We start from the raw sequence: 57,671 nt of genomic DNA on the forward strand, positions 1-57,671 counted from the left end.
CGGCTTGCCCCCGCCGGGGCTGCTACACTGCTGCACAGGAATGCGGCCCATCTGCCGTCTTCGCGCAGCGGGCCGGTCGACGGGGGACCGTGCAGCATGACCGCCGATACCAGCCGCTCCGCGCAGCGCGCCGAGGCGCCCGTTCCCTTTTCCGATTTCGCCGGGCCCATGCCCTCGCGCTCCGCGCTGCGGCGGGCCGTGACGGCCGCCACCCGCCGCTCCGAGGGTGAATGTCTCGCGCCCCTGCTTCAGGCGGCGACGCTGCCTTCTGGCCTGCGGGCGGAAATCACCGCCGCTGCCATCCGCCTGGCGCAGGCGCAGCGCGCGCGGCCGCGCGGAACGATGGTGGACGAGCTGCTGCAGGAGTTCCCCCTGTCCAGCCCGGAGGGCGCCGCCCTCATGGGCCTTGCCGAGGCGCTGCTACGCATTCCCGATGCCGCGACACGGGACGTACTGATCCGCGACGCCCTCGGTCGCGGTGACTGGAACGCGCACCTGCGGCGGCGCGCGGGCCGCTCCCTCCAGGCCGGTGCGGCGGTGCGGGCTCTGGCTGCGGCTGGCGCGTTGGCGCGCGCGGAGCATGTGCAGGGGGGCCTCGCGGCGCTCGCGCGGCTCGCCGGTCGGTGCGGCGCGCCCCTGGTGCGAACGGCGCTGGAGATGGCGGTGGGGAGGATGGGCGAGCGGTTCGTGATGGGCGAAACCATCGAGGATGCGCTCGTCCGCGCCCGCGCGCAGGAGGCGACGGGCTTCCTCTATTCCTACGACATGCTGGGCGAGGCGGCGGTGACCGCCGGCGACGCCGAGCGCTACCACCGCGCCTATGAGGAAGCCATCCATGCCATCGGCAAGGCAGCCGCGGGGCGCGGGGTCTATGCCGGGCCGGGCATCTCCATCAAGCTTTCGGCGCTGAATCCGCGCTATGGCCGCGCCCAGGCCGGGCGCGTCATGGCCGAGCTGGTGCCGCGGCTCGCGGCGCTCTCAGCGCTGGCGAAGGGCTATGGCATCGGCCTCACCATCGATGCCGAGGAGCAGGACCGGCTGGAGCTTTCCCTGGATGTGCTGGAGGCGCTGTGCGCCGACCCCGCGCTCGCCGGCTGGAACGGCCTCGGCCTTGCGGTGCAGGCCTATGGCCGGCGCTGCCCGTTCGTGCTCGACTTCGTGCTGGATCTCGCGCGGCGCAGCGGGCGGCGCCTCATGGTCCGGCTGGTGAAGGGGGCCTATTGGGACGCCGAGATCAAGCGCGCACAGGTGGATGGGCTCGCCGATTTCCCGGTCTTCACGCGCAAGGCGCATACGGACGTTTCCTATATCGCGAGCGCGCGCCGGCTGTTGGCGGCACGGGATGCGGTGTTCCCGCAGTTCGCCACCCACAATGCGCAGACGGTCGCCTCCATCCACCATCTCGCGGGCGGGCAGTTCTCGCCGGGTTCCTACGAGTTCCAGTGCCTCCACGGCATGGGCGAACCGCTCTATGAGGCGGTGGTGGGCGCGGACGGACTGGACCGGCCCTGCCGCATCTATGCGCCCGTCGGCGGGCACGGCACGCTGCTCGCCTATCTCGCGCGGCGGCTGCTGGAGAACGGCGCCAATTCGTCTTTCGTCCACCGCCTCGCCGACCCCTCGGTGCCGGTGGAGGAGCTGACGGCCGATCCCGCCGCGGTCGTGCGGGCCATGGCGGAGCCGGGCGCGCCGCATCCGCGCATTGCGCGGCCGGAGGGGCTGTTCGCAGACCGGCTCAATTCGGCCGGGCTCGATCTTTCGGACGAGGACGCTCTCGAACATTTCTCGCAGGCGCTCGCCGCCGGTGCCGCCCGAGGCTGGAGCGCCGCCCCGCCTTCAGGCGAAGGGCTGGCGCGGCCAGTGCCCGACCCTGCCGACGGGCGGAGGGTGGTGGGGATGGTTTCTGAGTGTGGACCGGGCGAGATGGGGGCGGCCATGGTCCGCGCTGCCGCGGCCGCGCCCGGCTGGGCGCAGACGCCGGTGGCGCGCCGGGTGGCGCCGCTGCGGGCGGCGGCCGACGAGATGCAGGCGCGCATGGGCGAGCTGATGGGCCTCATGATGCGCGAGGCCGGAAAATCCGCCGCCAATGCCATCGCGGAGGTACGCGAGGCGGTCGATTTCCTGCGTTACTACGCGTGCGCGGCCGAGGGCCTGCGCGCCGACCAGACGGGCCTTGGCCCCATGGTCTGCATCAGCCCCTGGAATTTCCCGTTGTCCATCTTCACCGGGCAGGTCGCGGCCGCGCTCGCCGCCGGCAACAGCGTGCTCGCCAAGCCGGCGGAAGAGACGCCGCTGATCGCCGCCGAGGCGGTGCGCATCCTCCATCGGGCCGGCGTGCCGCAGGATGTGCTCCAGCTCCTGCCGGGCGACGGCACGGCGGGCGCGGCCCTGGTGGCTGCGCCGCAGGTGGCGGGGGTGCTGTTCACCGGCTCCACCCAGGTGGCGCAGCTGATCCAGGCCAGCCTCGCCGGGCGCCTTTCACCGGAGGGGCATCCGTTGCCGCTGATCGCCGAAACCGGTGGGCAGAACGCCATGGTGGTGGATAGCTCGGCCCTGCCGGAGCAGGTGGTGGCCGATGTGATCTCCTCGGCCTTCGATAGTGCTGGGCAGCGCTGCTCGGCGCTCAGGGTGCTCTGCGTCCAGGAAGAGATGGCAGACCATATCCTCGCCCTCATCCGCGGCGCCATGGCGGAGCTGCGCGTGGCGCCCACCGGCCGGCTTTCCGCCGATGTGGGCCCCGTCATCCGCCCCGCCGCGCAGGAGGCGATCGAGGCCCATGTGGCGCGAATGGCCGCGCGCGGCCACAAGGTCTACCGCGCGCCGCTACCGCCAGAGGCCGCCCACGGCACCTTCGTGGCGCCGGCGCTGATCGAGATTTCCACCTTGGCGGAGCTGGAGGGGGAGGTGTTCGGCCCAGTGCTGCACGTGCTGCGCTATCGGCGGCGGCACCTGCGGCGTATGATCGAGGCGGTGAACGCCACCGGCTACGGCCTCACTTTCGGCCTGCACACACGGCTCGATTCCACCATCGCGGACGTCACGGCGCGGGTGCGGGCCGGCAACATCTATGTGAACCGAAACATCATCGGTGCCGTGGTGGGCGTGCAGCCTTTCGGCGGGCATGGGCTTTCCGGCACGGGGCCGAAGGCGGGCGGCCCGCTCTACCTCCAGCGCCTCGTGCGCGGCGCACCTAACGTGCCCGTGGCCAATGCCGGGGAGAAGCCCGATGGCGCGGCGCTGGCCTTCGCCGGCTGGCTCGAGGCGCAGGGCCTCGCGCCGCTCGCCCACCGCGCGCGCGGATGGGCGGCCATGGCGCCCCTCGGGGTTGCCGCCGCGCTTCCCGGACCGGCGGGCGAGAGCGATTGCTACACCCTGGTGCCGCGCGGCCGGGTGCTGGTTTCGGCCGAAACGCGAGGGGGGCTTCTGACGCTGGTGGCAGCGGCCCTGGCCACTGGCAACCATGCGGTGGTGGAGGTGTCCGGCGGCCTTGCCGAGCCTGCGTCCGCGTGGCGTCGGACGCTGCCGCGTGTCGTACGGCGGCGGATATCCTGGATACGGGAGGGTGAGAATTCAGGGCCGCTGGTTGCGGCTCTCGCCGAAGGAGATGACGCGCGGATCGCCGCCCTCTCCCGCCGCCTCGCCACGCGGGAGGGACCGCTGGTGCCGCTTCATGCGGTGCGGCTCAAAGAGGAGGAGGTACCGCTGGCGTGGCTGATGCGGGAGGTCTCGACCTCCATCAACACCACCGCCGCCGGCGGCAATGCGACCCTTATGGCAATGGCATGAATCAAGGCGCCTAAAGGCGCGCCTCCGGCCGGACTTCCCTGCCGGAGGCGCCTGTCCGCGGGCGGTGCCCGCAGGTCAAGCCGCGCGCTGGAGCGGCGCCTTGTCAGCCTCGGCGGTGGGCGCGGCGGAAGACAGGAGCTTGCTCTGCACCAGCTCCGCCAGCTCCATCATCTCGGCGTTCCAGGCGAGCGCGGCCTGCTGCACGAAGGCGCTCTGCCGGGTGATGGCGTTGGTCGGGTTGGGGTCCCGCGCCAGTTCTGCGAAAACCTGCATCTGGTCCTGCGCCTGACGCATCATGAAGCGCTGCAGATGAGAGGTAACGGCCACCGGACATTCGAAGAAGTAGTTCTTCCACGCGGTGGTGGGCCAAGCCATGGGCGGCGCTCCGGTATCCCACACACGGTTCAGGCCCTGGAAGATGTTCGCATCACTCATGGCATTACTCCTTCTGGTGGCGATCACTCCCTCCGCCCCCGATCCGTTGAACCGGCGAGGGGAAGGAAAATATCGCGGAAGAACGCTTCCCGCGCGTTGCGACAGGTCAAAGGTGGCCTTTGGCGCCTTCATCTCCGCGGCCCGGGCCGGGTCGGGTCCACGACGTCAACGTGCGCTGCCGCATTCTGGTTCCTGCCGGGTGGCCGCGAGTATCCCGTTGCGTGCATGCGAATGGCAAGTGGTCTTGGCCATTGTGCGCCAAATCGCCTCGCGGGCAAGGCGGCTTGGCCGGGGGGGCTTGCGGCCGCGGGCTCGCGAATCGCCAGCGATCTTCTAGAGTGGCGGCGCAACCGGGAGGCGGCGCGGGGCCGCCGGGAGCGCGGCCGCCCGCCGAACGGCATGGGGCGTCGCGCGCCGCCGGGAAACCGACGAGACGGTGGGAGAAAACGATGACGCAGCTTCCGCACGGCCTGCACAAGATCCGCATGGAGCTGGCCCGCGAGAAGGGCTTCCCGGAAGGGTCGCGAAACTTCGGCTACACCTTCGTGGCGCCGCTTGCCGCCGATGGCAAGATCGACCCTGAGCTGTGGGCGCGTCAGCGCGAGCACTGCCGGGTGGTGCGCTTCCGCCCCGACGAGGCGGACGAGGTGGGCCATCTGGTCCGCCGCCCCGGTGGCAGCTGGGCCTTCCGCTACGATGTGGCCGGTGCCGATGACGACGAGGCCGGCTACCGCTTCGCAGACGAGAAGTTCGAGGTGGGCGAGTATATCTCGGTCCGCGAGGACGACGAGATGCACACCTATCGCGTGGTCTCGGTCGAGGCGGCCTGAGCCTCCGGCTTCCTGAGTTCCCGGCGTGATGCCCCCGGCTTTGCGGCCGGGGGCGGCGCGTCAGTAGCTCTTGTACTCGGTGGTGCCCTTGGACATGGCGAACTCCTCCTCCGGCGAGAGGACGAGCTTGTGCCGGCCGAAGGCCGCGAAATAGGCGATGCCCACGGCGAACCAGATGGCGACCCCGATCACGCCCGAGCGATAGACCGGGTCTGAGAGCTGGTAGTAGATGGTGACGAGGGCGATGACGATGGTGGCCACTGCCCCGGGAATGCCGAACGGGCTCTTATAGGGCCGCGCGATGTGGCCCATGTTCTTCCGCAGCAGGATGAACGAGATGGCCTGCATGACGTAGGAGAGCATGGCGCCGAACACGGCCATGTTGAGCAGCGTGCCGCCGATGGCCGCCGCGCCCGCATCCGCCCCCAGGGCGAACCAGATCACCAGCATGATGGCGAGACCGACCGCCGCGCCGGCCATCATGGCCACGTGGGGGGTCTTGCGCCCGCCGTGGGTGATGGAGAGGCTGCGCGGGAAGTAGCCGGCCCGCGAGAGCGAGTAGATCTGCCGCCCCTGCGCATAGATGATGGTGTGGAAGGAGGCGATGAGGCCGATCACCGCCACGCCGGCGAGCAGCTTGGCGAGGCCGGTGCCGTAGATGGCCTTGAAGCCGTCCAGCAGTGGCTCCAGCGAGGTGGAGAGGCCGAACGCGCCGTTGGCCACCGAGGAGTTCAGCCACAAGATCATGAAGGCGGAGACGATGAGGGTCGCCATGCCCGCCATGATGCCCTTGGGCATGTCGGTCTTCGGGTCCACCGATTCCTCGGCCGCCAGCGGGAGCTGCTCGATGGCCAGGAACAGCCACACCGCGAACGGCAGGGCCGCGAACGCGCCGCCGAGGCCGAACGGCAGGAACGGGCCGCCGCCGTTGGGCAGCTCCACGGCGGTGCCGTCCGGCCCCAAGCCGATGTTGAGCGCCCAGCGGGAAAAGTCCGCCACCGGCAGCGCGCTGACCCAGAAGGCCACGAGGCAGGCGAGGGCGGCCAGCGTCACCACCAGCGTGACGCGGAAGGAGAGTTCTACCCCCACCACGTTCAGCCCTACGAAGATGATGTAGCCGAAGATCCAGTAGACTGGCTGAAATTCAGGCGGGGTGCCGAAAATGGAGCCCATGTAGGAGCCGATGAAGGACACCACCACCGCAGGGGTGATGACATATTCCACGTTCTCGCACAGGCCGGTGACGAAGCCGCCCCATGGCCCCATGGTGGTGCGGGCGAAGGAATAGGCCGCGCCCGTGTGGGGCAAAGCGGGCGACATCTCGGCGATGGAGAAGGTGAGGCCGAGATACATGATGGCGATGATGACCGCGGCGATGAACATGCCGCCCCAGCCGCCCGAGGCGATGCCGAGATTCCAGCCCGAGAAGTGGCCCGAGATCACCGCGCCCACCCCGAGCGCCCACAGCGACCACACGCGGGCATGGCGCTTCAGCGCCCGTTGCTCGAAATAGGTGACATCCACGGTGGTGTAGGTCACACCACCCCCCTTGCCGTCAGTCGTCTTGACGTCAGCCATGACACCCTCATGCTGCTAGCTGGCGATGCGGCCGCTCCCGGCCCCCGCCCACCTGACGTTAAGGCAAATTTTATGCCCTTCCAGAAACTTACGTTAGGTCAGGAAGGGCTGCGGGCGGCGCTCCGTTCACGAGCAGCAGGTCGCTTTCGTCCTTCAGCCCCACCCCGGTGAGGCCGAGCCGCAGCGCCGCGCGAATGTGCCAGGCGAGCTTGAAGGCGGCGAGCGGATGGCTCAGCCCCTCGGCGCGCACGTTGGAGATGCAGTTGCGCTCGGCGTCCGAGCGGCCGACCCTGGGCCCGAGGGTAAGGTAGAGCCCCAGGCTGTCCGGGGAGGAGAGGCCCGGGCGCTCGCCCACCAGCACCACCAGGGCGCGCGCCTTCAGGAGCGCGCCCACCTCGTCGCCCAGCGCCACGCGGGCCTGGGAAGCCACCGCCACCGGCGCGAGGCTCCAGCCCTCTTTCTCGATCCACGGCTTGAAGGCGGCGAGGAAGGGGGCGGTCTGGGCATGGATGGCGGCGGCGGAAAGCCCATCCGCCACCACGATGGCGAGATCGACGGGCTTGGAATCGCGGGCCGCCAGCTTCTCCCGGCTCGCCTCGCTCAGGCGCCGGCCGAGATCGGGGCGGCGCAGGTAGACGTCGCGGGCGGGGGCGGCGCTCTCCACCCGCAGGGTCTCGAAGCCGAGGGAGCGGATCTCGCGGTCCACCGTCTCGGCATCGAAGGGCATGTGCACCGCGTCGCGCGCCTGGGCGTGGGCGAGGGAAAAGCGCAGCACCTCCTGCGTGGGCAGGCTGGCGCCGGTACGACCCAGCGCGATGCGGGCCGGAGTATGGCGGGCGAAGGACTGCCAGGGATCGCGCGCGATCATGCCGCCTGCTCCCGGACGAAGCCGAGAAGGGGGTGGGCGCCGCTGGCCGGCAGCAGCCTGCCCGCGGCATCGGTGATGCCCATGTGCTCCAGCCACGCTTCGAACTCCGGCGCGCGCTTCAGGCCCAGCACCTCGCGGATGTAGAGGGCGTCGTGGAAGGAGGTGGACTGGTAGTTCAGCATCACGTCGTCGGCGCCGGGAATGCCCATCACATAGGTGACGCCCGCCGCGCCGAGCAGGGTGAGCAGCGTGTCCATGTCGTCCTGGTCGGCCTCGGCATGGTTGGTGTAGCAGACGTCCACCCCCAGCGGCACGCCCAGGAGCTTGCCGCAGAAGTGATCCTCCAGCCCGGCGCGGATGATCTGCTTGCCGTCATAGAGGTATTCGGGGCCGATGAAGCCGACCACGGTGTTCACGAGTAGGGGCTCGTACTTGCGGGCGACCGCATAGGCGCGGGCCTCCAGGGTCTGCTGGTCCACCCCGTGGTGGGCGCCGGCGGAGAGGGCGGAGCCCTGGCCGGTCTCGAAATACATGGCGTTCTGCCCCACCGTGCCGCGCTTCAGCGCGCGGGCGGCCTCGTAACCCTCCTGCAGCACCTTGAGATCGACGCCGAAGGAGCGGTTCGCCCCCTCGGTGCCGGCGATGGACTGGAACACGAGGTCCACCGGGGCGCCCCGGTTCATCAGCTCGATGGAGCTGGTCACGTGGGTGAGCACGCAGCTCTGGGTGGGAATGTCGAAGCGGCGGATGACCTCGTCCATCAACTTCAGCAGGCGGTCGATGACGGGCAGGCTGTCCGAGGCCGGGTTGATGCCGATGACGGCGTCGCCGCAGCCGTAGAGCAGCCCGTCGAGGATGGTGGCGGAGATGCCGGCGGCATCGTCCGTGGGGTGGTTGGGCTGGAGGCGCACCGCCATGGTGCCGGGCAGGCCGATGGTGTTGCGGAAGCGCGTCACCACCCGGCATTTCCTGGCCACCAATATGAGGTCCTGGTTGCGCATGATCTTGGAGACGGCGGCCACCATCTCCGGCGTCAGGCCGCGGGCGAGGCCGGCGAGCACGCCCGGAGTTGCCTGTTCCGAGAGCAGGAAATCCCGGAAATCGCCTACGGTCATGGCAGACACCGGGGCGAAGGCGGCGGCGTCGTGCTCGTCGAGGATCAGGCGGGTCACCTCATCCTCCTCGTAGGGCACCAGCGCCTCGGACAGGAACACCTTCAGCGGCACCTCCGCGAGGCACATCTTGGCCGCCACGTTCTCCTCAGCCGATGCCGCGGCGATGCCGGCGAGCATGTCGCCGGAGCGGGGCGGGGTCGCCTTGGCCATCAGGTCCTTCAGGTCTGCGAAGGCATGGGACCGCGCGCCGATGCGGTGGACGAAGGCCATGGGTCTGCTCCTCGTTCGAATTCTCCCGCACCATAAACAATAAACGTGCCAATTTGTGGAGATATGTGGCTTTGTGTGGGCGCTTCCACAGGTGCTGCGCCTGCTACTCCACCGCCAGCAGGCGCGCAGCGGCGGCCACCACTTCCGCCAGCCCCTCGGTCGCCGGGAGGCGGGCGATCTCGGCTGGGCGAAACCAGCCCACCTCCGTCGCCTCCGCACTCGGATGCGGTTCGCCCGCGCGCCAGCGGGCTGCGTGGGCCACCACCACGAAATGGGCGATGAGCCGGTTTTCGCCGTCATGGCGGATGATCTCGCGCGTGGCCGCCACGCCCGCCATCTCGGCCTCCACGCCCACCTCCTCCCGCAGCTCGCGGCGGGCGGCTTCCTCAAGCGTCTCGCCGGGCTCGACCCTCCCGCCCGGCAGGCTCCAGAGGCCTGCAGCGGGGGTGCCGGGCGGCCCCGCGCGGCGCGCCAGCAGCACCAGCGGGCCGCGGAATACCGCCGCGCTCGCCGCGAGGGTGGGCCGGATCTCGATCGGCACGGGGTTCGGCGATGTGCTCACGGCGCCTCTCCTGCGGTGGTTATCCCCCGGTCGCGGGTGCGGCGTCGGCCTCACCTTCACCGGGATCGTCTATGACCATCCTACGATAACGGAGCACCCGATTCGTGACCGCCCGATCCTCCATCCCGCCCGGAGACGCTCCCGCTTCCGCCGCGGCCCGACCGTCGCGGGCGAAGCGCGGCGCGCCGCCGCGGGCGTGGCAGCGGATGCTCTCCGGCCGCCGGCTCGACCTGCTCGATCCCTCTCCCCTCGACGTGGAGATCGAGGACATCGCCCACGGCCTCGCCCGCGTCGCCCGCTGGAACGGCCAGACCCGGGGCACCCACATCTTCTCCGTGGCCCAGCACTCGCTGCTGACCGAGCGCCTCTCTCGCGTGACCCATCCCGATCTCGATCCGCGCTGGCGGCTGTGCGTGCTGCTGCACGATGCGCCGGAATATGTGATCGGCGACATGATCTCCCCCTTCAAGGCGGTGCTGGGGGGTGATTACAAGGTGATCGAGGCGCGCCTGCTCGCCGCGATCTCCCTGCGCTTTTCCCTGCCCGTGGCATGGCCGGCGGCGCTGGTGAAGATCGTGAAGGCGGCCGATTGCGCGTCCGCCTATCTGGAGGCGACCCGCCTCGCCGGCTTCTCGGCGCAGGAGGCGCGGCATTTCTTCGGTCGCCCGGTGCACCTCGACGACCCTGAGGAAAGTGACTATCTCACGCCCTGGGAGGCGGAGACCGCGAAAAAGCGGCTCCTGCAACGTTTCGAGGAGCTTGAGACATGATCCACGTATGCTCGCTCGCCAAGCTGCACGAGACCGTGGCCGCCACCGGCGCCCGCCACGTGATCTCGCTCATCAACGGCGCCACCGTCTTCACCCGCCCGAGCAATGTGGACCCCACCAACCATCTCTTCCTCGGCATCAACGATATCGTGGAGGAGATGGAGGGCATGGTGGCCCCCGCCGAGCGCCACATGAACGACCTGTTCAACTTCGTGCAGGCCTGGCCGCGCCAGACCCCACTGGTGATCCACTGCTTCGCCGGCATCTCGCGCTCCACCGCGGCGGCCTATGCCTCGGTGTGCGCGCTGGTTCCGGAGCAGGACGAGATGGAGCTGGCGCTGCGCCTGCGCCGCGCTTCGCCCACCGCCACGCCCAATGCGCGCATCATCGCCTTGGCCGATGCCGCCCTCGGCCGCGAGGGGCGGATGGTGGCGGCCATCGCCGCCATCGGGCGCGGGCGCGATGCCTTCGAGGGCACGCCCTTCGCCTTGCCGGTCAGCGCCGTCGACGCCTGAGCCCGCGCGCCCCTCAGGCGCGCTCCAGCACCGCCACGAGGCCGGGCACCGGCACGCCCTTCTCATTGCGCGTGGAGGCTTCTTCCAAAAGGCGCACGGCAAGGCCGCCGGCATCGGCCGCCGCCCGCACGGTGGCCACTGGGTGCGCATAGCGCAGCGTTTCCCGCAGCAGCACCTCGGCCCCGGAATGGGTCTCCACCGTGAAGACGAAGAGGCCGCCCGGCTCCAGCGCCCGCGCTGCCGCGGCGAACAGGGGCGGCAGCTCCGCAAGGTAGCACAGGGCATCAGCCGCAAGGATGAGGTCCAGGCTTCCCGCCGGCGCATCGGCCAGCGCGTCGCCCATGTCGCCGGCCTGGAGGGTGCGGTAGAGGCCGAGCTTCTCCGCCCGCGCCAGCATGGCGGGGGAAAGGTCCACCCCGTCCAGCGCATCCGCCTGCGGCGCGAACAGGGGCGCCGCGAGCCCGGTGCCGCAGCCGAGGTCGAGCCCCTGGCGGAAACGGCGGCCCGGACCCGCCACGCGCGCGAGGGCCGCATGCAGCAATTCCGGCCCGCGATAGGCGAGCTTGTCGCGAAGGGCGCTGTCGAAGCGGTCGGCATATTGATCGAACAGCGTGCGCACATAAGCGGCGGACATGGCGCCTTCCACCGGCGCATGGCCGAGGCGGGCCAGCCGAAGGCCGGCGCCGAGTACATCGCGCGGGTCCGCCGCGCGCGCGGCGGAGTAGGCCTCCGCCGCGCGCGCGGTGTCCCCCGCCGCCTCCCGCGTCTCGCCGAGCAGGAACCACGCAGCGGCGAAGCCGGGCGCGGTGGCGACAGTGTCGGCGAGCAGCTCGGCCGCGGCCGCACGGTCGCCTTCCTCCAGAAGGGCGCGGGCCCAGTCGAGGCGGCGGTCGAGGGCGGGGTCGCCCGAGCTTGCGGAGTGGGGTAGGGCGGCCACGGGACCTCGCAGGTTCAGCTCGCCTTCCCATATATATAGTGTTCCTGAGAGACCAGCCGTGCGCCCGGAAGACCTGCTCTGCCCTTCGCCCAGGGGACTCCACTGCCTGCCGGGGGACTTCCACGTAGATCCGGTGCGGGCCGTGCCCCGCGCCATCATCACCCACGCCCATTCCGACCACGCCCGCGCCGGCCACGGCCATGTGCTCGCCACCCGCGAGACGCTGGACCTGATGGCCCTGCGTCTCGGCCCCCGCTTCGCCGGAACGCGCCAGGCGTTGGCCTATGGTGAGCGCGTGGTGGTGAATGGCGTCACCGTGAGCCTTCATCCGGCCGGCCATGTGCTGGGCTCGGCCCAGGTGCGGCTGGAGAAGGACGGCCTCGTGATCGCGGTCTCGGGCGACTATAAGGACGCGGCCGACCCTACCTGCGTGCCGTTCGAGCCGGTGCGCTGCCATGTGTTCGTCTCCGAGGCGACCTTCGGCCTGCCGGTGTTCCGCCATCCGCCAGCGGAAGGGGAGGTGGCCCGGTTGCTGGCCTCGGTGGCCCTTTTTCCGGAGCGCACGCACCTTCTGGGCGCCTACTCTCTGGGCAAGGCGCAGCGGCTGATGGCGCTCATTCGCCGGCGGGGCTATGGGGCGCCGTTGCATCTGCATGGAGCGCTGGCTCCCATCACCTCATATTATGCGCAGCAGGGGCTAGACTTCGGAGAGCTGGAGCCCGTGAGCGGCGTGGAGCGCAAGGCGCTGCCGGGTGCCATCGTCATCGCGCCGCCCATGGCCATGACTGACCTGTGGGCGCGGCGCTTCGCCGAGCCCCTCACCTGCTTCGCGTCCGGCTGGATGCGGGTGCGCGCCCGCGCCCGCCAGCGCGGCGTGGAGCTGCCGCTGGTGGTTTCCGACCATGCGGACTGGGACGGGCTCACCGCCAGCATCCAGGCCACGGGCTGCGAGGAACTTTGGGTGACCCATGGCGCCGAAGAGGCGCTGGTGCATTGGGCGGGGACCCGCCAGCTTCGCGCGCGTCCCCTGCGCCTCGTCGGCTATGGGGACGAGGAGGCGCAGGGCGAGCCCGACGCCTGAGGGGTGGAGAAAGGCCGCATGCGGCGGCACGAAGGCGAATCCCGCGGTCGCCGCCGAAACCGGCGCATTTCGAGTCATTTCGAAACGGTGAATCGCCCGTTTTGTGGCAAGCCGCTCGCAATCGACGCTCCCAAAGACCCCCCAACGAAGCTGGGGCCGATCGAAAGAGTAGCCGGCAAAAACTCTCATCGAGCTCGGTAAACGGGCGCTGCCGTTTGCTGCATTATCGACAATAAATCATTTATTATGAATATGTTGGCTTGCCATGCGGGGCGCGTCATGGCGGTATTATGATGGCGATCTCGCCGTCGTGATCTTCTTGCAACACTCATGGGAAAAGGGGCCGGCACAGGGCCTGTTTCGAGTGCTTCTGATTGAACACGCTTCCGCCTTTTGTATGTTGGCTTTGCGACGAAGGGGGGCAGTCCCCGGTCGACCTGATCGCTGCTGACGCTTCGGCTTCGAATGCGGCGCAGCGGGATGGTAATCGGGGCAAGAACCTCTCAAACGTGCAAACGCACCGGCGAAGCGGCGCTCGCTCCCTCGGAACCAAACTTGGAGGTCACAATGACGATGGTGAAGAGCCTTCTTCTTGGCAGCGCGGCGGGTCTCGTCGCGGTGGCCGGAGCCCAGGCCGCCGATCTGCCGGTCAAGGCGAAGGCGGTGGAGTACGTGAAGGTGTGCTCCGCTTACGGCGCGGGTTACTTCTATATCCCCGGCACCGACACCTGCCTGAAGATCGGTGGCTACGCTCGCTTCGACGCGATCGTCGGCGCTGCCCCGACCTTCCGCCCGGCCATCGCTTCCAGCGCCAGCGCCGCTTTCTCCGGCCCCAACGCCGGCGTGTACACCTACCCCTTCCGTGACGACGGCGACGCCGACTACCTGACCCGCGTCCGCGGCGTGGTGGACCTCGACGCCCGCACCCAGACCGATTACGGCACCCTGCGTTCCTACGTCCGCTTCGGCGGCCAGTGGGATTCCCAGGCCGGCGCCGGCTCGGGCCCGAACAGCAGCTTCTACTTCGAGCGCGCGTTCATCCAGTTCTCCGGCTTCACGTTCGGCTACACCCAGTCGTTCTTCGAGCTCGGCACCAACTATATGATGACCACGCCGTATGCCGGCTCCAACACCTGGACGAGCCTGATCGGCTACACCGCCCAGTTCGGCAACGGCTTCTCCGCCAGCGTCGCCCTGGAAGACGCGGCCAACCGCACCACCGGCGTGCAGGCTGCCACCGCTACCGGCGTGTCGTTCGTCTACTCGAACAACCCCTTCATCAACGAAGTGAACACCGCCAGCAGCGGTGGTCTCTCCTATCGTAACTATCAGGCTGGCCAGACCGTTCCCGACATCGTCGCGAACATCCGTCTCGACCAGGCTTGGGGTTCGTTCCTGATCTCCGGTGCCCTGCACCAGGTCAACGCGCTCGACTACACCGCCAACACCGTCTTCAACGCCGCCTACGCCGGTGCGTCCTCCACGGACAACTGGGGTTGGGCGATCGGCGCTCAGGCGGAGTTCAAGCTGCCGTTCCTTGCGGCCGGCGACAGCCTCCTCCTGCAGGCCAACTACTCTGACGGCGCCCTCAACTATGTCGGCGCCAGCGCCAACAGCCAGGGCACTGCCACCTCTTGGGGTCGGATCAAGGTTGACGCCAACGGCTACCTGTCCGGCGCCTTCATCCCGCTGTCTGACGCCGTGCGCGTGAACGACTTCGGTGATTACTCGACCGTTCAGGCCTGGGCGATCCAGGGTCAGCTCCGTCACTACTGGACCCCGGGTCTGCGCTCGGTCGTCTACGGTGGCTACGTGAACGTCGACATGCCCACCTCCACCGTGGTTGCTGTCACCAGCGCCAACCTGTGGCAGGTCGGTACCGACCTCGTGTGGTCGCCGGTCAAGAACCTCGACCTCGGCCTTGAGGCCGTCTACACCAAGGTTGAGAGCTCTGATCCGCTGCAGAACGTCTACAACGCGCGTGGCACGGCCGTCACCAGCGTGGTCGGCGGTTCGGCTGACGTGTGGTCGGGCGGTTTCCGCGCTCAGCGGAACTTCTGATCGCAGCTTAAGCGATGTCAGGAAGAACCCCAGTGGGCAACCACTGGGGTTTTTCTTTGCCCTTATGGATGTTGCGCCTACGCTCCGCACAATTTGGAATAATCCTATAGTTATCCTCCAGCTATTCCCTTTTTTGAGATCTGATCGCAAAATTCAAATGCTTTGATTATCGCTGCTAAGGGCTGATTCCTCGTTGAGGACGTTGGGGTTCGGCGTGGGAGTTAGGCGCGTGTCCGTCAGTTTCAAGCGCGGGGCGGTGGCAATCGGTTTCTTTGCGAGAGTCGGTTCCCGACTTGCCAATGCAGATGCTATGTGGCACTGCTTATTGATACAATATATCGCTGGGGGTTCTCATGAAAGTTGCTCTGCATCTTCCGCGGCTGAAGGCGTGGGGCGCCTCGGGCGCGCTCGCTGTCGCGGTGGGCGGTACTAGCCTGCTGGGGGCGCCTGCGATCGCCGCGGATCTGCTGCAGACGAAGGCGCAGCCCACGTACATGAAGCAGTGCCTCTCTCAGGGGGAGGGCTTTTTTTACATCCCCGGCACGGACACTTGCCTTCGCGTGGGTGGGTATCTGTGGGCTGAAGGCTATTACAACACCTATTCCAATTATCCCTCAGAGAATGACAAGACCTATTCGATCGCCACCGCCGGCCTGATCCTGGACGCGCGGACGGAGACCGAGTACGGCACCCTGCGCTCCTATTTGGAAACGCGCTTCAAGTGGCGGTCGGCGGACCCGTGGTCGGATGGCCCGAACGGCAGCGAGATCGAGGTGTGGAACGCCTACATCCAGTTCGCGGGCTTCACCTTCGGCCATGCGCAGTCGTTCTTCGATTTCTATGCGAATGCGAATGTGCTCGGCACCGATCCGGCCACCATCGGCGATGATGTGCGGCTTAACCTCGTCGCCTACACAGCCGAGCTCGGCAAGGGCTTCAGCGCGACCTTGTCCCTGGAAGACCAGGCGGATCGCCAGTCCGGTGTCAGGGCGCAGGACCCCCTTCCCGCCGGCGTGCTCGACAATTACGAGACCGGCATTCAGGTTCCCGACATCGTCGGCCACCTGAACTACACCGGTGAGTGGGGTCAGGCGCAGATTTCCGGAGCGCTTCATCAGGTGCGCGCCGTGGACCTTTACAACACGCTGGCGGGCACACAGGACACCTGGGGCTATGCCCTGCAGGCGGGCTTGATGTTCAATCTGCCCATGCTGGGCGAGGGTGATACGCTCTATCTTCAGAGCGCCTACGTGGATGGCGCGGTCAGCTATCTCGGCCTTGTTGATCCCACCGGCGAATATGCGCCGCCGGATGCGTTCCTCGGCTTCGGCGGTCTCAGCAAGGTGAGTGGCTGGAACGTGACGGCCTCGCTGCTGCACAATTGGAACGCCAAGTGGAGCACCGCCGTGTTCGGCGGGTACGCGGCGTACGATTTCAACAATACGATTGCCGAAACGCTTTATGGCACTACCGGTGGAGAGAATGGAAACGTCGGCGGCTACATCGGCTTCACGCCGGTGAAGAACCTGCTCCTCGCATTGCAGTATGACTGGAACTACAACAAGGCGAACAACTATCTGAACACGGGCTTCGGCCCGACCAACAGCTCGGTGAACGCCAGCCAAGTGCTGCTGTTCGCCCAGCGGGAGTTCTGAAGGTAGTCATTCAGCCGAAGGATGACGAGGGGCCGCTCCGGGATATCCCCCCAGCGGCCCTTCTGCGTTTTGGCAGGCGCTGGTCGTGCGGCGTTTTGGGGCGGGGCGGGCTTTCGGAAGGGTGCGTAAATGTGCTGAAGTTCCGCGCGGCATCGGGCAATGATGGGGAGAGACCGGTTCATGGCGGTGGAAACACCGGACGGTGAAGGTGCACGCCCTGCGGCGGCCCCGGAAGAATCGAGGGAGCGCCATCGTCTCGTGGTCGTGGGGCGCTGGCGACCTTGGGTTCTCGTGCTCGGGCTCCTTGCGTGGTCTGTGCTCGTGGCGGCCACGCTCACGGCGGCGCGCCGCCCGATCGAAGAGGATCTCGGCCGCAGCGCGGAGGCGGTGCTGGCGCGCAGCGGCGAATCCTGGGCCACGGCGCAATTCGAGGGACGGGACGCGACACTCGAAGGTGAATCTCTTGCCGAGGAGGCGCGGGCCAAGGTGCGCGCATCGCTGGAGAACATGTTCGGCGTGCGCACGGTGCGGGACGCGACCACGCTGCTGCCCGAACGGCGGCCCTTCACGTTCAGCGCGGTCAAGGACGGGCGGATGATTTCCCTCGATGGCTATGTGCCGTCGCGGCATGCGCTGGCACGCATCGTCGCGGCGGTGAAGGCTTCGGGCAACAGCATCACGGGGCAGGACCGGCTGGTCCGCGCGCGGGGGGCACCGGCGGGGGATTTCGCGGGCCTGGTGGAGTTCGGCCTGGGGCAGCTCGTTCGGCTGCCTTCCGGGCGCATCACCCTTTCCGATGGCGCCCTCGCCATCGAGGGGCGCGCGCCCGATCTTTCTCTCTACACCTCCATCGCACAGACGGTGCGCGGCCCTCTTCCCTATGGGATGACGCTTGCGCGCTTCGCGGTGCGGCCTCCGGTGGCTTCCCCCTTCGTCTGGTCCGCGAGCCGGGAGGGCGAGACCCTGCGCCTTTCGGGCTTCGTGCCATCAGACGCAGTGCGGAGCGATGTCTCTAAGGCTCTCGCGGCGGCCTTGCCGGGCGTGACTGTGCGCGACGACACGCGCCTCGCCGACGGCGCGCCGAGCGCCGATCTGTGGCTGAAGGCGGTGGCCTATGCGGCCCGCATGCTCGCGGCGGCGCCCCAGCTCCAGGTCACGCTTTCGGACAGCGCCATCACGGTGGAGGGCGTCGCGCCCACCTTCGATGCGTTCGAGGTTCTCGCCACCGCGCGGAAAGCGCCGCCCGAGGGCTTCCAGGTCACGCGTTTCGCCGTGGAGCCGCCGCGCGCGGTGCCCTTCGCCTGGGAGCTGGAGCGCACGGCGGATGGGGTTCGTATGAGCGGATACGTGCCCTCCGATGAAGCGCGCCGCCTGCTGCTGGATGCGTTGCGCAGCGCGTTTCCCGGGGTGCCGGTGGAAGATGGCATGCGCCTGGCCTCCGGCGGCCCGCCGGCGGAGATTTGGGGAGCCGGCGCAAATTTCGCAGTGGCGCAGCTCGCGCGGCTGCGCACGGGCCGGGTGAAGGCGAGCGGCGCGGCGCTCGTGCTCAGTGGCGAGGCGCTGGACTCGTCTGCCTATCAGGCGCTCGCCCAGGCCATGAAGGCGCTGCCGGCGGGGCTCTCCGCCACTGATGCGGTGGAGCCACCGCGCATCTCTCCCTACGTCTTCGCCGTGCGGCGGGATGGCGACGGGCTTACCGTCTCCGGCTTCTACCCGGACGAGAAGGCGCATCAGGCACTCCTGCAGGTGCTGGAGCGTGATTTCCTGAAGGACAAGGTGAACGATCTGACGGCCATCGGCGGCGGCGCGCCCCCGGGCTTTCTGCCGGCGGCGCTGGCGGGCCTCGGCCAACTTGCGCGTATGGCGAATGGCGAGCTCACCATGACCGATACGCAGCTCCGCCTAGCGGGGGCGGCACTGCGTGGCGCCGCCGCGACGGAAGTGGCTGAGGAGCTCAAGCGCAACCTCAGGGGTCCATTCGTGGGGGAGGTGGCGCTGGAGGTTGCGGCGCCCGGGGCGCTCGTCGGTGCGCAGGAGTGTCAGGGGCTGGTTTCCGATCTCCTGGGGCGTGGGACGATCCTGTTCGATACGGGCAGCGCGCGTATTGATCGCCATTCTCTGGGCCTGCTTGACCGGCTGGCCTTTGTGCTGCAGCGCTGCCCCTCGGCCGTGGTGGAGGTGGCGGGCCACACCGATGCCGTGGGCGATGCATCCGTGAACCAACGGCTTTCGGAGGCGCGGGCTGCGGCGGTATCCGCGTTTCTTGGGGAGGCGGGTATTGTGCGGGAGCGCCTTTCCACCGTCGGCCACGGCGCCACACAGCCGGTGGCGGAAAACGACAGCGAGGCGGGTCGCGCGCAGAACCGACGCATCGTGTTCACGGTGAAGGAGGGGCGGGGGCCATGATCTATCTTGCGCTTTCGCTTTGGCTCTATTTGCTGGCGGCATTCGCCATCGGCGTCATCACCGGGTATTTTCTCAAAGGGGAGCGGACGGGAGGCACGCCGTGACGGCTTTCAACCTGGAGGTCCTGCTGCTGCTGTTGGCAGCGTTCGCGCTCGGCGTGGCGGTCGGCCTGTGGCTGCGCAGGTCCCGGCAGAGCGTAGGCGAGGGTGAGGTGATGGTGCCGGTGCCGTCGAGCTTGCAGGCCCAGCGCGAACCGCCGGCGTCCGCGCCGGCCGCCGACCCTGCGCCACCGGGGGCACCGGTTGCCCAGTCGCCTTCGAAGCCCGAAGCGGATGCCCCCTCGGCGCCGCCGCCGGCTGCGGAGCGCCCGCTGCCGCCCTTGCGCGAGCCGGTCGCGGACCTGTTCGGCCATCTGCTGAACGTGCAGCCCGGAGCGCTGGCGGAGGAGCCGGCTCTACCGCGCCGTGGCGTGGCTGCGCGGGAGGGGGAAAATCATCCGGGCGTGCAGCCGCCGGTTCTGGCCGCTCCGGAGGGTGGTCTCGCCGATGACCTGAAGGAGCTCAGGGGCATCGGTCCGCAGAACGAGCGGAGACTGCACGGGCTGGGCATCTTCCATTTCCGGCAGATTGCCGCCTGGACACCGGAAGAGGCGGCCTGGGTCGGCAGCTATCTCGCCTTTCCCGGGCGGATCGAGCGGGAAGACTGGATCGGTCAGGCGCGGACCCTGGCGGCACGGGCGCAGAAGCCGCAGGCCTGAGGCCGGTGCCTTCGGGCCATTGTCAGCCGAAGCGGATTCCGACTCGCGTGCGGAACGTGCGTGGCGTCAGGAAGCCGGAGTGATTGCCCCTGTGCTCAAGGCAAACGGGAAATGCCGAAGGCTCGTGAGCCTGTCTCAGGTCTTCCGCCCGGACCCGAGCGACATCGGAGTGAACCTGCTTGGCGCCGGCCTAGCCGGGGAGATCGTATTGCGCGGACGTGTTTGCGCTGGTGTCAGCGGCCCTCAGTCCGGCGGCCTGCCTCAGGGTTTGGCCTCGCGCCGAGAAATGCCCGGCGGTGCTGGTACAAATTGCGCGCGATCGATAAGCGAAGGCCCATGAGCTGAGCTCACGGGCCTTCGGCATAAAGAGCGCCTGCCGCCCCGGCCTTGCGGCCGGGAGCGCCGCCGGTCAGCGCGTGCCGCGCAGGTCCGCTTCCATCTGCAGCTTGGTGGGGCTGTTGAAGCGCACCTTGTAGGCCTGGTAATTCTCCATCACGCGCTGCACGTAGTTGCGGGTCTCCGCGAACGGGATCAACTCCACCCAGTCCACCACGTCCACCTTGGGGTCGCGCGGGTCGCCGTAGCGCTCGATCCATTTGCGCACGTTGCCGCGCCCGGCGTTGTAGGCCGCGAACACCAGCACGAAATTGCCATTGTAGTTCTGCACCAGCTCGCCCAATTCGGCGGCGCCGAACTGAACATTGTAGGACTGGTCGCTCATGAGCCGGGCTTCGTTGTAGGGCACGCCGGTCTGCTTGGAGACCTCGCGGCCGGCGGCCGGCGTCACCTGCATGAGGCCCATGGCCTTGGCGCTGGAGAGGGTGCGCGCGTTGAACTGGCTTTCCTGCCGCGCCACCGCGTAGACAGCCGCCTTCTCCACCGGGAAGCCGATGGAGGTGTAGCCCGGCAGCCCGAAGGTGGGGAACGCCTCCTGCTCCAGGGGGTGGCCCTCGGCCATCCCTTCCTTGCCCACCACCAGCGCGCCACGGGCGTCGCCGTTGGATTCGGCGAGGTTGGCGAGAAGGGCAAGCTGGCCGGGGCTCTCCATGCGCCATGCGAGATCGTAATAGATGGTCAGCGGAATATCCCGCTCGCCGATGGCGTAGAGCAGGCGGATGGCCTTGACCGGCTCCACGCGCGGGAAGTCGTTGCGGTCCTGGAACGAGACCTGGGCCGTGCGCAGCACCACCGGGCTCATGCCGAGCTGGGTGCGGGCAAGCTGGCCGTAGTAGGTGGCCGGATACTGCGCGGCTTCCTGGTAGGAGGCGCGGGCGCGGCCGCTGTCGCCCATGGCCTCGGCCGCGCGGGCCTGCCAGTAGGCGGCGCGCGAGAGGGTGATGGGGTGCTTCTGGCCGTGGGCCACGCGGGCGAAATGGGCCGCGGCGGTGCGCGAATCCCTCAGGAAGCTCAGGGCGATCCAGCCGGCGGTGAACTGCTGCTCGGCGCGGTAGTTGTCGGCCTTGGGCGCGACGCCGGTGGCCGCCACCTTGTAGGCGGTCTGCGCATCGCCGGCATCGAGCAACTCGCGTGCGACGAGCCGGCGCTCGATCCACCATTCGTCCGAGTCGGCGTTGGCGGCCTCGTCGGAGGAGCCTGCGAGCAGGGCGCGCGCGGCCTCCTGCGGCTTGTCGGCCCGGCGCAGGAGCTGGGCCTTGGCGAACAGATAGGCCGGATCGTTGGCGAGGGTGAAGGGCACCGCGGACAGCAGGGCGCTGCCATTGGGCTCCTTGCGGGCGACGGCGAGCCGCGCCTTGGTGAGCGCCACCACATCCGATCCGGCGCGCGATGCGGCCCGCAGGGCCCGTTCGGTGTCCGGCTTGTAGCTGAAGCGGTCTGCGCGCAGCTTGTGGTCGGTGCGGGTGAGCACCGAGCCGAACTCGTCCATGATCTTGGCTTCGAAGCTCTCGTTGAGCTGGTCCTCGCGCCAGGCCTCGCGCACCCAGTCCACGGCGTCCTTCCGGTCGCCGCTGGCGATGAGCGCGCGGGCGAGCGCCACCTTGCCCTCGCCGGTGATGGGCGGGCGTTCTGCGAAGAAAGCGCGGGTGCGGCCGGGGTCCCGATTCTCCTGGAACAGCACGCGCTCAGCCCGCTGGCGCAGGGTGGAGGGGGTCGGCCAGTCCGGCTCCTCCTTGAGGAATTCGGAGATGTTCTCGAAGCCGAGGTCGTTGGGCGCGTGGCGGATGACGAGCCAGGTCACCAGCTTGCGCGCCACCGGATCGTCGAGCTGGCGGGCGGCGGCCATCGCCTCGGCCGCGCGCCCGTTCCGGGCGGCGGACACGGCATTCCTGAGTGTGCCCATCTCGCCGGAGGCCAAGGCCACGGGCGCCACGCGCGCCGGCGCGGCGAGGGAGGCGGATTTCGCGGCGGGAGTGGGCTTGACTGCGGCTTTCTGCTGCGTGCCGGCGCCTGAGGGCTTGGCGCTGCTCGACTTGGTGTCCTTCGTGGGCTTGGTGGAGCCCTTGGCGTCCTTGCCGGACGCCGGCTTTCCTGAAGCCGGCTTGGCGGCGGCAGGCTTGCCGGAGGACTTGTCGGAATGCTTGGCGGCCGCCGACTTCGAGGAGGGTGTCGGTGCCGCTTCCGTGGCTGCATGCGCGACGCCGGCCAGGGCGATCGTGATCGCCAGGGCGCTCGCGGAAATCAGGCTCGAGAAGGGCGACATCAGAATTCCTCGCTCTGCGGGGCGCTCTCAAATGGTGGCCGCCATGTTGGGCGAGGCGTCTTGACGAAACCCTAACCAGATCCTCCGATCCGGCTTGCACGTGATCCGCGCGCCTCACCCAGGCGTTGCAACCTGTCGGGCGAACGCGGCAAAAGCACGACCGCGCGGTTGCTTGCGCCGAGCCTCTTCCCGGAATGCCCGCGACAGGCTATGGGAACGTTTCCGCGCCGTCCCGGCCGGCGGCTCCGCACGGCACCGCCGGCGTCATCACAATGCCGTCATCCGGGACTTGTGTCCGCAATCCCACCCAGCTTCCCAGGAACCAAGGCGCTCGCCATGTCGCCCATCCCGTCCCCGTCGCCGTTTCGCGGCTCCTTCACCGCCCTTGTCACTCCGTTCCGCGACGGGGCGCTGGACGAAAAAGCGTTTCGCGCGTTCGTGGACTGGCAGATCGCCGAGGGCACCCACGGCCTCGTCCCCGTGGGCACCACGGGCGAGAGCCCGACCCTGACCCACGACGAGCACAACAAGGTGGTGGCCTGGGCGGTGGAGCAGGCGGCCGGGCGCGTGCCCGTGATCGCCGGCGCCGGCTCCAACAACACCGCTGAGGCGGTCGACCTCGCCGTGCACGCCCAGAAGGTGGGCGCGAGCGCCCTGCTGGTGGTGACGCCCTATTACAACAAGCCCACCCAGGAAGGGCTCTACCGCCACTTCAAGGCCATCGCCGAGGCGGTGGACCTGCCCATCTTCATCTACAACATCCCCGGCCGGTCGGTGATCGACATGTCGGTGGAGACCATGGCCCGCCTGTTCGAGATCCCGAACATCGTGGGCGTGAAGGATGCCACCGCCTCCATGGCGCGGGTGTCGCTGCAGCGGCAGGTGCTGGGGCCGGACTTCATCCAGCTCTCGGGCGAGGATGCGACCGCGCTCGGCTTCATGGCGCACGGCGGCGTAGGCTGCATCTCCGTCACGTCCAATGTGGCGCCGCGCCTGTGCTCCCAGTTCCAGACGGCGTGCCTGAAGGGTGATTTCGCGACCGCGCTGTCGATTCAGGACAAGCTGATGCCGCTTCACACGGCGCTGTTCGTGGAGACCAACCCCACGCCCACCAAATATGCCCTCTCGCTGCTCGGCAAGATGGGCGAGGAGGTGCGCCTGCCCCTGGTTCCGGTTTCCGAGGCCACCCGCGCCGTGGTGCGCGCGGCCATGGAGCATGCCGGCCTGCTGGGCTGACCTCTTCCGGTGTGAAGGGGCCCGCTTTTCGCAGCGGGCCCCCTTGTCTGCGGGAGCCGCAGGCGTCAGGTTCCAGGCATGAGCGACAAGAAGAAAGACGCCCCCCGCAAGGTGGCCGCGGAGAACCGGCGGGCCAGGTTCGACTATTCCATCGAGGAAGTGTTCGAGGCCGGCGTCGCCCTCACCGGCACCGAGGTGAAGAGCCTGCGCACCGGCAAGGCCACCATCGGCGAGAGCTACGCCGCGCAGAAGAATGGCGAGATGTGGCTCTACAACGCCTACATCCCCGAATATCTCGAAGCCAACCGCTTCAACCATGAGACCCGCAGGCCCCGCAAGCTGCTGCTCCACAAGCGGCAGATCGCCAAGCTCGGCAACGCCGTGGAACGCGAGGGCATGACCGTGGTGCCGCTGAAGATCTATTTCAACGATCGCGGCCGTGCCAAGGTGGAGATCGCCCTCGCCAAGGGTCGCCAGACCCACGACAAGCGCGAGGCGCTGAAGGAGCGCTCGTGGGCGCGCGACAAGGCGCGCCTCATGCGCGACCGGGGGTAGTGAGGGAGGCCGGAAGATGAGCGAAGGCGCGCCGTTGCCCGTGGCACTCGACCACTGCGTGCTGCATGTGAGCGACTTCTCCGTCTCCAACGCCTTCTACGCTGCCGTGCTCGGCGCCGAGGTGCTGCCGCGCGGGGCGGGCTTCGTCTACCGCTTCGGAGACCGCCAGCTCAACCTGCATGGGCCGGGCCTCCACCCCACGCCGGTGGCGCGCGTGCCCGTTGCGCCCGGCAACAGCGACCTGTGCTTCCGCTGGGATGGGCCTATCGAGCAGGCGATCGCCCACCTTGCCCGCCAGGGCATCACGCCGGAGCTTGGGCCGGTGGAGCGCTTCGGCGCCCTGGGGCCGGGCCGAAGCGTCTATTTCCGCGACCCCGATGGGTCCCTGCTCGAATTCATCTCCTATGCGAGGGCGCCATGAGCGATTTTCAGAGCCTGCCGCCGGACCTTCCCGCGCCGGAGGATGACGGCGCGGCCGATCACCTGCCGGGGCTGGAGCTGCCCATCATCCGGCTGGCCGCCACCGACGGGCGGCGGGTAGACCTCTCCGCCCTCTCGGGTAAGGCGGTGGTCTACGTCTACCCGCGCACCGGCCTGCCCGGCACGGCCCTGCCGGACGGGTGGGACGCCATTCCCGGCGCGCGGGGCTGCACGCCGCAGTCGTGCGCCTTCCGCGACCATTACGAGGACCTGCGCGCCGTGGGCGTGGAGCACGTGTTCGGCCTTTCCGTGCAGGACACGGCCTACCAGAGCGAGGCGGCGGCGCGCCTCGACCTGCCGTTTCCTCTGCTCTCCGATCCCCGGCGGGAGCTCGCCGGGGCGCTGCGGCTGCCCACCTTCACCGTCGATGGCGAGGTGCTGCTGAAGCGCATCACCCTCATCATCAATGAGGGTGCCATCTCCCATGTCTTCTACCCGGTGTTCCCGCCCGACGAGAATGCCGCCCAGGTGCTGGCGCACCTGAAGGCCCACCGGAGCGGGGAGCGCGCATAGCGGGCTCCCTCAGCCGAGGAAGGCGCGGACCTGCTGGAACACCGCGCGGAACATGGCGGGCGTCAGAACGCCCGTGTTGGTGTTGTAGCGCGAGCAATGGTAGCTCGCGAACACCCTGACGCCGCCGATCTCGCCCGAGGCGCCGTGGCCGAACTTGAGATGGGAGGCTTTCGCCCCCAAAGCGGCGAGGGTGGAATCGTGCGCGATCTTGCCCAGCGTCACCACCGCCTTCAGGTGGGGCATGTGCGCGAAGGCCGGGGCGAGGAAGCGCCGGCAGGTGCGGATCTCCTCCGGCGTCGGCTTGTTCTGCGGCGGCACGCAGCGGACGGCATTGATGATGCGTGCGTCCTTCAGCTCCAGCCCGTCGTCCGGCCGGGCTTCGTAGCGGCCGGTTGCAAATCCGAAGTGAAGCAGGGTTTCGTAGAGCAGGTCGCCCGCATAGTCGCCGGTGAAGGGGCGCCCGGTGCGGTTGGCCCCGCGCAGGCCGGGCGCGAGCCCGACGATGAGCAGGCGCGCGGTGTCCGCGCCGAAGGCGGGTACGGGCGCGTTGAACCAGGAGGGCTCGGCCGTGCGCCATTCCTCGCGGAAGGTCGCGAGGCGGGGGCAGAGGGGGCAGTCAACCGCGGGCTCGAAGGCGCAGTCTTTTGAAGCGACTGGCGGCGCGGTTTGGGTCTTCGCGGCGGCGCGCGCCATGGGGCGCGCTCAGCAGCCGTCGGTGTCGGAGCCGGCGGGGGCGCCGCGGCGTTCCAGGAAGCGCGGCGTTTCCTGCATGCGCCCCTGGCGCTCGGAGGGGTCGCGGCCGATCTTCGGCTGGAGTTCCACGAGGTCGATGAACATGTCCGCCTGCCGGCGCAGGTCGTCGGCGATGAGAGGCGGCTGGGTGGAGATGGTGGAAACCACGGACACGCGGATGCCCCGCCGCTGCAGCGCCTCCACCAGGGAGCGGAAGTCGCCATCGCCGGAGAACAGAACGACGTGATCGACGTGCTCGGCGATCTCCATGGCATCGACCGCGATCTCGATGTCCATGTTCCCGCGCACGCGGCGGCGGCCCTGGGCGTCCGTGAACTCGCGCGCCATCTTGGTCACGACCGAATAGCCGTTGTAGTCCAGCCAGTCGAGCAGCGGGCGGATGGAGGAATATTCCTGATCCTCGATCAGGGTGGTATAATAGAACGCGCGCAGGAGGTAGCCGCGCCCCTGGAATTCCTTCAGCAGGCGCTTGTAGTCGATGTCGAAGCCGAGCGCCTTGGTCGCGGAGTAAAGATTTGCGCCGTCGATGAGAAGAGCGATCTTTTCAAGGCCCTGCATAAAATGTCCGCCGGTGGAATGGGATGGGCATAACGCTGGAACGACTGTATGCCGCGCCGTCCGCTGCCTTTCTCCGACGAAGGCCGATTCAACGCAAGCGAAAAAGGTGCCAGCCGCTTGCTAGGGATGTTGAATTGTTGTATCGACCGCCTCTTCCCAGGCTATGATCCAGCCCCAAGTGCGCATGAGGGAGTGCCGAGCCCATGGCCCGCGTCACGGTTGAAGATTGCATCGACAAGGTGGACAACCGGTTTGAGCTGGTGCTGCTCGCCGCCCACCGCGCCCGCATGATTTCTTCGGGTTCCCAGATTACCATCGATCGCGACAACGACAAGAACCCGGTGGTGGCTCTGCGTGAGATCGCCGACGAGACCGTGAGCCCCGAGGATCTGAAGGAAGACCTGATCCACTCGCTCCAGAAGTACACGGAAGTCGACGAGCCCGAGCCCGAGGCGGTGCCGATGATCGCCTCCAGCGAAAGCGGTTCCGGCGACGACAGCGATGTCATGCTCGACCGCATGACCGAAGAAGAGCTGCTCGCCGGCCTCCAGGGCCTCGTGCCGCCCGAGCATTCGGACGACGACGAGGGCTGATCGGCCCCGCATCCGTGAAGGTAGGGAAAACGGCCGGGCCTTGCCCGGCCGTTTTCTTTTGTGCCTCAGAAGCCGACCGCGGTGCCCGAGAGGTCGTAGGCGCTGGCGGCCTCGATCTTCACGGTGGCGATCTCGCCCACGCGCAGCGGGCGGCGGGCGGAAACCTTTACCGTGCCGTCGATCTCCGGTGCGTCGCCCTTGGTGCGGCCGATGCCGCCGAAGGGGGTCACGGTATCGATGATGACCTGCTGGCGCGTGCCCACCTTGCGCTTCAGCCGGCGGGCGGAAACCTTCTGCTGGGTGCGCATGAAGCGGTCGTAGCGCTCGGCCTTCACCTCGTCGGGGACGGGGTTTTCCAGTGCGTTGGCAGGCGCGCCCGCCACCGGCTCGAACTTGAAGGCGCCGGCCCGGTCGATCTCGGCCTCCTCCAGGAAGTCGAGCAGCTCCTGGAATTCCTGCTCCGTTTCGCCGGGGAAGCCGACGATGAAGGTGGAGCGCAAGGTGAGATCCGGCACCTTCTCCCGCCAGGCCTTGATGCGGGCCAGCGTCTTCTCCTGGGAGGCCGGGCGCTTCATGCGCTTCAGCACCGAGGGGCTGGCGTGCTGGAAGGGGATGTCGAGATAGGGCAGCACCTTGCCGGCGGCCATCAGCTCCATCGCCGCGTCCACGTGCGGGTAGGGGTAGACATAATGGAGCCGCACCCAGGCGCCGAGGCTGCCCAGGGCCTCCGCGAGGTCGAGGAAGCGGGTCGCCACCTCCCTCTCGCCGTCGGCGCTCTTCCACAGGCTCGGGGCATAGCGCAGGTCCTGCCCGTAGGCGGAGGTATCCTGCGAGATGACGAGCAGTTCCTTCACGCCGGCCTTCACCAGCTTCTCCGCCTCGCGCAGCACCTCACCGGCCGGGCGGGAGACGAGGTCGCCGCGCAGCTTCGGGATGATGCAGAAGGTGCAGCGGTTGGAGCAGCCTTCCGAGATCTTGAGATAAGCGTAGTGGCGGGGGGTGAGCTTCACCCCCTGGTCGGGCACGAGATCGAGGAAGGGGTCGTGCTGGGGCGGCACCGCCTCGTGCACAGCGGCGAGCACGCTTTCATATTGCTGGGGGCCGGTCACCGCCAGCACGCCGGGGTGGGCGGCGGTGATCTGCTCGGGCTCGGCGCCCATGCAGCCGGTGACCACCACCTTGCCGTTCTCCGCAAGCGCATCGCCGATGGCGGCGAGGCTCTCCGCCTTGGCGCTGTCGAGGAAGCCGCAGGTGTTCACGATGACGAGATCAGCCCCCGCATGGGTCTTGGTGAGCTCGTAGCCCTCCGCGCGCAGGCGGGTGACGATGCGCTCGCTGTCCACCAGCGCCTTCGGGCAGCCGAGGGAAACGAAGGAAATGCGGGGCGACTTCTGCGCGGTCTCGGCCATGATGCGCGACGGCTTCTTCAACTGTTGGGGGCAGGGGCACCGGTTAGGCGAGCGCGGAGCGTCCGTCAATCCCGCGTCCCGGAGGGGCACGGCGCGCGCCTGCCCCTGCCGGCAGGCGCGCATCGCCGCGTTGCAGCGGCGGAGGGGTCCATTTTCCGCAGCGCGCGGCAAGGCTCTTGTTCCTTGTCGTCATCGCTTCCACACTCGCTGGTATAATAACGAAGACTCGGAAACGCTGAGGAGTGGCCCCATGCTGGCCCTGTTGCCGATCATCGCCTGCGGCCTCCTGGCCGTCGTCTACGGGGCCTGGGCGGCCCGCCGGCTCATGGAGGCGGACCCCGGCACCGTCCGCATGCAGGAGATCGCCGCCGCCATCGCCGAGGGCGCTGCGGCCTATCTGCGGCGCCAGTATCTCACCATCGGCGCGGTGGGGGCCGTCATCTTCGTCGCGCTGGGCCTGGGGCTCGGCTGGCTGGTGGCGGCGGGCTTCGCCATCGGCGCCGTGCTCTCTGGCGCGGCGGGCTTTATCGGCATGAACGTGTCGGTGCGGGCCAATGTGCGCACTGCACAGGCGGCCATGCGCTCGCTCGCTGCCGGGCTCGATCTCGCCTTCACGGCCGGCGCCGTCACCGGCCTGCTGGTGGCGGGGCTCGCACTGCTCGGGGTCAGCGTCTACTTCCTGGTGCTCACCGGCCCGCTCGGCTACGCGCCGGCGAGCCGCACGGTGGTGAACGCGCTGGTGGCGCTGGGCTTCGGCGCCTCCCTCATCTCCATCTTCGCCCGGCTCGGCGGCGGCATCTTCACCAAGGGCGCCGACGTGGGCGGCGACCTCGTGGGCAAGGTGGAAGCCGGCATCCCCGAGGACGACCCGCGCAACCCGGCCACCATCGCCGACAACGTGGGCGACAATGTCGGCGACTGCGCCGGCATGGCGGCGGACCTGTTCGAGACCTATGCGGTGACGGTGGTGGCCACCATGGTGCTCGCGGCCATCTTCTTCTCCGCCACGCCCCAGACCCTGCATGTGATGCAGCTTTATCCGCTCGCCATCGGGGCGGCCTGCATCCTCACCTCCATCGCAGGCACCTTCTTCGTGAAGCTCCGGCCCAACTCGACCATCATGGGCGCGCTCTACCGCGGCCTCCTGGCCACCGGCGGGCTCTCCGTGTTCGCGCTGGCGGCGGTCACCTGGCTGCTGCCGGGCTTCGGGCCGGTCGCGGGCGCGGCCTTCACGGGCACGGCGCTGCTGCTGTGCGGCGTCGTGGGGCTGCTGGTGACGGGCGCCATCGTCGTCATCACCGAATATTACACGGGCACGGGGCACCGCCCGGTGGTGTCCATCGCCCAGGCCTCGGTGACGGGGCACGGCACCAACATCATCCAGGGCCTCGCCGTCTCGCTCGAGGCGACGGCGCTGCCCACCCTTGTCATCATCTTCGGCATTCTCGCGGCCTATGCGCTCGCCGGCCTGTTCGGCATCGCCATCGCCGCCACCACCATGCTGGCGCTGGCGGGCATGATCGTGGCCCTCGATGCCTTCGGCCCGGTCACGGACAATGCCGGCGGCATCGCCGAGATGAGCGGCCTGCCCAAGGAGGTCCGCCAGTCCACCGACGCGCTCGACGCGGTGGGCAACACCACCAAGGCGGTGACCAAGGGCTATGCCATCGGCTCCGCCGGCCTCGGCGCCCTCGTGCTGTTCGCGGCCTACAGCCAGGACCTGAAGTATTTCATCGCCACGGCGGGGGAGGGCACCTATTTCGCGGGCGTCTCGCCCAATTTCTCCCTCGACAACCCCTATGTGGTGGTGGGCCTGCTGTTCGGCGGGCTCCTGCCCTTCCTGTTCGGCGCCATGGGCATGACGGCGGTGGGCCGCGCCGCCTCCGCCATCGTGGAGGAGGTGCGCCGCCAGTTCCGCGAGAAGCCTGGCATCATGGCCGGGCGGGAGAAGCCTGATTATTCCCGCGCCGTGGACCTGCTGACCCGCGCCGCCATCAAGGAGATGATCGTGCCCTCCCTGCTGCCGGTACTGTCGCCGGTGGTGTGCTATTTCGTGGTGTATCTGGTGGCGGGCGGCGGGGTGGCCGGCAAGTCGGCGGCCTTCTCCGCGGTGGGGGCCATGCTGCTCGGCGTCATCGTGACCGGCCTGTTCGTCGCCATCTCCATGACCTCCGGCGGCGGCGCCTGGGACAATGCCAAGAAGTCCATCGAGGAAGGCTTCGTGGACCGCAACGGCGTGCGCCACGAGAAGGGATCGGAGGCCCACAAGGCGGCCGTGACCGGCGACACGGTGGGCGACCCCTACAAGGACACGGCCGGGCCGGCGGTGAACCCCATGATCAAGATCACCAATATCGTCGCGCTGCTGCTGCTGGCCGCGCTCGGTCACTGATTGGGGGCGGCGCGGGGGCGGGGTTGTTCCACCGGGCGGCGTGGGGCATCGTGCGCGGCGCTTCGCCCCGCGCCGCCCGGCGCCACGATGGATGCCTGCCATGTCCCCTTCGCCCCGCCCCATCCAGCCCGGAGACCGCGTGTTCCTGGTGGATGGCTCATCCTTCGTGTTCCGGGCCTATTTCCAGTCCATCAACCAGGACCGGAAGTACAATTTCCGCTCCGACCGGCTGCCCACGGGGGCGGTGCGCCTGTTCTGCACCAAGCTTTTCCAGTTCGTGCGCGACGGCGCGGTGGGCATCAAGCCTACCCATCTGGCCATCATCTTCGACAAGTCCGAGGACAGCTTCCGCAAGGCGCTCTACCCGGCCTACAAGGCCAACCGCTCCGATCCGCCCGACGAGCTCATTCCCCAGTTCCCCCTGATGCGGGAGGCGGTGCGCGCCTTTGGCCTCGTGCCGGTGGAGCAGGCGCGCTACGAGGCCGACGACCTCATCGCGACTTACGCCCAGCAGGCGGAGAAGGCGGGCGCGGAAGTGCTCATCGTTTCCGCCGACAAGGACCTGATGCAGCTCATCGGTCCCCGCGTGTCCATGTACGATCCCGCTTCGGGCGAAAGCGGCGGGCGCGGCGCCCGGCCGGAGCGGCGCATCGGCGAGGCCGAGGTGGTGGAGTATTTCGGCGTGCCGCCGGAGAAGGTGGTGGACGTGCAGGCCCTGGCCGGCGATTCCACCGACAACGTGCCCGGCGTGCCCGGCATCGGCATCAAGACCGCCGCCCAGCTCATCAACGAATATGGCGACCTCGACACGCTGCTCGCCCGCGCCGGCGAGATCAAGCAGCCCAAGCGCCGCCAGTCGCTGATGGAGAACGAGGCGGCGGCGCGCGTCTCGAAGCAGCTGGTGGAGCTGGTGCGCGACGTGGCGGTGGAGGTGCCGCTGGAAGACCTGGTGCTGGAGGAGCCCGATGTCCGCCAGCTCGTCGCCTTCCTGAAGGCCATGGAATTCACCACCATCACCCGCCGCGTGGCGGAGGCCTATGGGGTGGACCCGAGCGCCGTCGATGCGGACCCCAGGCTTGCACCGCAGGGCCTGTTCACTCTCGGTGCGGGTGATGAGGGCGGAGCCGAGGCCGGCGCGGCGGCAACCACGGCACCCGCAGGCGCGCCTGCCGGCAAGGCCGCCGATGCTGCCGTGGACGGCATCCTGAAGCCCGCCGATCTCGCCCGCGCCCGCGCCGAGGCGGCTCGCGCCACGCCTGTGGAGCGCGGCGGCTACCGGGCGGTCACCGACCTATCCGAGCTGGAGGCGTGGTGCGCCAGGGCGCGCGACCAGGGGTTCGTGGCCTTCGATACGGAGACGACCTCGCTCGATCCGATGTCGGCGGATCTGGTGGGCGTGTCGCTGGCGCTCTCGCCGGGCGAGGCCTGCTACATCCCCCTCGCCCATGCAGGGGCGGGCGACGGCCTGTTCAGCGAGGGGCTGCTGGAAGGGCAGATCCCGATCGAGCAGGCTATCGCGGCGCTGAAGCCCATGCTGGAGGACGCCGGCACCCTGAAGATCGGCCAGAACGCCAAGTACGACGTGCTGATGCTCTCGCGCTACGGCATCACGGTGGCGCCCATCGATTGCACCATGTGCATCTCCTATGCGCTGGACGCGGGCCTCAACGGCCACGGGATGGACGAGCTTTCGGTGCGCCATCTCGGGCACACGCCCATCGCCTTCACCGAGGTGGCGGGCAAGGGCAAGGCGCGGGTAACCTTCGACAAGGTGGCGCTGGAACCCGCCACCCAGTACGCCGCCGAGGACGCGGACGTGACCCTGCGCCTGTGGCTGGCGCTGAAGCCCCGCCTCGTGGCGGAGGGCCGGACCACCGTCTACGAGACCCTGGAGCGCCCTCTGATCCCCGTGCTCACGCGCATGGAGGCGCGGGGCATCTCCATCGACAAGGCGCTTCTCGCGCGACTCTCCTCGGAGTTCGCGCAGGGCGCGGCGCGGGTGGAGGACGAGATTTCCGAGCTCGCGGGCGAGAAGATCAACGTGGGCAGCCCCAAGCAGATCGGCGACATATTGTTCGGCAAGATGGGCCTGCCGGGCGGCTCCAAGACGCCGACCGGAGCTTGGTCCACCAAGGCCAACGTGCTGGAGGAGCTGGCGGAAACCGGCCACCCCCTGCCGCAGAAGATCCTGGAATGGCGCCAGCTCGCGAAGCTGCGCTCCACCTATACGGATGCGTTGCCCAACTTCGTGAACCGCGACACCCATCGCGTCCACACGTCCTACGCGCTGGCCGCCACCACCACCGGGCGGCTTTCGTCATCCGATCCGAACCTGCAGAACATTCCCGTGCGCACGGAAGAGGGCCGGCGCATCCGCCGCGCGTTCGTGGCGGAAGCGGGCAACAGGCTGGTTTCTGCCGATTATTCGCAGATCGAGCTGCGCCTGCTGGCCGAGATCGCCGAGATCCCGGCGCTCCGGCAGGCGTTCCAGGAGGGGCTGGATATCCACGCCATGACCGCCTCCGAGATGTTCAACGTGCCGGTGAAGGACATGCCGCCGGAAGTGCGCCGCCGGGCCAAGGCCATCAACTTCGGCATCATCTACGGCATCTCCGCCTTCGGCCTTGCCAACCAGCTCGGCATTCCGCGCGAGGAGGCGGGCCAGTACATCAAGCGCTATTTCGAGCGCTTTCCCGGCATCCGCGACTACATGGAGGCCACCAAGGCTTTCTGCCGTGAGCATGGCTATGTGGAAACCCTGTTCGGCCGGCGCTGCCACTATCCGGACATCTCCGCGAAAAACCCCTCCATCCGCGCCTTCAACGAGCGCGCGGCCATCAACGCACGCCTCCAGGGCACGGCGGCGGACATCATCCGCCGCGCCATGATCCGCATGGAGCCGGCCCTCGACGCGGCCAAGCTCTCCGCCCGCATGCTGCTGCAGGTGCACGACGAACTGGTGTTCGAAGTGGCCGAGGCGGAGGTGGAGAAGACCCTGCCCCTGGTGCGCCATGTGATGGAGACCGCCGCCGCGCCGGCGGTGCAGCTCGCCGTGCCCTTGAAGGTGGACGCGCGGGCGGCGGCGAACTGGGATGAGGCGCATTAAGCGAAGGGTGCGCGTGAAATAAATATATCACGTATTCTCGCGTTGAAATTATGCGGATGTGCGCATAATCTGTGAAATGAGCCGGCCGCCACCGGCGCCTTTCACGGAGTGCAGTGACATGGCCGTTTCCGGCCTCATCCGCCGTCCCGATACGACCGCGCAGGGCCGCATGGCCCCCCTGGCGCGGCTGCCGGTGTTCTTCGGCCTTGCGGGACGGCGCGTCGTGGTGGCGGGGGAAGAGGGCGCCGGGCTCGCCTGGAAGGTGGAGGTGCTCGCCGCCGCCGGTGCGCGGGTGGAGGTGTTCGCCGCCGCGCCCCACGCGGAGCTGGAGGCTTTGGCGGCGACGCCGCCCGCCGGCGCGGTGGTGCTGCATGACCGCCCTTGGCGCACGGACGATCTCTCCGGCGCGGCGCTGGCCGTGGGTGCCTTCGCGGACGACGCGCAAGCCGCGCGCTTCGCGGAGGCGGCGCGGGCGGCGGGCGTGCCCGTGAACGCGGTGGACAAGCTCGCCTTCAGCGATTTCACCTTCGGCGCCATCGTCAATCGCTCCCCCCTGGTGGTGGGCATCTCCACCGACGGCGCGGCGCCGGTATTCGGCCAGGCCGTGCGCGCCAAGATCGAGGCGCTGCTGCCGGCGGGCTTCGCGGCCTGGGCGGCGGCGGCGCGCGCATGGCGGCGCACCGTCTCGGGCCTCGGCCTTTCCGCCCACGCGCGGCGCGCCTTCTGGGAGCGCTTCAGCGCCAAGGCCCTGACCGAGCCGAACCGCGCCCCCGGCGATGCCGACCGCGAGGCGCTGCTCGCCGCGGCGAGGCCGGTGTCCGGCGGCTCGGTGGTGCTGGTGGGGGCGGGGCCGGGCGATCCCGAACTGCTCACGCTTCGGGCCGTGCGCGCCCTGCAGTCGGCGGACGTGGTGCTCTATGACGATCTCGTCTCCGGCGCCGTGCTGGATTTCGCCCGCCGCGAGGCGCGCAAGATGCTGGTGGGCAAGACCGGCTACGGCCCCTCCTGCCGGCAGGACGATATCAACGCCCTGATGGTCTCCCTCGCCCGCGAGGGGCGCCGGGTGGTGCGCCTCAAGGGCGGCGAGCCCATGATCTTCGGCCGCGCGGGTGAGGAGATCGCCGCCTGCCGCGCTGCCGGAATTCCCGTGGAGGTGGTGCCGGGCATCTCCTCCGCCCAGGGTGCTGCGAGCCGGATCGCCGCCTCCCTTACCCATCGCGACCATGCGCGGCGGCTCCAGTTCGTCACCGCCCACGCCCGCAACGGCCGGCTGCCCGAGGATCTCGACTTCAAGTCCCTGGCCGACCCGGTGGCCACCACCGTCGTCTACATGCCCCGCCATACCCTGAGGGAGCTGGTGGCGCGCCTCGTGCCTGCCGGCATCGATCCCGCGACGCCGGCGGTGGCGGTGTTCGCCGCCACGCGGCCGGAGGAGCAGGTGGTGCGCGCGTCCATCGGCACCCTGGCCGAGGCGGTGGACCGGGCGGTGGAGGAGGGGGCTTCAGCCCCCTGCATCGTGCTCTACGGCCATGCCCTTTCCGCCGCCATGGCGCAGGCCGAGCCCGGTGCCGCGCCGGCGCAGATGCGGCTGGCGGCTGGGTGAAGCCCGCTGTCGTGCACGCCTGAAAAAAAGCAAAAGGCCGCGCGGGTGTCCCGGCGGCCTTTCTCGTTTTCGCGCCCGGCTGGTCAGGCGGGCATCTGGAAGTCGAGCAGCTTCTTCTGCGGGAAGTCGTAGAGTCGGCCGGTGTCCTCGAAGCTCGGCAGGCACAGGGGCAGGATGGCCGCCGCCGCCTCTTCGGGGGTAGGCAGGGTCATGGGGTCCTCGCCGGGGAAGGCCCTGGCGCGCATGAGCGTGCGGATGGGGCCGGGGTTGAACAGGTTCACCTTGAGATTGCCGTTGATGGCCTCGGCCGCCCAGGTGCGGGCCATCACCTCCAGCGCCGCCTTGGTGATGGCGTAGGGCCCCCAATAAGCCTTCGCCTTGTGCGCCGCTCCGGAGGAAATCACCACCGCGCGGGCAGTGGTGGAGAGCCTCAACAGGGGATCGAACGAGCGGATGCAGCGCCAGTTGGCGGTGAGGTTCACGGCGATGGTCGAGTCCCAGTCCTTCGGCAGCACATGGCCGAGGGGCGAGAGCGGGCCGAGCACGCCGGCGTTCGCCACATACACGTCAAGCCGGCCATAACGCTCGTAGAGCGCGCCGCCCAGGCGGTCGATGCCCTCGCCGTCCTTCAGGTCGAGCGGCACCAGGGTGGCGTTGCCGCCGATGGCGGTGATGGCGTCGTCCAGCTCCTCGAGCCCACCTTCGCTGCGGCCCACCGCAACCACATGGGCGCCCGCGCCCGCGAGCGCCAGGGCGGTGGCGGCGCCGATGCCGCGGGTGGCGCCGGTGACGAGGGCGATCTTGTCGGCGAGGGGCTTGTCGCCCGCCGGGCTGAGGTCGGTCATGGGTGCTCCGGGCATTGTCGTCGGGGGGCGAGATGGGCCGTCATCGCGCCGGAAGCGGCTCCCGCGCGCAGAGGCTCCCGGCAATCTCTACAAGTTATTGATTTTTCGCACGTTTTTTGTGTGCGTCAGCATCTTCTTCGCTTGAAAACGCTATGTAGTCCAGCCCTTGACCCCCCGGCCGCGACGCCGCAGGCGGAGGAGGGTGGCGCGCTGTGCGGACCGCGCCACCCGGTGCGGGCTCAGCTCGCCTCGGCGAGCAGAGAGAGCTGCTGCGCGCCCACGGCACCGGCACGATCGGTGAGGGGGGTCGGGTAATCACCCGTGAAGCAGTGGTCCGTGAACTGCGGCCGCACCGGGTCGCGGCCCTCGTAGCCCATGGCCCGGTAGACGCCATTGACCGTGAGGAAGGCCAGGGAATCCGCTCCGATATAGCGGCGCATGCCTTCCAGGTCATGGGTGGCGGCGAGCAGCTTGTCCCGGTCGGGGGTGTCGATGCCGTAATAATCCGGGTGGGTGATGGGCGGGGAAGCGATACGGAAGTGCACTTCCTTGGCGCCGGCATCGCGCATCATCTGCACGATCTTCACGGAGGTGGTGCCGCGCACCAGGCTGTCGTCCACCAGCACGATGCTCTTGCCTTCCACCACGGAGCGGTTGGCCGAGTGCTTCATGCGCACGCCCTGGTCGCGGATGGACTGGGTGGGCTGGATGAAGGTGCGCCCCACATAATGGTTGCGGATGATGCCCAGCTCGTAGGGAATGCCCGAGTGCTGGGAGAAGCCGATGGCCGCCGGCACGCCGGAATCCGGTACCGGGACGATCACATCGGCGTTGGCGGGGGCTTCCTCGGCGAGCACGCGGCCGAAGGTCTTGCGCACCTGGTAGACGGAGCGCCCGCCCACCACCGAATCCGGCCGCGCGAAATAGATGTACTCGAAGATGCAGGGCCGGGCCGGCACCTCGGGGAAGGGCTTGTAGGACTGCAGGCCGTCCTCGTCGATGACGATGACCTCGCCGTTCTCCACGTCGCGCACGTAGCGCGCGCCGATGATGTCGAGGGCGCAGGTCTCGGAAGCGAGGATGGGCGAGCCGTCCAGCGTGCCCAGCACCAGCGGGCGAATGCCCAGGGGATCGCGCGCGCCGATGAGCTTCTTGTTGGTGAGGGCCACCAGCGAGTAGGCCCCTTCGAGGCGCTGAATCGCATCAATGAAGCGGTCGATGAAGCGCGGCTTGCCGGAGCGCGCCACGAGGTGGAGGATCACCTCGGTATCGGTGGTGGACTGGGTGATGGCCCCCTCGCGCACGAGCTGCTTGCGCAGGGTGAGGCCGTTGGTGAGGTTGCCGTTGTGGCCCACCGCGAAGCCGCCGGAGTCCAGCTCCGCGAACAGCGGCTGCACGTTGCGCAGCAGGGTCTCGCCGGTAGTGGAATAACGGACGTGGCCGACCGCGGAATCACCGGGCAGGCGATCGATGACGGCGGCGTCGGAGAAGGCATCGCCCACCAGGCCCAGGCGCCGCTCCGAATGAAAACGCCGGCCATCGAATGAGACGATGCCGGCGGCTTCCTGTCCGCGATGCTGCAAAGCGTGCAGGCCGATGGCCGTCACCGCCGCGGCGTGGGGATGGTTGTAGATCCCGAAGACGCCGCATTCCTCGCGCAGCCGGTCGCCGTCGAGGTCGAGATCGATCGTCGAGGAAGAACGGGCGTCTGCGCCCGCGCCGTTCATGCCGCCTGCGTCCATATTGTCCATCTTGCACCTCCGCTCGGCGGCCCTACTGGCCGGTGCCGCGCGTGCTCTCCAGCAACTGATCGAAGCCCTGTTGGTCCGTGCGCCGATAGGCGGCGGACCCCTGGCCTGCCTGACCCTGACTTCCTTGGGCTCCCTGAGCGGCGCCAGCCGCCGTGCCTTGAGCCCCGGAACCCGAGCCTGCGTTGCCGGAACGCTGGTTCCCCGCCGGGGCCGCGGGGCTTTCCCCCTCCTCGGGGGCGGGCTGCTTCTTTAGCTTGTTCAAGATGGTGTTTTCAGGGTCATCCGGCAACTGGGCCATCAGCCACTCGCCCGTGCTTTGCAGGGCGGGGCGGGATTTTGCATCCGCGACCCATGCCGGCTGGTTCTTGGACGGCACCAGCCAATTGAAGAAAAGGAAGGCAACCACCATCACGAGCAGGCCGCGGGCGAGGCCGAACATGAAGCCCAGGGTGCGGTCGAGGGCGCCGATTCGGCTGTCGAGCACCAGGTCGGAGATGCGTGCGGTGACGATGGAGGCGATGAGCAGCGTGCCGAGGAACAGTAATCCCACCGTCGCGGCAAGGGCGGCCGTGTCCTGGGAGATGTACTGTTTCACGTAAGGCAGCACGGGCTTGTAGAAGAAGAGCGTGACGCCCGCGGCGACAGCCCACGACAGGATGCTGAGCACTTCACGCAACAGGCCCCGCACCATGGCGAGGACGCCTGAAATCAGCATCACGGAAATGACAATGATGTCCAGTAGGGTGACAGGCATTGGTGCATCGGTCCGTGGTCGTTGGCGCGCTGGACAGGCACGCCCTGCCGCTCCACGCCATGCGGAGCGTGCCGCGCGGGTCATATAGCCCGCGTATCCCGCCTCGTCATCTCCCTGTTTCGTCAGTCGTCGTCCATGTCTGCCCCAGTGGCGTTGGAGGCCACGCGGGGGCGCGCGTTCCCTCCGCCCTGAGCCGGGCGCATGGCTGCCTTTCGCGGCGCGCGGGCCGCGATGGAGGCCACGAGCTGCGCGAGGGAGGAGACGGCCTCCATCTCCACCGGCGCGGCAGACCCGTCCTGGCCGCCCGCGGGGATGACGGCGCGGGCGAAGCCGAGCTTCGCCGCCTCCTTCAGCCGCGCCGGCGCCTGTGATACCTGCCGCACCGCCCCGGTGAGGCTCGCCTCGCCGAAATAGACCGCATCGGCCGGCAGCGGCGCCCCGGTGAGGGAGGAGACCAGCGCCGCCGCCACCGCGAGGTCGGCCGCCGGCTCGTTGATGCGGAAGCCGCCGGCGACATTGAGATAGACATCGTGCCCGCCGAGCCGCACGCCGCAGCGGGCATCCAGCACCGCCAGCACCATGGAAAGCCGGTTGGGGTCCCAGCCCACCACCGCCCGGCGGGGCGTGCCGAGGGAGGAGGGCGCGACCAGCGCCTGGATCTCCACCAGCACCGGCCGCGTGCCCTCCATTCCCGCGAACACCGCGGTGCCAGGGGCGCCGAGGTCCCGGTTGGAGAGGAACAGCTCGGAGGGGTTGGCCACCTCGCGCAGGCCGCCGCCGGTCATCTCGAACACGCCGATCTCGTCGGTGGGGCCGAAGCGGTTCTTCTGCGCACGCAGCACGCGGAACTGGTGCCCGCCGTCGCCCTCGAAGGAGAACACGGCGTCCACCATGTGCTCCACCACACGCGGGCCGGCGATCTGGCCGTCCTTCGTCACGTGGCCCACCAGGATCACGCAGGCGCCCGTCTGCTTGGCGTAGCGCACCAGGAGCTGGGCGGAGGTGCGCACCTGGGTGACCGTGCCGGGCGCCGATTCCACGCTGTCCGACCACATGGTCTGGATGGAATCGATGACCACCACATGCACCGGCGGGCCGCTGGAGAGGGTAGCGAGGATGTTCTCGGCGTTGGTTTCGGCGGCGAGGCCCACCTTTGCGCCCGCAAGGCCGAGACGCTGGGCGCGCATGCGCACCTGGTCCACCGCCTCCTCGCCGGAAACATAGACCACATTGAGCCCGCGGGTGGCGAGGGCGGCCGAGGCCTGGACCAGCAGGGTGGACTTGCCGATGCCGGGATCGCCGCCAATGAGAAGGATCGATCCGGGCACGAAGCCGCCGCCGGCCACGCGGTCGAGCTCGCCGATGCCGCAGACGAGGCGGGGGGCGGGATTGCCGGCGCCCTCCAGGCTCTCCAGCGCGAAGGCGCGGCCCTTGCGGGATGAGCGCTGGGCGGCGGGCACGGAGGCCGCGACGGCGACCTCTTCCGAAATAGTGTTCCAGGCGCCACAGGCGTCGCATTTGCCTTGCCAGCGCGTGTAGACGGCGCCGCAGGACTGGCAGACGAAGGAGTGGTCACGCTTGGCCATGGGTGGTTCCGCTCGGGCACGGCGGCCGAATCCGTCGTGCCCGGCGGGAGCTTACATCATCGCCCGGCGTTTCCGGCGGGCGGGGGCGGAACCTCAGCAGGCCTCGCGCAGGACCGGCGCGCTGAAGGCGCCGAGGCCGGTGGCGATGAGCTGCTCGATCTCGCGGAAGGTGGCCTCCATCTCGGTGGAGATGGCATCGTGCAGCACGCTCAGCTTCTCGGCGCGCTCGCGCTCGCGGCCTTCGAGCAGCGCCAGGGCGGCGCCGATGACGGCCTGCGGGCCCTCGAAGCGGCCGGAGGCGACGAAGCGATCGATGAGACCGGTGTGTTCCGGAGAAAGATCGAGTTGATCCGACATAGGGGCCTCTCCACGAAAGCGCAGGCGCCAGGGTCATTCGCCGGGAAGTCGGGCAGGAGAGCGTGACACATGGCGCAGTTTTCCTGCGCGCCGCATCGAGCACCTGCGACCGTCAGCCAGCTTCGGGCGTGGCTTCATGATGGCCGCGACATGGTTAATTTTTGCTTAAGGAATGGTACGGGAAGCCTGTGCCGGCAAGGGGCGGCGGCTTCATGGACCGTAAACGGGACGCGGCCGGAGCAGGGGTGCCGCTCCGGCCGCGTCTCGCATCGTTCCGCCTGCGCCGTCACATGATCTGGCGCAGCACCATGTAGAGGCCGCCGGAGAGCAGGATGGCCGCCGGCAGGGTGAGCACCCAGGCCATGAGCAGGTTGCGCACCGTGGACATCTGGAGGCCCGAGTTGTTGGCCGCCATGGTGCCGGCGACGCCGGAGGACAGCACATGGGTGGTGGACACCGGCAGGCCGTACATGTCGGCGGCGCCGATGGTGGCCATGGCCACCACCTCGGCGGCGCCACCCTGGGCGTAGGTGAGGTGAGTCTTGCCGATCTTCTCGCCCACGGTGACCACGATGCGCTTCCAGCCCACCATGGTGCCGAGGCCCAGCGCGATGGCGACCGCGATCTTCACCCAGATGGGGATGAACTTCGTGGCCTGGTCGAGCTGGCGCTTGAAGGCGCCGAGGTTGTCGCGGGCGGTGGCGTCCAGCTTCGGCGCGCCGATCTTGTTCATCACCCGGATGGTCTCCGAGGCGAGGTACATGTCGTTGCGCATGTTGGAGACGGAGGCCGCCGGCACCTGGGCGAGGGTCTCGTGGGTCGCCACCATGTCGGAGATCTCGCGGGTCACCTGGGCGAGGGCCGGCACGGTCTGCGCGGTCGGCTCGTGGTCGCGCACGAAGGCGGTAAGCGCCGCGCGCGGATCGGCCGGGGCCTGAACGCCGGCGGAAGCGGCCACCAGCGAGGCTTCCGTCGCCTGGGCGATGGCACGGAACTGGGCCACCTCCTCCACGTTCACCGCGCGGTTCAGCGCATAGGCGGTGGGCACGATGCCGATGAGGATCAGCATGATGAGGCCCATGCCCTTCTGCCCGTCATTGGAGCCGTGGGCGAAGGACACGCCGGTGCAGGTGAGCACCAGCAGGCCGCGAATCCACCACGGCGGCGGCTTGTGGCCCTCCGGCGCGCGGTAGAGCGCGGGGTTCTTCACGGTGAGCTTCAGCGTCAGCAGCATCAGGCCGGCGGCGATGAAGCCGATGAGCGGCGAGAACAGGAGCGCGTAGCCCACGTTCGCGGCCTGCCCCCAGTCCACGCCCGAGGTGCCGTCGCGGCCCTGCACGATCTGGTTGGCGATGCCGACGCCGATGATGGAGCCGATGAGGGTGTGGGAGGACGACGCCGGCAGGCCGAGAGACCAGGTGCCGAGGTTCCACACGATGGCCGCGATCAGCAGCGCGAACACCATCGCCATGCCGGCGCCGGAGCCCACGTTCAGGATCAGCTCCACCGGCAGCAGCGAGACGATGCCGAACGCCACCGCGCCCGACGACACGAGCACGCCGAGGAAGTTCCAGGCGCCCGACCAGACCACCGCGAAATGGGCCGGCAGCGAATTGGTGTAGATGACGGTCGCGACCGCGTTGGCGGTATCGTGGAAGCCGTTCACGAACTCGAAGCCGAGCGCGATCAGCAGCGCGACCACGAGCAGGATGAAGGGCAGCACCGCCAGGGTGTCGGTGCCCGAATCCACAACGTCCCGCCAGATGGAGAAGCCGGTGAAGCCCAGCCCGCCGATCAGCAGGGCGAAGAAGAGGAAGATTTCCAGAAGGCCATGGTCTCGATCCATGGACGCGCGGCGGGATGATGCGTGGTGCTGGCCACCCGCCGGGGCGGCGTGGCGCGGCGTCGCGGCTTGCGACATGAACGTCTCCATTCAACCATCGGAGGATCGCCCATCCGGCGATCCTCCCTTGGTTGCCAGGAGGCCGTGACACCCGAGTGACGCCCGTGGATACCGCCGGCGGGCGACGGTCGGGCGCGAGGACCTTCAGCCGCCGATGTAGCGGCGCAGGTAACGCCCGCCGAGCGCGGTGAGCACCTCGTAGCCGATGGTGCCGGCCTTCCGAGCCAGCTCGTCCACGCCGATGCCCTCGCCCAGGAACACCGCCGTGTCGCCGCGGGCCACGGCCTCCGGCGGCAGGTCCGTGATGTCGAGCGTGGCGAGGTCCATGGAAATGCGCCCCACCAGCGGGCAGCGCCGGCCGGCGAGCACCGCCTCGGCACCCTTGCGCGCATCGGTGGAGCCGGCGGCGCGGAAGAACCCGTCGGCATAGCCGATGTGGACCGTGGCGAGGCGGCTGTCGCGCTTCAGGCGCTCGGTGGCGCCGTAGCCCACCGTTTCGCCGGCGGGCGCGTGGCTCACCTGGATCACCCGCGCCTCAAGGCGCACAACGGGCTTCAGGGCCGGTTCCCCCGCGATGGCGCCGCCGCCGTAGAGCAGGATGCCCGGCCGCACGAGATCGAAGCGGAAGCCCTCGCCCATCAGAGTACCCGCCGAATTGGCGAGCGAGGCACGGACACCGGCGAAGCGCCGGGCCACATCGGTGAACACCTGCCGCTGGCGCGCAGTGAGGGCATGGCCCGGCGTGTCCGCGCAGGCGAGGTGGCTCATGACGAGGCTCGGCGTGAAGCCGAGCGCGGCGGGTGCTTCCGCAAGGCGCGCGGCCTGCTCCAGCGAGACGCCGAGGCGATGCATGCCGGTGTCCACATGGATGGCGGCGGGCAGATCGGCGCCCAGGGCGCGGCAATGGGCACCCCATTCGGAGATCTCGGGCTCGGAGCCCAGCACCGGGCGAATGCCGTGTGCGACGAAGGCCGCCGCGGTGCCCGGCAGCAGGCCGTTCAGCGCGTGGATCACGGCATCGGGCAGGAGGGCGCGCAGGTGCACCGCCTCCTTCAGGTGCGCGACGAAAAAGGTGCGCGCGCCGGCGCGCCACAGGGCCGGTGCCACCCGGTCGATGCCGAGGCCGTAGGCATTGGCCTTCACCACCGCCGCGCACTCCGCAGGGGCGGCGCGGGCGGCGAGCGTGCGCCAGTTGTCGGCGATGGCGCCGAGATCCACCGTGAGGATGGCGCCGGCCTCGGCCGCGGTGTCCGCGCTCAATGGCGCTCCGGCAGGTGATCTTCCCGCGCCAGGTTCGAGAAGCGGGTGAACTGCGGCTCGAAATGCACCTTCACCGTTCCCGTCGGGCCGTGGCGCTGCTTCCCGATGATGATTTCGGCCGTGTTCTCGGCCGCCTTCATCTCGATCTCCCACTTGAACCACTCCTCTGTGCCCGGCTTGGGTTCCTTGTTCTTGAGGTAATATTCCTCGCGGAACACGAACATGACCACGTCGGCGTCCTGCTCGATGGAGCCGGATTCGCGAAGGTCCGAAAGCTGGGGCCTCTTGTCGTCTCGCGCTTCCACCTGACGCGAAAGCTGTGACAGCGCCATGATGGGCACTTGCAGCTCCTTCGCCAAGGCCTTGAGGCCGGTGGTGATCTCCGTGATCTCCTGCACGCGGCCCTGGGAGGCGGACTTGCCGGAGCCGGACAGGAGCTGAAGGTAGTCCACGACCATGAAATCGAGCCCGCGCTGGCGCTTCAGCCGCCGCGCGCGCGCCACCAGTTGGGCGATGGAGATGCCGCCGGTGTCGTCGATATAGAGCGGGATCTGCTGCATGGTCTGGGCGGCGGCGGCGAGCTTGGAGAACTCGGCCTCCGAGATGTCGCCGCGGCGGATCTTGTAGGAGGCGATCTCCGCCTGCTCGGCGAGGATACGGGTGGCGAGCTGCTCCGAGGACATTTCCAGGGAGAAGAACCCGACCACGCCGCCGGAGACCGCTTCGATGGAGCCATCCGGCTTCTGCTCGCCGCGATAGGCGGCGGCGATGTTGAAGGCGATATTGGTGGCGAGCGAGGTCTTGCCCATGGCCGGGCGCCCCGCGAGGATGATGAGATCGGAAGGCTGCAGGCCGCCCATCTGCTGGTCGAGGTCGTCGAGAGCAGTGGCGATGCCGGAGAGGTGCCCGTCGCGCTGGAAGGCCTTGGAGGCCATGTCCACCGATTCGCGCAGCGCGTCGCCGAACTTCAGGAAGCCGCCGTCGTAGCGCCCGCTCTCGGCGATCTCGTAGAGGCGCTTTTCCGCCTGCTCGATCTGCTCCTGGGGGGAGGCGTCGACCGTGGCGTCGAACGCCTCGTTGACGATCTCCTCGCCGATGCGGATGAGGTCGCGGCGCACCGAGAGGTCGTAGACGGCGCGGCCGTAGTCCTCGGAATTGATGATGGTGGTCGCTTCCGCCGCCAGCCGCGCGAGGTATTGCGGCCCGGTGAGGCCGGCGACGTCGAGGTCCGCCGGCAGGAAGGTTTTGAGCGTCACCGGGGTGGCGATCTTGTTCGCCCGAATGAGGGCGCCCACCACCTCGAACAGCTTGCCGTGCAGCGGCTCGTAGAAATGGCGCGGCTCCAGGAAGTCGGAGACGCGGTAGAACGCCTCGTTGTTCACCAGGATGGCGCCGAGCAGCGCCTGCTCCGCCTCCAGGTTGTGGGGCGCCTGACGGTAGGTGGGGACGATCTCCCCCGCGTTCGGAAAGTCGAGCATGGTCACGAGTCCACGGCTTGGGGGTCTCGTTTAGCAGGACCGGGGTTCACGAGTCCCTTCCCGCCGCGTTGGGGCGGGAAGGAAGATCATCCACAGCGGTGAACTCCGGGGAAAGCGGAGAAAAGCCCGCCGTCGCCCTTTCAGGCCATGGCCTCGAGGATTCGCACCCAGCTGCGCGTGCCCTTGTGGAACGAGGTGAGGTCGTATTTCTCGTTCGGCGCGTGCACGCGGTCGTCGTCCAGGCCGAAGCCGATGAGCAGGGTGTCCACCCCCAGCAGGGCCTTGAACTGGCCGACGATGGGAATGGAGCCACCGGTGCCGATGGTGACCGGCTTCACGCCCCATTCCGCCTCCAGCGCGGCGGCGGCCTTGGCGAGGTCCGGGCTCTCCGGCGGAACGAGGAAGGCGCGCGAGCCCTCGCCCTTGCCGAGTTCGGCCCTGCAATCCGCCGGCACGCTTGCGGCGACGAAAGCCGCGAGGGCGTCGCGGATCTTCGCCGGGTCCTGGTCGGCCACCAGGCGGATGGAAATCTTTGCGGTGGCCTTCGAGGGGATGATGGTCTTCGAGCCTTCGCCGGTATAGCCGCCGTACATGCCGTTCACCTCGAAGGTGGGGCGGGACTGGATCTGCTCGATGAGCATCCGGTCCGCCTCGCCGATGGAGCGGCCGAGGCCCACCGGGCCGAGGAAGCCTTCCGCCGTGAGGCCGAGCTGCGCCCAGCGCGCGCGCACCTCCGCCGGCGGCTCGCGCACATCATCATAGAAGCCGGGGATGGTGACGCGTCCGTCCGCGTCATGCACGTCGGCGATGATCTTCGCGAGCACATGGACGGGGTTGGCGGCCGCGCCGCCATAGAGGCCGGAATGCAGGTCGCGGTTCGCACCGGTGATGGTGAGCTCGGTGTGCAGGATGCCGCGCAGGGAGGTGGTGATGGAGGGGGTGCGCGCATCCCACATGCCCGTGTCGCACACCAGCGCGATGTCGGCTTTCAGCGCATCGCCGTTGTCCGCGAGAAAGGCCGGCAGGCTGGGGGAGCCGCACTCTTCCTCACCCTCCAGCATCACGGTCACGTCCACCGGCAGGCGGCCGGTGGTGGCTTTGATGGCACGCAGGGCCTCCAGGAAGGTGAGCACCTGTCCCTTGTCGTCGGCCGCCCCGCGGGCGACGATGGTGCGGCGCCCGTCCGTCGTCTCGCCGAAGCGGGGCTCGAAGGGCGGCGTCTGCCACAGGTCCAGCGGGTCCACCGGCTGCACGTCGTAATGGCCGTAGAACAGCACCCGCCGGGGGGCGCCGGTGTCGGTGCGGCCCACCACCACCGGATGCCCGGCGGTCTCGTGCACCTGCGCGGCGAAGCCCAGTTCCGTGAGCTGCAGGGCGGCCCATTGCGCGGCGGTGCGGCAGGCGTCCTTGTGGGCGGGATCGGTGGAGATGGAGGGAATGCGCAGGAACTCGAACAGCCGCGCCAGGGCGGCATCAAGCCCGCCGTCCACCGCCTGCAACGCCTGATCCACCGCCGTCATCGCATCCTCCACCTTCGCGGGGCCGGGGCCCCGCCTTCCATGTCTCGTCGCCTGTCCACGCCGTGCCGCCGGGGGAACCAAAGCGCACCTTCGGCAGGAACGCCGGGAGGGCACGCGCCAGGCGCATCCGCCGTGCGACTGTGGCCATGGCGCCACGAACCAGCCCCGCGGGACTCGCGGCCGGATGCTGGCGCGCTCACGCGGCTGGCGCAAGCTCTCTTCAAGCTTTGCTTTCTGGAAGGCCGCGCGCCGCGGTGGGCCTGTTCCCGGGTCGGCCGCGGGGACGTGCGCCGGCTGCGGCGTGCAATGGTGCAACAGGCCCGTGTGGGCTGCGCGGCTGGCGCAAAAGGAGAGGCTTAGCTGCCAAGGGGGCGAGGCGAACATGGTGGGCGGATGCAAGGGCGTGGCGCGCGACCTGCAATGGAGCGGCAAGACGGGAACGGTACTCGTGCAGGCCCGAGGTCCTGCCGCGGCATGCCGGCCCAGGGCCGCTCGTCTGCCGTATCGCTCGCCTGCCGCTGTGCGAAAGCTTCGCCTCCGCGGCACTGCAATGCCGCCCTGGAGAACGAGACAGGCCGGGGAACGCCGTTTCGGCGTCCCCGCCGTCGTGTCAGCTCAGGGGGGAGAGGGCCGCGGAATGGCCGCCCTCGGCCGGAACCGGCTCTGCGGTGGCCGGGACCGAGGCGGCGCCGATGCGGCCCACGCGGCGCGCACGCTGCATCACGGAGCCGATGCGGCGATAAAGCAGGCGCGGCGCCAGCGGCGCACCCAGCGCGGCCTCATAGCCGCCGCGCACGGCGGAACGGACCAGCGCCTGCGCCGGCACGTCGGCGATCAGGATGGCCGGGGCGCCCGCGCCGTCGCGGAAAGGGTTCTCCGGAACCTGCTCGGGATCGTCCACCTGCACGACGAGCACGTCGGCCTGGACCGGGGTGGGGGCGTGGGCGACCTCTTCGAGGCTCGCGGCTTCCAGGACGCCACCCACGCCAAAGGCCGTGAGAGCCTCCCGAAGCGCCATGCGACGCTCGACCTGGGAATCAACGAGGAGAATGCGGGCGGTGGGCAACACCTTCATGAGGCGCTCCATTTGAAAGCGCGTGCATCCGGCAAAGGCCAAGATGAGACGCATTATTCAAGGCGTTATCCGATGGAACCCCGCAATCCCATCGGTGCGCTTTTAAGATACCTGTTATGCGTGCATGAAGCAACTGCCCCCTACCCGGGTCGGGTGCCACTTTTTGGCCGGGCTTTTCTTGGCCTCGGCCGCGGGCGGAAGCGCCGTAAGGCGGGTTCGCTGCATTAGCGGCTAATGCTTCCGAGTATCCCGCGCAGAATGGCGCGCCCGAGCTGCGTGCCCACCTGGGTCGCTACCGACCGGGCGACCTGCCGCACAACCACTTCGGTTGTGGACATGCGGGTGGAGGAGCGGCTGGATGTTCCGCTTCTCGGCACGCTGGTGCCGCCGGTCTTTGCCGCGCCGGCACGACCCGCGGTCTTCGGCGTGGTCGTCTCGGGCTTCACCTCGGGCAGGCCGAGCACGGTGCCGAGCACCGAATCCAGGAACCCACCGCGGCCGGAAGGGGCGGGCGCCGCGGTCTCGCCCGATGGGGTGCCGGCCGGGTCGTCGGCCTTCTCCTGCAGGCGCTCGAAGGCGGATTCGCGGTCCACGGCCGTGTCATAGACATGGCCCACCGGGCTTTTCGCCATGATCGCCGCCCGCTCGGCCGGCGTCAGCGGCCCGACGCGGGCGGCGGGAGGGCGCACCAGGGTGCGCTGCACGATGGAGGGCACGCCGTTGCCTTCGAGCGTGGAGACCAGGGCCTCGCCCTTGCCCAGCTCCATGATGACCTGCGCCGTGTCGAGCGCCGGATTCGGGCGGAAGGTCTCGGCCGCCGCCTTCACCGCCTTCTGGTCGCGCGGGGTGAAGGCGCGCAGCGCGTGCTGCACCCGGTTGCCGAGCTGCGCCAGAACGCTTTCCGGCACGTCGAGCGGGTTCTGGGTGACGAAATAGACGCCCACGCCCTTGGAGCGGATGAGGCGCACCACCTGCTCCACCTTCTCCAGCAGGATCTTGGGCGCCTCATCGAAGAGCAGATGGGCCTCGTCGAAGAAAAAGACGAGCTTGGGCTTTTCCGGATCGCCCACTTCGGGCAGCTGCTCGAACAGCTCGGCCAGCAGCCACAGCAGGAAGCAGGCATAAAGGCGCGGCGCACCCATCAGCTTGTCCGCTGCCAGGATGGAGATGGTGCCGTAGCCGGAACGGTCCACCCGCATGATGTCGCGGATGTCCAGCGCCGGCTCGCCGAAGAACTTGTCGGCGCCCTGGTTCTCCAGCATCAGAAGCTGGCGCTGGATGGCGCCCACGCTTTGGGTGGAGACATTGCCATACTGGGTGGTGAGCTCCGCCGCATTCTCCGCCACATGGGCGAGCATGGCGCGCAGGTCCTTCAGGTCCAGCAACAGCAGGCCCTGCTCGTCGGCGATGCGGAAGACGATGTTGAGCACGCCTTCCTGGGTGTCGTTCAGGCTCATGAGGCGGGAGAGCAGCAGCGGCCCCATCTCCGACACCGTGGCCCGCACCGGATGGCCCTGCTCGCCGAACATGTCCCAGAAGATCACGGGGAAGCTGTCCGGCGTGTAGGTGATGCCCACTTCCGCCGCGCGCGAGAGCAGGAAGTCCTTCGGCTCCCCCGGCACCGCGATGCCCGAGAGGTCGCCCTTGATGTCGGCCGCGAACACCGGCACCCCTGCGCGCGAGAAGCCTTCCGCCATCACCTGCAGTGTCACCGTCTTGCCGGTGCCCGTGGCGCCGGTGACCAGGCCGTGGCGGTTCGCGAGGCGCAGGGTGAGGTACTCGCCGGCCTCCACCACGCCGGGCGGCTGCGCCTTGCCCGCCGCCTTCGCGCCCCGGGCAGGCTTGGCCGCCGGTGCGCTCGCGGGGGGAAGCACCTTTCCAAGAAAGATCTTGCCGTCCACGTCAGGGCTCGATGCTGGGGCCTGGAGCGTCATGGGTCTATCTCCCTGGAAACATCCCCGGCCGCTTCCTCGCGAAGGGCTGAGTCGAATGCCCTGTTGTCGCGCGCTTTCCCGCACGGGGGCAAGCTTGCCGGCGGGGCGCCGGGAGGTCGCCCCCTTGCGCCGCGCCAGCGCCGCGGGCAAGCTGCGCCGCGCGAGGGGCCCGGCCCGCGCCGCAGGTGCGGCCCGAGCGTCGAGCGCGGTTCAAGGAGCGAGCATGGACGAACTCATCGCCCGGCTGACGGCCCGGCTGAACCTCACCCCGGCCACTGCGCGGGGGGTGGTGGGCCTCGTGCTCCAGTTCCTCGACCGCGAGGCGCCGGCGGAGGTCATGCAGCCGCTGCTGGATGCGCATCCCTGGATTCCGGAACTGGTTGCGGAAGTCCCCTGCGAGCCGGCGCTTCCCGCCTCGGAGCGTTATTTCGGCGGCATGGCGCGGCTGATGCAGGTGGCAGACCGGATGATGGCCCTCGGCCTTACCATGCCCCAGGTGCAGGCGGCGGTGCGCGAGACGGTGAACTACGCCCGCGAGACCGCCGGCAGCGAGCCGGTCGACCGCTTGGTGCGCGCCGTGCCGGGGCTGCGGCAGGTGGTGTGAGGTCGGCGCGGGCCACTTCGGCTGTCGGCAGGATGTGGACGGAACACCGCCGATGCTCATTTCATGTCGTGCAGCCTTGAAAACGCGGCGCGCAATCCGTATGAGGAGGGCGTGCCGCAGTAGCTCAGCTGGTAGAGCAACGCATTCGTAATGCGTGGGTCGGGGGTTCGAATCCCTTCTGCGGCACCATATCGGCTTCCGAAGCCGTCCTTTAGCATCCAAAAAAATTAGAATTATCAATGATTTAAGGTGTCCTGATGGTCCGGTGGGGTCCATTGAGAGCCGGTTGAATCTCGCGCGCGTGGGCATGTTCGCAGGCATCGCGTTTATGCCGACACAGGGGGTGCCTGCAGATGGCGCTCACGGACATGGTTTTGCGCAATGCAAAGCCGCAGGAGAAGCCTTACAAGCTGTTCGAAGGCGGCGGCCTGCACCTTCTGGTCAATCCCAATGGAAGCCGCATTTGGCGGTTGGCGTATCGCTTCTCCGGCAAGCCGAAGCAGCTTTCATTCGGCCCTTATCCCACCGTGTCACTGGCCGACGCCCGGCAGAAAAGAGAGGACGTCAAAAAGCTGCTCCTCGACGGCCAGGACCCCTCCACGGTCCGCAAACTGGACAAGGTCCGTGCCGAGGTCGCGAAAGGAGCAGCTTCGGGCTGGTGGACGGGGAATATACCGCGCGGCTCGAAGCCAGAGACTCAGCCCCCGCAACCATTGCCAAAAACAGATGGCTGCTTGAAGTGCTAGCGGGTCCAGCGCTGGGCGGGCGGCCGAGCAGCGCGCCATATCGGCCTTCAGAATCGCTTCAAAGCGCTCGGACGTGCAGCAAATTTCAAACATGTAAGGGGTCTGGTCGCCGGCTGGGTCCTTGCGGATACAGATGAGCCTCGCAGGTGCATGGGCAGGGTGGTGGGTGCGCCGCTGATGCTACTCAGGCGATATCTGCAAGTGCCGCTCACTGGTTTGGCGCTGCGCAACGTGAGGGCGACGGTTCAGTCGTTCTGCCCGTCGACTGTGGCGGTTTTCATCTCGTGCTCTATCCAGTCATGAGCGGTATTCGAGCCTAGGTGATCACCATACGGCCAAGTTAAAGAAGTCGCTGGGTTGGCCGTTACCGTGCGGCCAGGGTGGTTGATACCCATCAGAATTGATGGCGATACTGGAAATCGATTCATGGTGGCGAAGATCCCTCCATCGTCCGGGGCCATGCGTCTTTGCACCATTTTTATGCCCCTGCGTCAGTCCGGAGTGTTTTCGCGCAAGCCGCTGTCGGGGATTGGTGTGAGTGCATGTGCTAAGGGATATGAGTAGCCGACTCACAAAAACTGTCACCATGAGAGAGATGATGCAGGACGAAGAAATTTGCAGGAAGTGAAGGGGCGCACATGGTTTTACGAGTTCGAGCTTCCTGATGGAACAAAAACATCAACAAATATTAAAGATGCAATTCTGCCTATTCACACCTCTCGGCGGGGCAAAACGTTGCGAATTATCCGCGATAATGTTCCTAATTCATCTGAATTAACCGCATTTGATATTGCCTCTCATGAGTGGTATTATTATGTAGAGCTTTCTAGGCATTTCAAATCCGTGCGCGGATATGAAATTCGCAAGTCCAGCCGGGATGCCGCATGGCTCATCACGCGGGCGCTCGGCATCAAGAATGTAGAATATGTCGAAGCGGATATGCAGCGCATGCCATTCGATCCAGAGCAGGTAGCGGATTTTGTTCTACTTTATGGTTTGATTTACCATATGGAAAATCCAATTCACACCCTGAGACTGGCCAGCCAGATGTCTAGGAAGCATATTCTGGTTGAGACGCAGGTGTTTCCTTACGATATGTCCGGCCGGATCGAGGATGGGCATTATGACAGCCTTCGCCCCATCGAAGGTGTGTTTGGGCTGACGCCGGATTATGCCGCCCAGCGCGAAGGTGGCTCGACGGATTTGGCTCTCGTTCCGTCATTGAATGCCCTGCTGTTTCTGATGCGTGGCTTCGGCTTCTCCCATCTGCATGTCCTGCCGAGCGAGTTGGGTGATTATGAGCAGTTCTCCCGGGGCGCGCGGGTCGTCGTCTACGGACGTAAGCCCTGATGGTTCCCGCGCGGGGAGCGCCTGAAATGTGCACGTAGAGCGGGCGCGCGTCATCATCCGCGACGGTGGGACTTTCGAGCCGAGGCCGCTGATGGTCGTAGTGTCCCTCCCGGAAGGCTCCGGGAGGGACAGGGTTTCCTTGTCCGCGCGTGGCAGCACTCTCCGGGCCTTGAAGTCGGGTTGCCGATATGTGTCCGGCCGGGCGTTGTCGCGCGCGTCGCGGAGTGCCGCAGGTGAGGGGTTTCAGTGAAAGTTTTTCGGAGAAAATGTCGTAAATATAGCAAATGGCGGACATGATTTTTCGATAGGTGGGGCTTCGAGAATTGAGAACTTCGAGAGCTGGCATGGTGTCTGGCTGCGCATGCCCGTCGAATAATGGCTCTGCGCGGCGGAGGCGCGCCGCTTCGCCTGTGGCATCTCCGCCCTCATCCTATTAGGAAGGCGTTTCAGACCCTTTCCGATGGCTCCCCTTCGACGCCTGACGATAACGCGAGATAGGTGGAACCAGCCGTGCCTTTCATGACGACCAATCCGGCGCTCGCCCGCGCCCTGGCGGAACGGGACTACAACAATCCGACGCCGGTGCAACTGGCCGTGCTGGCGCCCGAGGCGGCGGAGCGCGATCTTCTGGTGTCCGCCCAGACCGGTTCCGGCAAGACCGTCGCCTATGGCCTCGCCATGGCCGGGACGCTGCTGGGCTCCACCGAGCGATTTGGGCCGGCGACCGTGCCGCAGGCGCTGGTGGTGGCCCCCACCCGCGAGCTGGCGCTGCAGGTCCAGCGGGAGTTCGCGTGGCTCTACGCGGGGACCGGCGCGCGCATCGTGTCCTGTGTCGGCGGCATGGACCCGCGCCAGGAGCAGCGCCAGCTCGGCCAGGGCGCTCATATCGTCGTCGGCACCCCCGGACGCCTGCGCGACCATCTGGAGCGCGGACGGCTGGATATTTCCGCGCTGCGGGTGGTGGTGCTGGACGAAGCCGACGAAATGCTCGACCTCGGTTTCCGCGATGATCTCGAGTTCATTCTTCTCGCCACCCCGCCGGAGCGGCGCAGCCTGTTGTTCTCCGCGACCATGCCACGGGGAATCATCACGCTGGCCAAGCGCTATCAACGCGCTGCGCTTCGCATCGAGGTAGCAAGCGCTGATGGCGGTCACGCCGATATCGAGTACCGCGCCATGCGCGTCGCTCCGACGGAGGTCGGGCACGCGGTCGTCAACGTGCTGCGCTATTACGATACGCCCACTGCCATCGTGTTCTGCAACACGCGCGAGGCCGTGCGGCGCCTGCATGCCATGCTCCAGGAGCGGCAATTCTCTGCGGTGGCGCTGTCCGGCGAGCTAAGCCAGAACGACCGCAATCACGCCTTGCAGGCCCTGCGGGACGGGCGGGCACGGGTCTGTGTCGCCACCGATGTCGCCGCGCGCGGCATCGATTTGCCGAATCTCGGCCTCGTCATTCACGCGGACCTGCCGAACGATGCGGAAAGCCTGCAGCATCGCAGCGGACGCACGGGCCGCGCGGGCCGCAAGGGCGTGAGCGTGCTGCTGGTGCCCCCCTTCCGCCGCCGCCGGACGGAAGACCTGCTGCGGGGGCTGGGCATCAATGCAGTGTGGTCCGGCCCGCCGACCGCGGAGGAGATCCGCAAGCTCGACCATGAACGCATGCTGAGCGATGCCCTCATCACCGAGGAGCCGACCGAGGACGACACCGGCGCCGGCCTCGCGCTGCTCGCGGCGTACTCGCCCGAGCATCTGGCCGCGGCGCTGGCGCGCCTTTACCGCGCCGGCTTGCCGGCCCCCGAGGAGGTCACTGATCCCGGGATGTCGCGTTCGGTGCGCGACCGCGCGGCCGACCGGGATTTCGGCGGCGCCTCGGGCGGGGGCAGTGTCTGGTTCCGCCTCAATGTCGGCCGCCGCAACAATGCCGACCCGAAATGGCTGCTGCCGCTGATCTGCCGGCGCGGAAACGTGACGCGCAAGGATATCGGCTTCATCCGCGTCCTGGATGAGGAGACGGCTTTCGAGGTCAGCCTCGCTGCTGCGGACCGCTTCGCAAAAGCGGTGCGGAAGGCGGACGAGGAAGACGTGATCATCGAGCCGCTGCCTGGCGGCCCCCCGGCGGGGCAGACAGAGCGTCCCGCCCGCAGCAAGCCCATGCGCGGCAAACCGGTTCAGGAGAGGGCGCCGCACGAGAAGCCGTTCAGGGGCAGGAAATTCCGCGATGAACCCGCGCAGGGGAGGTCCGCGGAAGGCAGGGCTGGGCACGGCAAGGCCGCGTTCGAAAAATCGCGCGACGCCAAGCCTTCGGGGCAGGGCAAAGGTGAGCGTCAGCCGAAAAGCCGGCGCCCCGATGCTTTCGCGGGAAAGCCAAAGGGAAAGCGGACACCGCGGACCTGAGCGCAGCGCGTTGCGCCGCTCCCCGAGGCGGGTGAGGCCAGAAACGCGTGGTATTGATGACCTCTCGCGACCCCTTCTGCGCGCCTGACGGCGACGTCATCCACAAGCAGTAGGGCCCGCGGACATCAAGGGCATTGCATTCGGCCTCGGCTGCTGCCATATGAGCGAACCGCTGGCGCCGAGCATGGCGCGGCGGATGGATGCGGGTGTAGCTCAGGGGTAGAGCACAACCTTGCCAAGGTTGGGGTCGAGGGTTCGAATCCCTTCGCCCGCTCCAAAACTTTCAAAATAATCAATAGCTTATAGCGAAGCCGCTGAGAGGCGGCTTTGTCGTTTTTGGCTTGGTGACCACTTGGTGACCACCGATGTCGGGAGTGGTCACCAGCTCTCCCCCTGTGGAAAACCGCAGGTGAATCTCGCTTTGGAGGATGCAGCTGATCTGGCGGACACTCTGACCTCGAGACGGGGTTGGACGGCGGTGGCTCATACCGAAGCGATGATCACTGAGCGCGCCAAGACCGCGGCGGAGGGCCTACGGGCTGCGTTCAAGTCAGACGGCGCAGTACGAACGCGACGGCGCCTCCGTTGGGTTGGATCGGATTGCTCGTTCCAGCGAAGGCGATTCTCCCGCAGATGCGGGACGCCGCACGACGTTCGGATCGACCTTCAAATGTTGCAATCGGACTGCAAATGTTCTTATTTTGTTCTCATTTACGGCTTAAGTCTCCTCCTTCTAAGGGCCGCTCAAGCGGAAAGTGAACCCTCTTTAAAATTGCTTTGTGCGCACGTCTTTCAATCCGTGGATGCAAGTGTAGAAATGCGATTGGCCAAGGCCTGGTCGACTCCAGATCCTTGAATACCCAATACGATAGCCCTAGGGACGGCGGTGGCCGGTGACCCCAGGGAGAAGCTGTGGAGAGTTTGGTGGCTGACGGGATCTTCCACGTCGCGGTACATGAGCTCGAGCGCGCCGACACCGGCTTTCGCGTGAAGTTCGGCCAGGAGCAGCTCGCGATCACTCCCACGATCGATCGGGTGACCGCCCAGCTATTCGATCTCTACAAACGCCGCGCCTCGAAATCTCACGGCAAGTTCTCGACCGCGGCGGATGTGGCTCCCACGCAGAAACATCTGGAAGATTATGTCGCGACGAAGGGGGCGGGCTTCCCCGATTTCATCTCGCGCCTGATGGAAACGCTCAGGGTTCATGCGTCCAGCCAGAATGCCGCTTCGGGCGGGTTTGTCTTCTTTGCGCATCTCGAGCGGGACGAGCGGCAGTTCCTCCTCGTTGCGGTCGTGTCCAACAAGCTCGGTGCGACCCTGACCAAGACCTACGACGTCAAAGACGCCGAACACCTCGACATCGAAGGATTCCGCTTCGCCGGACGCATCAGCCTGACCGGGTGGGCGGCCAAGGAAGACCGCTACATCAGCTTCCTGAAGGGAAAAGGAGAGGTCTCAGACTACTTCAAAACCTTCCTCGGATGCGACACCACAGTCCAAGATCGCCAGGATACGAACGACCTCGTCGAGGCTCTCAAGGCTTTCGCTGACGCTCAGAACATGAAGCCGCCAGAGCGCGAGGGATTCCTGTCCAAGGCCAAAGATTTCTGCGACCAGATCGCGCGCGAGAAGCAGCCGCTTGCATTCGAAACGCTATCAAATGCGGTTGTGCCCGACGATCCCGAACCACTGCTGTCGTTCCTCGTCGACCCGGACCGTGGCCTCAACGATGGCTTCGTGCCGCACAGATCGGCGCTTGGGTCTTTGGTAAAGCTCAAACGCGAAACTCCATACTGGAGCGTCGCCTTCGAGCGGAGCGCCATCCACCAGGGCAAGGTCGATTACGACCCGAAACAGAACGTCCTGATACTAAAGGATCTGCCCGAGGATTTCGCGGCCGAGCTACGGCACGAGATTCTGGATGTCTGAGCTCGGGTTTGATCGCCTGCTGGCGATCTACCGCGCAACGCGGTTTGACCCTCGCGGCGAAGATGGCTCGCTTGCGATCGCCACCGGCGAGGTCCTGACGGACCTTCGAGAGATTTATACACAGCCCGAGATTGGCAAGGCCGCCGGCATTGAGCCGCTTTCGGATCCTGCGAAACTGCGCATTGGCGACGAAGTGCGGATCCGTGTCGGTCCGCCGCGCCTGTCGATCGGACGAATCGTCCGATCGCTCGACGAGTTGCTAGAGAGTCGTCGGGCGCGGCTCAAGGAGCCTGACACATATTTCATCATAGAAGGCGCTTTGGATCATTCGACCACGCCAGTGCCGGACGAGATCACGCGCTACCGCACGGCACTCGAGATTGTCGCGCTCTTCGTTAAGGCTGCAGCCTATCTTGACGAGATCAGGGAAGAGCTCGTCTTCATCCATGAGGGGAAGTTCGTGACGCCAGTCGTCTACGACGTCGCTCTGCTGAAGCGCCTTTCCATGAGCGATGCGGACCGTCTCCTCGGCCATTTCGCGGACGACGTCCACATCGACCAGAAGCTTGCGATCCTGAGCGAGTCGATCTGTCGGCTGAGCGCGCCGCGCTCCGCCGCGAGCCGGTTCACCTACCTTCTGGACAATCTGGACGAGATGGAGAAGGAGGTGCGCAACGGCTACAAGCTGTTCGCCTC

At 68.1% G+C, this 57,671-nt stretch carries 44 protein-coding genes and 2 tRNA genes (1 of these 46 only partly in view); 25 read left to right on the forward strand and 21 right to left on the reverse strand.

Annotation, left to right across the window (positions count from 1 at the left end):
• The first annotated feature begins 96 nt into the window (after positions 1-96).
• The gene (gene putA, locus V5F61_RS01360) at positions 97-3,786 is read left to right on the forward strand and encodes a bifunctional proline dehydrogenase/L-glutamate gamma-semialdehyde dehydrogenase PutA (protein WP_393987080.1); all 3,690 of its coding nucleotides are present in this window, start codon (positions 97-99) and stop codon (positions 3,784-3,786) included.
• A 75-nt stretch (positions 3,787-3,861) separates the two neighbouring features.
• Here the strand turns inward: putA and V5F61_RS01365 are convergent, their stop codons facing one another.
• On the reverse strand, positions 3,862-4,221 hold the full coding sequence (locus tag V5F61_RS01365) for a hypothetical protein (protein ID WP_393987081.1): 360 nt from the start codon (positions 4,219-4,221) through the stop codon (positions 3,862-3,864).
• A gap of 449 nt (positions 4,222-4,670) precedes the next feature.
• Here V5F61_RS01365 and V5F61_RS01370 point away from each other — a divergent pair, with 449 nt between their 5' ends.
• The gene (locus tag V5F61_RS01370) at positions 4,671-5,051 is read left to right on the forward strand and encodes a hypothetical protein (protein ID WP_393987082.1); all 381 of its coding nucleotides are present in this window, start codon (positions 4,671-4,673) and stop codon (positions 5,049-5,051) included.
• 60 nt (positions 5,052-5,111) lie between these two features.
• Here the strand turns inward: V5F61_RS01370 and V5F61_RS01375 are convergent, their stop codons facing one another.
• From V5F61_RS01375 to V5F61_RS01390, 4 genes are all read right to left on the reverse strand, one after another.
• Positions 5,112-6,629, reverse strand: a complete 1,518-nt coding sequence (locus V5F61_RS01375) for an amino acid permease (RefSeq protein ID WP_393987083.1) — start codon at positions 6,627-6,629, stop codon at positions 5,112-5,114.
• An 88-nt stretch (positions 6,630-6,717) separates the two neighbouring features.
• Positions 6,718-7,497: an ethanolamine ammonia-lyase subunit EutC gene (eutC, locus tag V5F61_RS01380; RefSeq protein ID WP_393987084.1), complete on the reverse strand. Its 780-nt coding sequence runs from the start codon at positions 7,495-7,497 to the stop codon at positions 6,718-6,720.
• Positions 7,494-8,882, reverse strand: a complete 1,389-nt coding sequence (locus tag V5F61_RS01385; protein WP_393987085.1) for an ethanolamine ammonia-lyase subunit EutB — start codon at positions 8,880-8,882, stop codon at positions 7,494-7,496. The genes eutC and V5F61_RS01385 overlap by 4 nt, the downstream gene beginning before the upstream one ends.
• A gap of 103 nt (positions 8,883-8,985) precedes the next feature.
• Entirely contained in the window at positions 8,986-9,444 is a 459-nt protein-coding gene (locus V5F61_RS01390) for an NUDIX hydrolase (RefSeq protein WP_393987086.1), read from the reverse strand.
• 206 nt (positions 9,445-9,650) lie between these two features.
• Here V5F61_RS01390 and V5F61_RS01395 point away from each other — a divergent pair, with 206 nt between their 5' ends.
• Both V5F61_RS01395 and V5F61_RS01400 read left to right on the forward strand, forming a co-directional pair.
• Complete coding sequence (locus V5F61_RS01395; RefSeq protein WP_393987127.1) at positions 9,651-10,214, forward strand: HD domain-containing protein; 564 nt, start codon at positions 9,651-9,653, stop codon at positions 10,212-10,214.
• On the forward strand, positions 10,211-10,729 hold the full coding sequence (locus V5F61_RS01400) for a tyrosine phosphatase family protein (RefSeq protein ID WP_393987087.1): 519 nt from the start codon (positions 10,211-10,213) through the stop codon (positions 10,727-10,729). The genes V5F61_RS01395 and V5F61_RS01400 overlap by 4 nt, the downstream gene beginning before the upstream one ends.
• A gap of 13 nt (positions 10,730-10,742) precedes the next feature.
• On the opposite strand, the gene V5F61_RS01405 is transcribed toward V5F61_RS01400, so the two are convergent.
• Complete coding sequence (locus V5F61_RS01405) at positions 10,743-11,666, reverse strand: class I SAM-dependent DNA methyltransferase (RefSeq protein WP_393987088.1); 924 nt, start codon at positions 11,664-11,666, stop codon at positions 10,743-10,745.
• A 58-nt stretch (positions 11,667-11,724) separates the two neighbouring features.
• On the opposite strand from V5F61_RS01405, the gene V5F61_RS01410 reads away from it, so the two are divergent.
• The 5 genes from V5F61_RS01410 (at position 11,725) to V5F61_RS01430 (ending at position 19,626) form a co-directional block, all read left to right on the forward strand.
• Entirely contained in the window at positions 11,725-12,747 is a 1,023-nt protein-coding gene (locus tag V5F61_RS01410; RefSeq protein ID WP_393987089.1) for a ligase-associated DNA damage response exonuclease, read from the forward strand.
• Positions 12,748-13,314: 567 nt separating this feature from the next.
• Positions 13,315-14,808, forward strand: a complete 1,494-nt coding sequence (locus V5F61_RS01415) for a porin (protein WP_393987090.1) — start codon at positions 13,315-13,317, stop codon at positions 14,806-14,808.
• A 353-nt stretch (positions 14,809-15,161) separates the two neighbouring features.
• The gene (locus V5F61_RS01420; protein WP_393987091.1) at positions 15,162-16,463 is read left to right on the forward strand and encodes a porin; all 1,302 of its coding nucleotides are present in this window, start codon (positions 15,162-15,164) and stop codon (positions 16,461-16,463) included.
• Between the two features lie 321 nt (positions 16,464-16,784).
• Positions 16,785-18,869, forward strand: coding sequence for an OmpA family protein (locus V5F61_RS01425; protein WP_393987092.1), 2,085 nt, complete (start codon positions 16,785-16,787; stop codon positions 18,867-18,869).
• 100 nt (positions 18,870-18,969) lie between these two features.
• Positions 18,970-19,626, forward strand: coding sequence for a hypothetical protein (locus tag V5F61_RS01430; RefSeq protein WP_393987093.1), 657 nt, complete (start codon positions 18,970-18,972; stop codon positions 19,624-19,626).
• 409 nt (positions 19,627-20,035) lie between these two features.
• Here V5F61_RS01430 and V5F61_RS01435 read toward each other — a convergent pair whose 3' ends face one another.
• The gene (locus V5F61_RS01435) at positions 20,036-22,285 is read right to left on the reverse strand and encodes a transglycosylase SLT domain-containing protein (RefSeq protein ID WP_393987094.1); all 2,250 of its coding nucleotides are present in this window, start codon (positions 22,283-22,285) and stop codon (positions 20,036-20,038) included.
• A 336-nt stretch (positions 22,286-22,621) separates the two neighbouring features.
• On the opposite strand from V5F61_RS01435, the gene dapA reads away from it, so the two are divergent.
• The 4 genes from dapA (at position 22,622) to V5F61_RS01455 (ending at position 25,069) form a co-directional block, all read left to right on the forward strand.
• Positions 22,622-23,521 carry a 4-hydroxy-tetrahydrodipicolinate synthase gene (gene dapA / locus V5F61_RS01440; RefSeq protein ID WP_393987095.1) on the forward strand — a complete coding sequence of 300 codons (900 nt, stop codon included), beginning with the start codon at positions 22,622-22,624 and terminating at the stop codon, positions 23,519-23,521.
• Positions 23,522-23,599: 78 nt separating this feature from the next.
• Positions 23,600-24,076 carry an SsrA-binding protein SmpB gene (smpB, locus tag V5F61_RS01445; protein ID WP_393987096.1) on the forward strand — a complete coding sequence of 159 codons (477 nt, stop codon included), beginning with the start codon at positions 23,600-23,602 and terminating at the stop codon, positions 24,074-24,076.
• A 16-nt stretch (positions 24,077-24,092) separates the two neighbouring features.
• Positions 24,093-24,497, forward strand: a complete 405-nt coding sequence (locus V5F61_RS01450; protein WP_393987097.1) for a VOC family protein — start codon at positions 24,093-24,095, stop codon at positions 24,495-24,497.
• Positions 24,494-25,069 (forward strand): peroxiredoxin, encoded by a 576-nt coding sequence (locus V5F61_RS01455; protein ID WP_393987098.1) that lies wholly within the window; start codon positions 24,494-24,496, stop codon positions 25,067-25,069. Before V5F61_RS01450 ends, V5F61_RS01455 begins: the two co-directional genes overlap by 4 nt.
• A 9-nt stretch (positions 25,070-25,078) precedes the next feature.
• On the opposite strand, the gene V5F61_RS01460 is transcribed toward V5F61_RS01455, so the two are convergent.
• On the reverse strand, positions 25,079-25,762 hold the full coding sequence (locus V5F61_RS01460) for a uracil-DNA glycosylase (protein WP_393987099.1): 684 nt from the start codon (positions 25,760-25,762) through the stop codon (positions 25,079-25,081).
• Positions 25,763-25,771: 9 nt separating this feature from the next.
• Entirely contained in the window at positions 25,772-26,380 is a 609-nt protein-coding gene (locus tag V5F61_RS01465; RefSeq protein ID WP_393987100.1) for a LabA-like NYN domain-containing protein, read from the reverse strand.
• Positions 26,381-26,583: 203 nt separating this feature from the next.
• On the opposite strand from V5F61_RS01465, the gene rpoZ reads away from it, so the two are divergent.
• Positions 26,584-26,973 (forward strand): DNA-directed RNA polymerase subunit omega, encoded by a 390-nt coding sequence (gene rpoZ / locus V5F61_RS01470; protein ID WP_393987101.1) that lies wholly within the window; start codon positions 26,584-26,586, stop codon positions 26,971-26,973.
• Positions 26,974-27,038: 65 nt separating this feature from the next.
• Here the strand turns inward: rpoZ and rimO are convergent, their stop codons facing one another.
• Positions 27,039-28,382 carry a 30S ribosomal protein S12 methylthiotransferase RimO gene (rimO, locus tag V5F61_RS01475; protein WP_393987102.1) on the reverse strand — a complete coding sequence of 448 codons (1,344 nt, stop codon included), beginning with the start codon at positions 28,380-28,382 and terminating at the stop codon, positions 27,039-27,041.
• Between the two features lie 250 nt (positions 28,383-28,632).
• Between rimO and V5F61_RS01480 the strand changes: the two genes are divergently transcribed.
• From V5F61_RS01480 to cysG, 3 genes are all read left to right on the forward strand, one after another.
• Positions 28,633-30,774 carry a sodium-translocating pyrophosphatase gene (locus tag V5F61_RS01480; RefSeq protein WP_393987103.1) on the forward strand — a complete coding sequence of 714 codons (2,142 nt, stop codon included), beginning with the start codon at positions 28,633-28,635 and terminating at the stop codon, positions 30,772-30,774.
• Positions 30,775-30,874: 100 nt separating this feature from the next.
• Positions 30,875-33,880, forward strand: a complete 3,006-nt coding sequence (gene polA / locus V5F61_RS01485; RefSeq protein ID WP_393987104.1) for a DNA polymerase I — start codon at positions 30,875-30,877, stop codon at positions 33,878-33,880.
• Positions 33,881-33,998: 118 nt separating this feature from the next.
• Positions 33,999-35,483, forward strand: coding sequence for a siroheme synthase CysG (cysG, locus tag V5F61_RS01490; RefSeq protein WP_393987105.1), 1,485 nt, complete (start codon positions 33,999-34,001; stop codon positions 35,481-35,483).
• A gap of 83 nt (positions 35,484-35,566) precedes the next feature.
• Here the strand turns inward: cysG and V5F61_RS01495 are convergent, their stop codons facing one another.
• The 11 genes from V5F61_RS01495 to V5F61_RS01545 form a co-directional block, all read right to left on the reverse strand.
• Positions 35,567-36,328 (reverse strand): SDR family NAD(P)-dependent oxidoreductase, encoded by a 762-nt coding sequence (locus V5F61_RS01495; protein WP_393987106.1) that lies wholly within the window; start codon positions 36,326-36,328, stop codon positions 35,567-35,569.
• 239 nt (positions 36,329-36,567) lie between these two features.
• Positions 36,568-38,055, reverse strand: coding sequence for an amidophosphoribosyltransferase (purF, locus tag V5F61_RS01500; protein ID WP_393987128.1), 1,488 nt, complete (start codon positions 38,053-38,055; stop codon positions 36,568-36,570).
• A gap of 46 nt (positions 38,056-38,101) precedes the next feature.
• Positions 38,102-38,833 carry a CvpA family protein gene (locus V5F61_RS01505; RefSeq protein ID WP_393987107.1) on the reverse strand — a complete coding sequence of 244 codons (732 nt, stop codon included), beginning with the start codon at positions 38,831-38,833 and terminating at the stop codon, positions 38,102-38,104.
• Between the two features lie 122 nt (positions 38,834-38,955).
• Complete coding sequence (gene radA, locus V5F61_RS01510) at positions 38,956-40,419, reverse strand: DNA repair protein RadA (protein WP_393987108.1); 1,464 nt, start codon at positions 40,417-40,419, stop codon at positions 38,956-38,958.
• 93 nt (positions 40,420-40,512) lie between these two features.
• The gene (locus tag V5F61_RS01515) at positions 40,513-40,776 is read right to left on the reverse strand and encodes a hypothetical protein (RefSeq protein WP_393987109.1); all 264 of its coding nucleotides are present in this window, start codon (positions 40,774-40,776) and stop codon (positions 40,513-40,515) included.
• A gap of 286 nt (positions 40,777-41,062) precedes the next feature.
• On the reverse strand, positions 41,063-42,622 hold the full coding sequence (locus V5F61_RS01520) for an inorganic phosphate transporter (protein WP_393987129.1): 1,560 nt from the start codon (positions 42,620-42,622) through the stop codon (positions 41,063-41,065).
• Between the two features lie 201 nt (positions 42,623-42,823).
• Positions 42,824-43,939 (reverse strand): alanine racemase, encoded by a 1,116-nt coding sequence (alr, locus tag V5F61_RS01525; RefSeq protein WP_393987110.1) that lies wholly within the window; start codon positions 43,937-43,939, stop codon positions 42,824-42,826.
• A complete protein-coding gene (locus tag V5F61_RS01530; RefSeq protein WP_393987111.1) occupies positions 43,936-45,417 on the reverse strand; it encodes a replicative DNA helicase in 1,482 nt (493 codons plus the stop codon). The genes alr and V5F61_RS01530 overlap by 4 nt, the downstream gene beginning before the upstream one ends.
• A gap of 140 nt (positions 45,418-45,557) precedes the next feature.
• Complete coding sequence (locus V5F61_RS01535) at positions 45,558-46,937, reverse strand: dipeptidase (RefSeq protein WP_393987112.1); 1,380 nt, start codon at positions 46,935-46,937, stop codon at positions 45,558-45,560.
• A gap of 610 nt (positions 46,938-47,547) precedes the next feature.
• Positions 47,548-48,012, reverse strand: coding sequence for an ANTAR domain-containing protein (locus V5F61_RS01540; RefSeq protein WP_393987113.1), 465 nt, complete (start codon positions 48,010-48,012; stop codon positions 47,548-47,550).
• Positions 48,013-48,236: 224 nt separating this feature from the next.
• Complete coding sequence (locus V5F61_RS01545; protein ID WP_393987114.1) at positions 48,237-49,946, reverse strand: helicase HerA-like domain-containing protein; 1,710 nt, start codon at positions 49,944-49,946, stop codon at positions 48,237-48,239.
• 223 nt (positions 49,947-50,169) lie between these two features.
• Between V5F61_RS01545 and V5F61_RS01550 the strand changes: the two genes are divergently transcribed.
• From V5F61_RS01550 to V5F61_RS01585, 8 genes are all read left to right on the forward strand, one after another.
• Positions 50,170-50,550, forward strand: a complete 381-nt coding sequence (locus tag V5F61_RS01550; protein WP_393987115.1) for a DUF2267 domain-containing protein — start codon at positions 50,170-50,172, stop codon at positions 50,548-50,550.
• A gap of 113 nt (positions 50,551-50,663) precedes the next feature.
• Positions 50,664-50,739, forward strand: a tRNA-Thr gene (locus tag V5F61_RS01555).
• Positions 50,740-50,903: 164 nt separating this feature from the next.
• Positions 50,904-51,296 carry an Arm DNA-binding domain-containing protein gene (locus V5F61_RS01560; protein ID WP_393987116.1) on the forward strand — a complete coding sequence of 131 codons (393 nt, stop codon included), beginning with the start codon at positions 50,904-50,906 and terminating at the stop codon, positions 51,294-51,296.
• A gap of 624 nt (positions 51,297-51,920) precedes the next feature.
• The gene (locus V5F61_RS01565; RefSeq protein WP_393987130.1) at positions 51,921-52,646 is read left to right on the forward strand and encodes a methyltransferase domain-containing protein; all 726 of its coding nucleotides are present in this window, start codon (positions 51,921-51,923) and stop codon (positions 52,644-52,646) included.
• A 519-nt stretch (positions 52,647-53,165) separates the two neighbouring features.
• Positions 53,166-55,043, forward strand: a complete 1,878-nt coding sequence (locus V5F61_RS01570) for a DEAD/DEAH box helicase (protein WP_393987117.1) — start codon at positions 53,166-53,168, stop codon at positions 55,041-55,043.
• A 202-nt stretch (positions 55,044-55,245) separates the two neighbouring features.
• Positions 55,246-55,320 (forward strand) — tRNA-Gly (locus V5F61_RS01575).
• A gap of 647 nt (positions 55,321-55,967) precedes the next feature.
• Positions 55,968-56,975, forward strand: a complete 1,008-nt coding sequence (locus tag V5F61_RS01580) for a nucleoid-associated protein (protein ID WP_170146978.1) — start codon at positions 55,968-55,970, stop codon at positions 56,973-56,975.
• A protein-coding gene (locus V5F61_RS01585) for a hypothetical protein (protein WP_110372387.1) crosses the window boundary here: on the forward strand, positions 56,968-57,671 show its 5' portion. Its footprint extends 493 nt past the window's final position; 704 of the gene's 1,197 nt are visible here — the first part of the coding sequence; it begins with the start codon at positions 56,968-56,970; its stop codon lies beyond the right edge, outside the window. The genes V5F61_RS01580 and V5F61_RS01585 overlap by 8 nt, the downstream gene beginning before the upstream one ends.

Origin of the sequence: Xanthobacter sediminis, assembly GCF_043195015.1 — a bacterium.
Taxonomy (GTDB): Bacteria; Pseudomonadota; Alphaproteobacteria; order Rhizobiales; family Xanthobacteraceae; genus Xanthobacter.

What these genes read in the sequence shown, in the direction of transcription:
- rimO (WP_393987102.1), bottom strand. Translation starts at nt 28,382, where the DNA reads ATGGCCGAGACCGCGCAGAAGTCGCCCCGCATTTCCTTCGTTTCCCTC.
- V5F61_RS01515 (WP_393987109.1), bottom strand. Translation starts at nt 40,776, where the DNA reads ATGTCGGATCAACTCGATCTTTCTCCGGAACACACCGGTCTCATCGAT.
- smpB (WP_393987096.1), top strand. Translation starts at nt 23,600, where the DNA reads ATGAGCGACAAGAAGAAAGACGCCCCCCGCAAGGTGGCCGCGGAGAAC.
- V5F61_RS01465 (WP_393987100.1), bottom strand. Translation starts at nt 26,380, where the DNA reads ATGCAGGGCCTTGAAAAGATCGCTCTTCTCATCGACGGCGCAAATCTT.
- V5F61_RS01520 (WP_393987129.1), bottom strand. Translation starts at nt 42,622, where the DNA reads ATGGATCGAGACCATGGCCTTCTGGAAATCTTCCTCTTCTTCGCCCTG.
- V5F61_RS01535 (WP_393987112.1), bottom strand. Translation starts at nt 46,937, where the DNA reads ATGACGGCGGTGGATCAGGCGTTGCAGGCGGTGGACGGCGGGCTTGAT.
- purF (WP_393987128.1), bottom strand. Translation starts at nt 38,055, where the DNA reads ATGAACGGCGCGGGCGCAGACGCCCGTTCTTCCTCGACGATCGATCTC.
- V5F61_RS01415 (WP_393987090.1), top strand. Translation starts at nt 13,315, where the DNA reads ATGACGATGGTGAAGAGCCTTCTTCTTGGCAGCGCGGCGGGTCTCGTC.
- polA (WP_393987104.1), top strand. Translation starts at nt 30,875, where the DNA reads ATGTCCCCTTCGCCCCGCCCCATCCAGCCCGGAGACCGCGTGTTCCTG.
- V5F61_RS01495 (WP_393987106.1), bottom strand. Translation starts at nt 36,328, where the DNA reads ATGACCGACCTCAGCCCGGCGGGCGACAAGCCCCTCGCCGACAAGATC.
- V5F61_RS01530 (WP_393987111.1), bottom strand. Translation starts at nt 45,417, where the DNA reads ATGCTCGACTTTCCGAACGCGGGGGAGATCGTCCCCACCTACCGTCAG.
- V5F61_RS01570 (WP_393987117.1), top strand. Translation starts at nt 53,166, where the DNA reads ATGACGACCAATCCGGCGCTCGCCCGCGCCCTGGCGGAACGGGACTAC.
- V5F61_RS01395 (WP_393987127.1), top strand. Translation starts at nt 9,651, where the DNA reads ATGCTCTCCGGCCGCCGGCTCGACCTGCTCGATCCCTCTCCCCTCGAC.
- V5F61_RS01550 (WP_393987115.1), top strand. Translation starts at nt 50,170, where the DNA reads ATGGACGAACTCATCGCCCGGCTGACGGCCCGGCTGAACCTCACCCCG.
- V5F61_RS01375 (WP_393987083.1), bottom strand. Translation starts at nt 6,629, where the DNA reads ATGGCTGACGTCAAGACGACTGACGGCAAGGGGGGTGGTGTGACCTAC.
- V5F61_RS01460 (WP_393987099.1), bottom strand. Translation starts at nt 25,762, where the DNA reads ATGGCGCGCGCCGCCGCGAAGACCCAAACCGCGCCGCCAGTCGCTTCA.
- dapA (WP_393987095.1), top strand. Translation starts at nt 22,622, where the DNA reads ATGTCGCCCATCCCGTCCCCGTCGCCGTTTCGCGGCTCCTTCACCGCC.
- putA (WP_393987080.1), top strand. Translation starts at nt 97, where the DNA reads ATGACCGCCGATACCAGCCGCTCCGCGCAGCGCGCCGAGGCGCCCGTT.
- cysG (WP_393987105.1), top strand. Translation starts at nt 33,999, where the DNA reads ATGGCCGTTTCCGGCCTCATCCGCCGTCCCGATACGACCGCGCAGGGC.
- V5F61_RS01400 (WP_393987087.1), top strand. Translation starts at nt 10,211, where the DNA reads ATGATCCACGTATGCTCGCTCGCCAAGCTGCACGAGACCGTGGCCGCC.
- V5F61_RS01370 (WP_393987082.1), top strand. Translation starts at nt 4,671, where the DNA reads ATGACGCAGCTTCCGCACGGCCTGCACAAGATCCGCATGGAGCTGGCC.
- V5F61_RS01540 (WP_393987113.1), bottom strand. Translation starts at nt 48,012, where the DNA reads ATGAAGGTGTTGCCCACCGCCCGCATTCTCCTCGTTGATTCCCAGGTC.
- V5F61_RS01365 (WP_393987081.1), bottom strand. Translation starts at nt 4,221, where the DNA reads ATGAGTGATGCGAACATCTTCCAGGGCCTGAACCGTGTGTGGGATACC.
- radA (WP_393987108.1), bottom strand. Translation starts at nt 40,419, where the DNA reads ATGGCCAAGCGTGACCACTCCTTCGTCTGCCAGTCCTGCGGCGCCGTC.
- rpoZ (WP_393987101.1), top strand. Translation starts at nt 26,584, where the DNA reads ATGGCCCGCGTCACGGTTGAAGATTGCATCGACAAGGTGGACAACCGG.
- V5F61_RS01455 (WP_393987098.1), top strand. Translation starts at nt 24,494, where the DNA reads ATGAGCGATTTTCAGAGCCTGCCGCCGGACCTTCCCGCGCCGGAGGAT.
- V5F61_RS01505 (WP_393987107.1), bottom strand. Translation starts at nt 38,833, where the DNA reads ATGCCTGTCACCCTACTGGACATCATTGTCATTTCCGTGATGCTGATT.
- V5F61_RS01545 (WP_393987114.1), bottom strand. Translation starts at nt 49,946, where the DNA reads ATGACGCTCCAGGCCCCAGCATCGAGCCCTGACGTGGACGGCAAGATC.
- V5F61_RS01450 (WP_393987097.1), top strand. Translation starts at nt 24,093, where the DNA reads ATGAGCGAAGGCGCGCCGTTGCCCGTGGCACTCGACCACTGCGTGCTG.
- V5F61_RS01385 (WP_393987085.1), bottom strand. Translation starts at nt 8,882, where the DNA reads ATGGCCTTCGTCCACCGCATCGGCGCGCGGTCCCATGCCTTCGCAGAC.
- eutC (WP_393987084.1), bottom strand. Translation starts at nt 7,497, where the DNA reads ATGATCGCGCGCGATCCCTGGCAGTCCTTCGCCCGCCATACTCCGGCC.
- V5F61_RS01435 (WP_393987094.1), bottom strand. Translation starts at nt 22,285, where the DNA reads ATGTCGCCCTTCTCGAGCCTGATTTCCGCGAGCGCCCTGGCGATCACG.
- V5F61_RS01480 (WP_393987103.1), top strand. Translation starts at nt 28,633, where the DNA reads ATGCTGGCCCTGTTGCCGATCATCGCCTGCGGCCTCCTGGCCGTCGTC.
- V5F61_RS01420 (WP_393987091.1), top strand. Translation starts at nt 15,162, where the DNA reads ATGAAAGTTGCTCTGCATCTTCCGCGGCTGAAGGCGTGGGGCGCCTCG.
- V5F61_RS01560 (WP_393987116.1), top strand. Translation starts at nt 50,904, where the DNA reads ATGGCGCTCACGGACATGGTTTTGCGCAATGCAAAGCCGCAGGAGAAG.